This is a genomic window from Janthinobacterium sp. GW823-FHT06H09, assembly GCF_058794735.1.
This window is the reverse complement of sequence record NZ_JBXAHC010000024.1, coordinates 1-57671: the sequence shown is the minus strand read 5'-3', so window position 1 is coordinate 57671 and position 57671 is coordinate 1. Positions and strand designations below refer to the sequence as shown.

Sequence of the window (57671 nt, the reverse complement as noted above, 5' to 3'; positions counted from 1 at the left end):
TGCCCTACCGCGAGCTGGCCGCGCCGTTCGGCTTGCGCGCGTGCTGGTCGCAACCCATTTTCGGCCAGGATGGCGCCGTGCTCGGTTCCTTCGCCATGTACTACCGCGAAGTACGCCAGCCCGATGCGCGCGACCTGGAACTGATCGACACGGCCACCGACCTGGCCGGCATCGCGATTGGCCGCATGCGCCATGAACGCGAGCTGCAACGCCACCGCACCCACCTGGAAGAGCTGGTGGCCGAACGCACGGCGGCCCTGACGCAGGCCAAGGAACATTCGGAGCAGACGAACCGCGAGTTGGCCGCCGCGCTGGAAAACCTGTCCATCACGCAGGAAGAACTGGTGCGCCGCGACAAGTTGGCCGCGCTCGGTGCGCTCGTCGCCGGCATCGCGCATGAACTCAATACGCCGATCGGCAACGGTCTGGTGGTGGCCACCACCATGGCCGAACGCACGCGCGAAATCCAGGCCAGCTTTCTCGATGGCCTGCGCCGCTCCGAACTGGGCGCCTACCTGACCCAGGCCAGCGAGGCGGACGCCATCATGCTGCGCAACCTGCAGCGCGCGGCCGACCTCGTTTCGAGCTTCAAGCAGATCGCCGTCGACCGCGCCAGTTCGCAACGCCGCCACTTCCTGCTGCGCCAGTTCGTAGCCGAGCTGATGCTGCCCCTGTGCACGCAGCTCAAGGCCGCCGGCCTGAGCCTGACGCAGGACGTGCCGGAGGGCCTGGCGATGGACAGCTATCCCGGTCCGCTGGGCCAGGTGCTGAGCAACCTGCTGGAAAACTGCCTGCGCCACGCCTTCGAGGGCCGCAGCGGCGGCACCATAAACGTCAGGGCGCGCGGCAGCGACGACGGGAAGACGATCACCATGTCCATCGCCGACACGGGCGTGGGCATCGCCGCCGACGACCTCGTGCACGTCTACGACCCTTTCTTCACGACCAAGCTCGGTTCCGGTGGTTCGGGCCTGGGCTTGCATGTGGCGCACAACATCGTCACGGGCGTGCTGGGCGGGCATATCGACGCCACCAGCAGCATCGGCGACGCCAGCGGCACCACCTTCACCCTGCAGCTGCCCGCCGTGGCGCCGCAATCGCCCGCCCCCTGAACGGCAGGCACGCTACAATGCCGGCAGGCTTTGCTTTTGGAGTACTTATGAAATACCTGATCGCCACGGCCCTGCTGGCCGCCTGCGCGTACGCCTCTGCCGGACCGGCGCCCTGGTACAAATGGCGCAGCAAGATCGACGGCACCCTGTCATGCGCCCAGTCCACCCTCGGATTTGGCTGGGAACTGGCCTCGGGACCGTACAAAGATAGCCGTTGCGAAAAACCGGCGCTTGTTAAATAATGGGGCCATGACCACACGGGGCACCGGCTTGAGATCAAGCGATGGCAATGCGGCGTCGAAAGAGTATGGAACGATAAGAACGTATCTATTCAAACCGAGGAGACCACATGTTTACGAATCCCGAACAATTCGCATCGGCCACCAAGGCCCTGTTTGAATTCCAGCTGATGACCTTCAACACCCTCACTTCCAAGGCCGTGCAAGGCGTGGAACAGGTGCTGGCGCTGAACATGGCCACTGCCAAGTCCGGCATCGAGGATGGCCTTGCCGCCGGCAAGGAAATCAGCCAGGCCAAGGATCCGAAGGCCGCCATGGCCGCCGCCGCCGCCCAGCTGCAGCCGGGCGTGGCCGGCGCAAAAGCGTATAAACAGCAACTCGACGACATCATCAAGGAAATCCACACGGAATTCACCACGGCCGCCGAAGCCCATGTGGCCGAAGCGAAAAGCAATCTGAGCGCCCTGATCTACGACGTCACGAAAAACGTGCCGCCAGGCTCGGAAAACGCCGTCGCCATCGTCAAGGCCGCCATCGACAACGCCTTCCTCGGCTACGAGCAAGTGACCAAGGCCACGAAACAGGCCGTGAAGACCGTGGAAGAGCAGATCGCCAAGGCCAGCGCGCAAGTGGCGCAGGCCACGGAAAAAGCCACGGCCGGCGCCCAGGCTGCGGCTGAAAAAGCAGCGCCGGCGGCCAAACCGAAGGCTGCCAAAAAGTAAGCCGTAGGTCGGATTAGCGCGGCAAGGCCGCGCGTAATCCGACGCACTGCTGGCGCTCATGGTGATGTCGGATTACGCGCTTGCGCGCTAATCCGACCTACCCGACCTACAAGAATTCACCGGCAGGGTCCGGTATTCGCCCCCTCCCACACCCCAGAAATAGCCTGAGCCTAGCTGCAGAAATCCTGGCGAGCCTTCGCCTCGACGGTTCCGGCCAGCTGGCGGCGCCAGGCCGCCATGCGCCATGCGGCCCAGGCGGCGGACAAGGCGCCCGCGACGAGGATCAGGCGCGTGTCGATCAGGGTCAGCACGGAGCCGCTGAGGGCCACGACGATGTTGGCGATGCAAAAGGTGGTGGCCAGCAAGCCCATCACGGCGCCCTGTCCGTGCGCACTGAAGCGCTCGGCGCACCAGCCCTGTATCACCGTGTTGTACAGCGCATTCGGAATGCCGAACAGCACGATGGCGGCGATGCCCACCCAGATATTGCCCATCGCCAAAATCCCCACGGCCAGCGCCACGCCGCAGGCATACCAGCAGGCGCGCAGCAGCGGCGCATGGCGGCTGGGACCGCCCGCCAGCAAGGACGTGACCGTCATCGTGCCGCACAGGCCCACATTCACCCAGGCAATCTCCTGCGCATGATAATGGGCCGTCTCGACCAGCCACAGCGGATAGAACTCATAAAAACTGGCCACGCCGCAGGTGAACGCCAGTTGCACGATGAACAGGGTGCGCAGCTCCTCATGGCGCAGCAAATTGAGCGAATGGCGGTCGCGCGCCACTTGCCACCACGACGTCGTCAATAGCGAGGGCGTTTCGCGCGGCAAGCCGACGGCCACCAGCACGGCGACGAGCATCAGCGCGGCGGCGGCGATCCAGAACGGCACCGTCACGCCCCAATGCAAGGTGGCGCCCGCCAGGATCGGGCCCACCAGCCAGCCCAGGTAAAACGCGCCGTTCAGCCACGACATGGCGCGCAGGCGCAGCGGTCCCGTCAGCTGGTCCGCCAGCATGGCGCGCGCCACGGCGCCATTACCCTCCAGCAAACCCGTGATGAAACGGGCAACGATGAACAGCGGATAGGACTGGATCACCAGTGCCCAGGCCGTGATCGCGTGGCCGATGGCGGCGCCCACGGCCGTGCGCATCAGCAAGGGGCGGCGGCCGTAGCGGTCCGACAGGGGCCCCAGCAGGGCCGAGCCGATCAGCAAACCCAGCGGGTTGATGGTCAGCGCCAGGCCGAACAGCAATTTGGACGGCAAGCCGAGGAAATTGTTGAAGGCATTCGGCGCCTCGGCCGCGAACAGGGGCGGCAGGATCGGGTATGGCAAGGAGGCGCCGATGGTCGACAGCAGCGCCAGCAAACAGGCGGCGGAAATCAAGATGATGTTTTTCATGCGGGCTCAGCGAATTTTAGTCTGGCAAGCATACGTTGACCATGCCACACAAGCAAACTTAAATATCTATTAATCATGCTCATCCTTGCCGCCATGAAGCGTGCCAGGCATCGCCTCGGCTATCATGCCGCCATGACCCACGTTGAACAGGACAAACATGACGCTGTCAGAAATTGAAAGCAAACACGGCTTTATCTATCCTGCGCTGTACCGGCAGCTCGAGAGCGACGGCATGCTCGCCGTGGGCGAATACGGGCCCGACTGGTACAAGCTGGTCTATCCCACCTTGACGGAGCGCCCTACCCTGCTGTTGCATGCCGATGATTTCGAATTGCTCAACATCAAGGCCGTGGCCGAAGAGGCGGACACCTTGCGCGACGCGGACGATTACCGGCAGATCGATCCCGCCTTCCGCTTCATCCCGTTCGCGCAAACGGGCGCGGGCGACCACTACTGCTTTTTCGCCTCCGGTCAGCACGACGGCGACATGCCCGTCGTGCTGCTGTGGCATGACCAGAATGAAGCGCAGTACCTGGCGAAAAACCTGCAGGATTTCGTGTTCCACATGTTGTTGAACAGCATGGCGGATCAGGATACCTATAACGAGGTCAGCGACGAGGCATTCAGGGAACAGCTGGCCAACACCCTGGGCACGCATGCGCGCTACCTGACGGCGCGGCAAGCCGACGTGCTGCAAACCTTGCTGGCCAGGGACATCCTCGATTACGAGGTGGCGTTGCCGAAAGGACGCAAGCAGGCGCACCGGGGCTTGCTGACCGACATCGAACTGGCCAGCCTGCGCGCCGAACTGATTCCCTACGAAAAATTTGATACCTGTTTTGCCTACAGCGCGGCTGGCTGAGCATAAAATCGCTGGGCAAGCGGCCGCTGAAGGTTTAAACTGTATATAAACACAGTAAAAACCATCACCTTGCCCCAATTGCCCCCATGTTGAGAGTCCTGGAAAATCCCCTGTACTATCTGGATAATTTCCAGGACGTGCTGAGCTGGATCAGCGCGCGTTACGCCGATCTGCTGAGTGCGGAAGAAACGTGCTTCATCGCCGACTTCCGCGCACTGCCGCAGCCGTCGCGCGCCCTGTTCGTGCGCCTTGTCATGCGCAAAGGCTGCCTGTTTCGCGCCAGCAAGCTCAATTATCCGGAAATCGGCGACACGCGCGCGGCCGCCCTGCCCTTGCTGGCCCTGGCATGGGTGGAAGCCGATCCCGTCATTGCACTCGACGAGCTGTTCGACTTGCTGCTGAAAGCGGAAATCGCCCAGGCTTTCGATCTCGCCCCGTCCCTGAAGGCGGCGCGCAAGGCCGAGCAGCTGGAGGTCTTGCGCGAACAGCATGGGGAAAACAGACCGTTTTCCGCATGGCATCCGGCCTGCAGCGACGTGCTGTACCGCATCGGCTTGCAGCCCCTGTGCGACCGTCTGCGCCTGATTTACTTTGGCAACTATCATCAGGACTGGTCGGAATTCGTGCTGTCCGACCTGGGCGTGTACCAGTATGAAAGAGTGGAATTTTCGCCCGAGTCGCGCGGTTTTCGCACGCGCCAGGATATCGAGCACTATGAAGTACTGCACCAGTGTCGGGAACGCTACAACGACAGCGCGCCGGCGGACGAGGTGCTGCAGGAACTGGCGGCGCTGCCATTGCCAGAAGACAATACCTGGCTGGCCAGCCGGCGCGACAAGCTGCGTTTCCAGATCGCCCAGCACCTGGAGAAATGCCAGGACTGGCCGGCCGCCTACCGCGCCTATGCCGATTGCCGTTATCCGGGCGCCCGGGGCCGCGCCATCCGCGTGCTGGAAAAAGACGAGCAGCCGCAAGCGGCCTATGAACGCCTGATGATTGCCCTGGCGGCGCCGGAAAGCGAGGCGGAACAACAATTGCTGCTGCGCATGGCCCCCCGCTTGCGGCGCAAGCTGGGCCATGCGAAGCAGGCGGCCAGCGCCCCCGCCAGCGTCGAGCGCATCGACCTGCTGCTGCCGTATCCAAGCGAGGCGTACTACGTGGAAGGCGTGGTGCGGCAGCACCTGATGCAGGACGAGGCCCCCGTGTACTACGTGGAAAATACCCTGATCAACTCGCTGTTCGGCCTGCTGTGCTGGCCCGCCATCTTCAAGGCCATGCCGGGCGCTTTCTTCCACCCGTTTCACCGTGGCCCGGCCGACTTGCACAGCGCCGATTTTTACCAGCGCCGCAGCACGGACTTCGCCGCCTGCCTGGCGCAACTGGACGACGGCAGCTACCACGCCGCCATCCGCGCCACCTTTGCCGCGAAGCACGGCGTCGTCTCGCCCTTCGTCAGCTGGGAGGCGCTGGACGACGGCTTGCTGGACCTGGCGCTGGCCTGCATGCCCGCCGCTCACCTGAAGAAGGCGTTCGAGCGCATCTTGCTCGATATCAAAAGCAACCGCAGCGGCTTGCCTGATCTGATCCAGTTCTGGCCGGCGGAACGGCGCTACCGCATGATCGAAGTCAAGGGTCCGGGCGACCGCCTGCAAGACAACCAGCTGCGCTGGATCGCGTATTGCGCCCAGCACGCCATGCCCGTCAGCGTGTGCTATCTGCAATGGCAGGCGGCGGCATGAGCGCCAGGAGGTACACGATCGCCGTGCGCGCCCTGTGCGAATTCACGGCCAAGGTGGGCGACCTGGACCTGCGTTTCACTCCCTCGCCCACGGCGCAGGAAGGCATGGCCGGCCACGCCACCGTCACGGGCCGGCGCGACGACGATTACCAGCGCGAAATCAGCCTGTGCGGCGACTTCGGCCCCCTGCACGTGCGGGGCCGCGCCGATGGCTACGACCCGGCGCGGCGGCAGCTGGAAGAAATCAAGACCTACCGGGGCGAACTGGACACGATGCCCGCCAACCACCGCCAGCTGCACTGGGCGCAGGCGCGCATCTACGGCCACTTGCTGTGCCAGCAGCTGAACCTGCCCATGCTGCGCGTGGCGCTCGTGTATTTCGACATCGCCAGCCAGAAGGAAACCGTCATGCACGAGGAATGCACGGCCGAGGCGCTGCGCCTGTTCTTCGAGCAGCATTGCGCGCTGTTCCTCGACTGGGCCGAGCAGGAAATGGCGCACCGCGCCAGCCGCGACGCGCAGCTCACGGCCATGGCCTTTCCCCACGCGGACTTCCGCCCGGGACAGCGCCAGCTGGCCGAAGCCATGTACAAGGCCAGCAGCCGCGGCTGCGGCTTGCTGGCGCAGGCGCCGACCGGCATCGGCAAGACGGTGGGCAGCCTGTTTCCCATGTTGAAAGCGACGGCCGCACATGGCCTCGACAAACTGTTTTTCCTGGCTGCCAAGGTGCCGGGCCGCCAGATGGCGCTCGACGCCTGCGCCATCCTCAAGGAGAGCGCGCCGCTGCTGCCCTTGCGCGTGCTGGAACTGAGCGCCAAGAGCAGTGCCTGCGAACATCCCGACAAGGCTTGTCACGGCGAATCGTGTCCGCTGGCCAAGGGTTTTTACGACCGCCTGCCGCTGGCGCGCGAGGTGGCGCTGGCCAGCGGTTTGATCCTCGACAAGGAAGCCGTGCGCGCCGTCGCCTTGCAGCAGGGTATTTGCCCGTATTACCTGGGCATGGAATTGGCACGCTGGAGCGACGTCGTCATCGGCGACTACAATTATTATTTCGACCTCAGCGCCATGCTGTACGGCATGACATTGGCCCACGACTGGAAAGTCAATGTGCTGGTCGACGAAGCGCACAATATGGTGTCGCGCGCGCGCAGCATGTATTCGGCCGAACTGGCGCAGATCGACCTGAAAATGCTGCGCAAGTTCGCGCCCGAAGGGCTGAAAAAGCCGCTGGACCGCCTCTCGCGCCAGTGGACGGCCCTGCTCAAGGAGCAGGATGGCGATTACCACGTGCATGCGGCCTTGCCCGACAAATTCTTTGGCGCCCTGCAAGGCGTGGCCACGGCCATCGGCGACTACATGGCCGAGCATGCTACCGCGCTCGATGAAGACTTGCAGCGCTTCTATTTCGACGTGCTGCTGATCAACCGCCTGGCGGAAAGCTTTGGCGCGCATTCGCTGTTCGACGTCAGCAAAACGGACACGGGTTCCACCGTCTGCATCCGCAACATCGTGCCGGCCCCCTTTTTGAAAGAGCGCTTCGCGGCCAGCCACAGCACGGCCCTGTTTTCCGCCACCCTGAGCCCGTGGAATTACTACAGCGATACCTTGGGCATGCCGGCCGACACGGCCTGGGTCGACGTGGAATCGCCATTCCAGGCGGAACAACTGTCCGTGCGCGTGGCCGATACCATTTCCACGCGCTACCAGCACCGCGCCGCTTCGCTGCTGCCCATTGCCCAATTGATGGCAAAGCAATACGCGGAAACGCCGGGCAACTACCTGGCCTTCTTCAGCAGCTTCGATTACATGGAAAAGACGGCCACCCTGTTCGCCCAGCATTACCCCGACGTGCCCATCTGGCAGCAGCCGCGCCGCATGGATGACGGTGCACGCGCGCAATTTCTGGGCCGCTTCGGCCTGGAAACACGCGGCATCGGCTTTGCCGTGCTCGGCGGCGCCTTCGGCGAAGGCATCGACCTGCCCGGTGCCCGGCTGATCGGCGCCTTCATCGCCACCCTGGGTTTGCCGCAGATCAATCCCGTCAACGAGCAGATCCGCCAGCGCATGGGCGAAATCTTCGGCGCCGGCTACGACTACACGTATCTGTATCCAGGCATGCAGAAGGTGGTGCAGGCGGCAGGCAGGGTCATCCGCACCCAGTCGGACAAGGGCGTCGTGTACCTGATCGACGACCGTTTTTCACGCCCGGAAATACGGCAACTCTTGCCCACGTGGTGGGATGTGCAACCGGCTGGCGGATAGCACGCAGCTAATCTCTTCACGTGTTGCCAGCCCGCTTGCGCGGCACACCGGCTTTGCGCTTTCGTGGGGGCGTCGCAGATGCAGCAAGTGCGCTGTCATGGACATCGGCATCAACTTCCTGGCTACGCAGAAAATTCTGCAGTTCGATACGAACACCGTTTTTCGCAACGACCGACAATTCCAATGTCATGCCCAGCGATTGCAGGAAGCGGCGCAAGGTCGAGACATAGGTATCGGTACGCTTTTCCAGCTGGGAAACGGCATGCTGTTGAATCCCCAGTTCCCTGGCAACCTCCGCCTGGGTCTTGCCCACGGCCTTGCGGAAATCCGTCAGCGTGGCGGCATGCGCTATCATTTCCTGCATTTTCTCCTGGGACAGAGCCGCAATTTTTGCCTGACGCTCGGCCGGCAAACTGTGGATCACGTCATTCAGATTTCTTCCCATGGCTAGCTCCTGTTCCTGAAATCATCTCCTGCCTTTGCCCTGCCTTGCTGTCGCCGTGGTCAGGTTTTTGAGGTGTTGCTCGTAGCGCGCATTTGCCTTGAACAACAAATCCCTGTAAAACCTGTCCTCGTCGACACCCTGCTTGGCTGCCGCAACCAGAATGACCGCCTCTCGCCGTGTATCGAAAGCAAAGACCGCGCGCCACACCTCTGCCCCGTTATTGGCCTTGAAACGCAGCTCTTTCATATTCGGGTGTTTAGGATGCTTCAACGTCCCGACATGAGGACGCCCGGCAGCCGGACCCAGCTTCGACAGTGCATCGGCACTCGCCAGCAATTCATCCTGGACATCTATCGGCAGAGCATCGAATTCCGCATCGAAGTCATCGTGAAACGTGACCGGCCAAGTCTTCGGCGCACTCAATTATCACCTCCTGATGATATCATGCGAAGATGATTATGCATCTGCATCGCAGAAAATGCTAGCCCACCAGTAATCTGAGTTTCTGATACCCCGCCTTGCTGACCGGTATCCTCGTATCGTCGCGCAAGATGGCCACGTGGCTGTCTTTCGTCGCCGCCTCAATGCGGCGGATGCCGTCGATATTGAGCAGGTACGAGCGGTGCACGCGCAGGAACTTGGCGGGATCGAGCTGGGTTTCCAGTTCCGCCAAGGTCTGGCTTTTCAGGTAGGACTTGCCCTCGGAACGGATGCTGATGTAATCGTCCTGCGCCTCGATATAGTCGATCCGGGCGCTGGCGATCACGTGGACCTTGGCGCCGTCGCGTATCAGCACGCGGTCCAGGGGCGCGGCGCGCGCGGCCGCCTCGCGCGCCAGCGTTTGCACAGTTTCGGGCAAACTGCGGTTGGCGCGCGCATGGGCCAGCGCCTGCTCGAAGCGCTGTTCGCTGAACGGTTTGAGCAGATAATCGAGCGCATGGCATTCGAACGCTTTCAAGGCGTACTGGTCGTAGGCCGTGACAAAGATCAACTTTGTCTTCGCGCCGATCAGCTCGGCCACTTCAAAACCGTCCAGGCGCGGCATCTGGATATCGAGAAACACCAGTTCCGGTTCCAGTTCGGCGATGGCCTTGACGGCGTCGAAGCCATTGGCGCACTCGGCGACGATGTCGATATCGTCATGGCGCGCCAGGTATTCGCGCAACACGCTGCGCGCCAGTAATTCATCATCGACGATGGCCACCCGCATTCTTGCCTGCATCATGCTTCCTCCGTGCCGCCGGTCTGCGCCGGCATCGATAGCGTCACTTCAAACGTCGCGCCGTGCCGCGCCCAGTGCACGCCGGCCTCGTGGCCATACGCGCCGGCCAGGCGCTGGCGTACATTTTCCAGGCCCACGCCATTGCCGCGGGCTGGCCCTTGATCCGCATCAACAGGATTGCGCACGGCGATCTGCAACAGACTGCCCGCGCGCCGGACTTCGATGGCGATCAGGCCGCCCTCCGTCAAGCCGCAGATACCGTGCTTGACGGCATTTTCCACCAGCGGCTGTATCAGCATGGGCGGCAGCAAACACGCCAGCGCGGCAGTGTCGATGCTTTCCGCCACTTGCAGGCGTTCGCCGAAGCGCACTTGCTCGATGGCGAGAAAGTGGCGGATCAGCACCAGTTCCTCTTGCACGGTGATGTGCTTGTGCGCTTCCAGACTCAGGCTCTGGCGAAAGAAGCTGGCCAGCTGCACCGTCATCTGGCGCGCGCCCGCCGCATCGATAGACGTCAGGGCGCTGATGGAGTTCAGGCTGTTGAACAGGAAATGCGGATCGATTTGCGTGCGCAGCATGCGCAGTTGCGCTTCCTGCGCCATCAGCTGCGCTTCCAGGCCCTGCTGCTCGGCCATCCTGGCGCGCACGAATTCGAGCAGCAGATAATGCACGGCGGCGGCCAGGCAATACAGCAGCACGCCCAGGCCGAAGAACAGGGCCAGCAGCGATTGCGTCAGGTCCACGCCCAGCCAGTACTGCTCCAGCAACAGGCTGACGCTGTTCAGAAATTGCAGCAGGGTCGCCCACAGCAAGCCCGCGAACAGGGCCGCCACGCCCATCACGCCGGCAATGGCGAGCGGATGGCGGGCGTGCAAGGGATAGGCGCGGCACAGGTAAAACGCGGAAAACCCCGATCCGATCGCATACACGAGCGTGGCGGGCACCACCAGCAGGACGGCATTGAGCCAAGGCGCGTGCGCCACCCTGGCCAGGAGGGAGGCCAGGGCCAGGCCCAGCGCGATGCAGACCAGGAACACCACCACGGCGCCGCGCCGCTTCGACAAGGGTCCGGACATGCGCGCCTAGTTGCGGATTTCCAGGCCGCCCATGATGGCGTAACCCGTCACGTACAGGCGCTTGTTCTGGTTTGGCGGCACGATGGTCTTTTCTTCGAAGCCGCCAAGGATGGGCGTGCCTTGCAGCACGACGCTCCAGTCGGGCGGAATCTTGATGGTGACGCCGCCGCACAGGGCAAACACGTTGAGCACGGCTTCGCCGTCGATCGATGCCTGGCGCAAGTCGATTTCGCAGCCGGCCATGATGACGTTGATATCGCCGCCCCTGAAGCGCTGCGACGACACGCGCCGCACGTAGCCGCCGAGGATGGCCGTCACTTCGATGATGCTGTCGTCGTCGGCCTGGCCGCTGGCGCTAGGCGCTGCAGCGGCATCGGCGGGTTCCTTGTCGAGCGACACGGCGCCATTCCTGGGCTGGACGAAGGCATCAGGCGCAGCGCTGCCATCGGGCGGCGCGGCAAAATGCCGGCGGCGCTGCCGCTGCTGTGCGCCAGGCAAGGATTTCGACACCACGGCCACGCCGGCGGCGATGATGAGCAGCGGCCACAGCATGCTCCAGTTGATATAAAACAAGCCCATGGCTTTCAGGGTCCAGCTCAAGCCCAGCAAGACCATCACGCCGCCGAGTATGTAGCCGGAGCGGTTATGGCTTTGCGATATTTTCAGCAAGCCGAAAATGATCAGGATGGTGGGCCAGAAGCGGAAGGTGTAGCGCACATTGATGAAGCCCAGGTTATCGAGCAGGAACAGCAGCCCCAGGACGATGACGATGACGCCCAGCACGATCTGCGATGGCGAGTGCAGCGGCGGTCTATTTTTCATGCTCGGACTCCCGATAGGCAATAAAATGTTTGTTCAACAGCGGCTCCAGCACGAGGCCCACGCCCCAGGCGATCAGCAAGGCTGGCCAGCTATTGTAGAAATTCAAGTTCCACAGTTCTTCATACGACACATACCACCAGGCGGCGAAGAAGATCAGCCACAAGCCGCTCAATACCTGCTTGGCGGACACGGGCGCGACCAGCTTGTTAAGGCCGAAGACGACCAGTATCAGCGGCCAATAATGCCATAGTGCATAGTAATCATGGAGATGGATCACATCGAGCCGGTCCAGCAGGATCACGGCGCCGATGGCGATCAGCAGCACGCCCCACAACAGCTGGGTACGGCGGTAGTACGCTGGTTCAGGTTTCACGGTCGCCCCTTGAAGTGAATTGATCGTAAAGATACGCGGATTTCAGCCGCGCGAAAACAGCGCTTCGGCGAATGGCGGACGGGCAGCGGTGAATGGCGCGGCGGCGGGAATAACGGGCAAAAAACAGGCAAAAAAAAGACCGGCTAGGCCGGCCTTGAAGGGGTTCGCAGTTCACACCGCGACCTGGAGTTGCAGTGCATGGCCGCCTGGCGCAAGCGCGCCGGCAGCGGAAATCTGGTGCCGATCCTTGAGGCGACCGGCTGACCTGCTGGAAGATCGAACATGCCGCCAACTTCACGGCAGTGCGTCTCAACCAAGCAAAGGCATCATACTCCCGATCGGGCAAAAGCACCGTTCGCTAGCGCACACAGATGCGGATTTGCTGAGCTGCATCAAGCAGCCGTGGCGTGCGGCGAACGCAGCATGTCGTTCCCGATCCATTCCAGCACGGACGGCCCCTGCGGCTGCCAGCCCAGCAGCTTGCGCGACCGTTCCCCGCGCACGCGGCTGTTGGAACCAAGGCCGTACGACGCCATCTCATAGCCCCATTCGGCAATGGCTTCCGGCAGCGGCCAGTCCTGCGCGGGACCCAGGTCCAGTGCCTGGGCGATGGCGGCCGTCATGTCGCGGAAGGCCGCTTCGCCCGACTCGACAAAGTAAAAGGTGCCGGCGGGCGACTTTTCCAGCGCCAGCAGATACAGGCTGACGACGTCGTCGATGTGCACGTTGGACCAGATATTGCGGCCCGGCCCCACGTGGCGCACGATGCCGCTCTTGCGCGCCTGTTTCAATAAGCGCGGCAATTGCACGCTGTCGCGCGGCAAGGCGCCGTGGCCGTAGATCAAGGTGTTGCACAACACGCTGGCGCGCACGCCCTTGTTTGCGCTGGCCAGCACCAGCTCATCGATGGCGACCCGAGCCGCCTTGTCGGCCGTGGGCGCCGGCAGCTTGTCTTCGTAATAAATCTGTTCCGTGCCCTCGCCGCCCGACGCGTCGCCCACGATGGACGAGCCGCTGGTATGGAGGAAAGGCTTGTTGCTGACGGCCAGCGCTTCAATGATCGCTTCCACGGCGCCCCGGTGGTCGCTGCTGGCCGCATTGATGACGGCGTCCGCCGCCTTCGCTTGCTCGATGATCAGCTCGCGGTCGTTCAAGGTACCGACGATACCCTGCACGCCGATAGTGGCCAGCTCGGCCACCTGCTCCGGCTTGCGCACGAGGCCCGTGACCTGATGGCCGGCGCGCACGAGGCCCGCCGCGATGGAACTGCCGATGAAACCTGCCGCACCTGTCAAGAATACTCGCATCATTACTCCTTTGTTGGTTCAGATTGCAATCAATCACAGCAACAAAGTATGCCCGCTTTCGTCTTTCGCAAAAAGCGGCCGCGCGGCAAAAGATTTATGCCTTGGACGCAACAGTCTTGTTTTTCAGCTGCAGGGCGGCGATGTAGCGGCTCCGGTAGGCGGGGTCTTCCGGCGTCAGCAAGCTGAGCCTGTCGCGTGCGCGCGTGGCGGCCACATAAAAACGGTTCTCTTCTTCCAGCGGATCAGTCTTGCTGCGCGGGAATTCGTCGACGGCCAGGTAAGGCAGGATCACGTGGTTGTATTCGAGGCCCTTGATCTGGTCGATGCAGGCGATGACCAGCTTGGCCTTGCCAGTCGAGACCGTCACGGCGTCTTCCATCTCGCCCAGCCAGCCGGCGAAGCCGCCCAGCGCCACGCCCGCTTCGCGGCACACGGCGATAAAGCCATGCAGGGAACGGGCGACGACCCGCGCCTGGGCAGGGTCGACATAGATGCGGCGCGCCGTCTGTTCCAGCTGCATCAGGCCAAAGATGTGCTGCAGCGCGTCGCCGGCCAGGGCGTCGGGGGGCAGCGCGCGCAGGTAGTCGACGGCGGCCAGGGTCAGCGCCGCCTTGTCCTGGTTCTGCGACTTGGCCAGCTGGTTCGTCAAGAAACCTTCCAGCAAGTCGGGATAATTGGCCACGTCGGCCTTGGCTTGCTGCAATTCCGCGCGTGTAAACGGGATTTCCGCGAAGGCCACCAGGGCTTCGAGGATTTCGCCGCGGCGCGGGCCGCTCTTGATCGCGTGCAAATCCTTGCGGGCGATGGCGACCATGCCACGCAGCATCAGCACTTCCAGGCTCAGCAGATAACTGTTCATGTCCACCAGGCCATACGCGATGCCGCTCTGGAACAGGGCCGTTTCCACGCGGATGGCCTGGTCGCGGTCGCGCAGCAAGATGGCCGTCGTGCCCGCATGTACGTGTTCGAGCGCGGCGATCAGCTGGGCGCTGCACGCCTGCGGCTGCGCATGGTCATACTCGAGCAGTTCAATGTGGGTGGCGCGCGACAGAGCCGACACGCTGGGCTTGTTTTTCAGCACGCCCACGGCCTGCGCCAGTTGCGGGCCGTAGCGGTAGGACGCCGTCAGCGGCAGGCGTTGCAAGGCGGGAAATTCCTGCTCGAAGCGCTGACGCAGGAAGCGGTGGTCAGCGCCCGACCACGTGTAGATCACTTGATCCTTGTCGCCGGCGCCGCAGAAAAACGCGTTGCCGCGGCGTATCAGCATGGTCAGCAGGCGGAACGATGCCTCGTTCAGGTCGTGCAATTCATCGGCCACGATGATCTGGAACGCGGGCAATTGCTGGCGCAACGGTTCGTCGCCGTCGAGCATGCGCACGAGGTCGTAGGTGGCGTCGAAGGGCGCGCGGAACTGGATATCGCCCGTGTCGGCGCCGCGCAAGCCTTCATATTCGCGCAGCCACAGATAATGCGTGCGCGACATGCCCAGCATTTCCAGGTTGTCATCGAGGGAATTGCTCTCGAAGTCGGGATTCTGGAAATCCAGGCGCGCCTTGGTGCGCAATTGCAGTTTCAGGAATTCGGCGATGGCGCCATTCGTCGTGTTGATTTCCAGCGGATAGCGGTGAGCGTATTTCTCGGAGACCACTTCCAGCGCTTCCCAGGCCACGGGGCGCAGCTCTTCATCGCTGCGCATGGAGGCCACTTGCATGTTTTCCAGCTGCAACAGCACCTTGGCGGCAAAGGCGTCGAAGGTGTCGACCGTCAGGCGCTTGACGACACCGAGCGGCACGCCCACTTCCAGCAGGCGCTGGCGCAGGGCCACGCGCGCCGCTTCCGTGAAGACGAGGGCCAGCATGCGTTCGGGCGCGCGGCCCCGGTGCAGGGCTTCGGCCAGGCGCAGGGCCAGGGTCGTCGTCTTGGCCGCGCCGGCATTGGCGTCGATCAAGACCACTTTCTTTTGCGCCGTCTGGATGGCGACCTGCTCCGGCGTGGGCGTGATGCGTTTGGGAATGAACTGCGGGGCGTTATCTGTACTCAAGGGTATCCTGAAATGATGTCTGTTCTCGGCGCGCTACCAGGCGCAGGTGCGCAAGCCGGCAAAGATGTCGCCCCGTTCGGGCGCATGGAAGGCGCGCATGCGGGCCGAATGCAGGCGCGGCGGCGTGGCGAAGGAGGCGCCGCGCAGTACCTGGTGCTGCATGAAATACGGCGCCGAATATTCGCGCCAGGCATCCACCGCAAAGCCCGGATACGGCTCGAACGGCGTCGCCGTCCACTCCCACACCTGGCCCCAGTGAAAGCGCGGGTGGCCGGACAGCGCAGCATACTCCCATTCCGCCTCGGTCGCCAGGCGGCGCCCCGCCCAGGCGCAATAGGCCTGCGCTTCATACAGGTTGATGTGGCGCACGGCTTCGTTCGGCGGCAAGGTCGTGCGCTGCCCGAAACGCATGGTGCGCCACTGCGTCGCTTCGCGCAGCCAGTACAGCGGCGACGAGCGCTCCTGCCGCATCAGCCAGGCGCTGCCGGCCGCGCTCCAGAACTGGCGGTTCTGGTAGCCGCCATCGGCGACGAAGTCGGCAAACTGGGCATTGGATACGGCGCAGGCATCGATGGAAAACGGCGCCACGTAGCAGCTGTGGGGCGGCGATTCATTGTCGAAGGCAAACCCGGCATCGCGCGGCGAGCCCAGTGCAATGGTACCGCCAGGAAAAGCGATCTGGCCCGCTCCGGGCGGCAAGGCCGGGCTGGCCGCAAGGGATTCCGGTGCTTCCAGGCCCAGCCATTGCAGACCGGCCAGCATTTCCTCGCCACACAAGTCTTCATGGGCCAGGGCCAGCCGGTACGGCGCCAGGGCGCTGTCGACATTGGCTTCGCGCGACAGTTTATCGAGGACCCTGTCGAGTACTTCGTGGCAATACGTTTTGACGGCGCCAGGACTGGGCAGTTCCAGCGTCCAGCGCGCGCGCTGCTGCACCATGTTGGCGTCGAACAAGTCGTCGCCGCGTGTCAGCAGGGAGTTATAAATGGCATCGGCCGGATGGCTGGACGCCGCTTCGCGCAGGATGAACCACTCGGCAAACCAGGCGATCTGCGCCAGTTGCCATAAAGGCGGATTGAGGCGCGGATGACGGGGCAGGCCCGCCACCACGTCCAGGCCGGCAGTGACGTAACAGTCAAACAGGGAAAGGGTGTCCTGGCGCGCGGCCAGCAGCGACTGGACCAGTTGCTGCGCGCCGGCTTGGCGAAAAGAGGCGTTGATTAAAGTCATAGCCAGATTGTAACGACTTATGCCAACTTTGCACTAGTCGCACGGGAAACAGGCAGGGGATGCTCCCCTCCCCGGCCTACTTGACCAGCAACTCGCTCTGCAGCGGCGTGACGACGGATTTGGGCATGCTGACGATAAAACTGCTGCCCTTGTCGGCCACGGACTGGATGGCCAGGGTACCGCCGTGGCGCAGCAGCACGTGCTTGACGATGGCCAGGCCCAGGCCCGTGCCCTGCGTTTCGCGCGAGCGGCTCTTGTCGACGCGGTAGAAACGTTCCGTCAGGCGCGAAATATGTTCCTGGCTGATGCCGATGCCCGTGTCTTGCGCGATGAATTGCGGTCCGGCCGGGCCATCCTGCCAGCGCAGGGTGATGGTGCCGCCGGCCGGCGTGTAGCGCACGGCGTTCGAGGCCAGGTTGCCGAAGGCGCTGTACAGTTCATCGTAGCTGCCCAGCACGTCGGGGCCGTCGCATTCCATGGTCACTTCATGCTTGCCGGCCGACAAGCCCTTGGCGTCGCGCAAGACTTGCTGCATGAGCTTTTTGATGTCCACGGGCTCGGGGCGCAGCGGATAGTCGACCGATTCCAGGCGCGACAGGGTCAGCATGTCCTCGATCAGATGCTGCATGCGGTGGCCCTGCTCCGTCATCAGCTTGAGGTGGGCGGCGCGCGTGGCGGCATCCAGGTCCAGCTCGGCGGAAGCGATTTCCAGGAAGCCCACGATGACCGTCAGCGGCGTGCGCAATTCGTGCGAAGCGTTGGCGATGAAGTCGCGGCGCATCATTTCGATGCGTTCCGTCTCCGTCACGTCGTGCGTGACGAGGATCTGGCGGCGGTTCTCGAACGGGATGATTTGCACGATCAGCTTGCGGTTGCGGAAGGTAATCGTCAGCGGCTGGTCGTAGCGGCCCAGGATGATGTAATCCATGAACTCGGGGCTGCGGATCAAATTCGTCACGCGCATGCCCTTGTCGCGCTCGTGCGTGAGGCCCAGGTGTTTCTCGGCGGCAGGATTGCACCATTCGAGGAACAGCACGTCATCCATGATGACTACGCCGTCGGGCAACAGATGCATGGCCTGGCGGAAACGCGCCAGCCATTCCGTCAGCTCGGCCTGGTTTTTCTCGTCATCGCGGCGCATGCGGTACAGGCGCGCGAAGATGCTGGTCCAGGCGCCCCAGCCGTCGGGCAGCTTGGCGCTTTGCGGATTGTCCAGCCAGTTACTCAGCTGGAACAAATACGACAGCTGCACGAAGACCATCATGGCCATCAGCACGAAGGCGATGCCCAGCGCATACGTGGCGCCGAACAGATACCATACGACGGCCACGCCCAGCAGCGCCAGCACCATGCGCAGGGCGGCCGGTACCCAGAACAGCAATTTCGGATTCATAGAGTGAGGCTTTACTTTTCAGACAACATGTAGCCGACGCTGCGCACGGTCTTGATCAGGCTTTCCGCCTCTTTCAAGGCTTTGCGCAAGCGCAATACGTGGACGTCGACCGTGCGTTCCTCGATCACCACATGGTCGCCCCACACCTTGTCGAGCAGCTGGCTGCGCGAAAACACGCGCTCCGGATGGGCCAGCAGGAATTTCAGCAGCTTGTATTCGGCATGGCCGATATCGATCTTCTGTTCATCCATCATGACGGTGCAGCTGACGGGGTCCAGGGCCACGTTGCCGGCGCGCATGGGCGCCTGCGCGTGTTCCGGACTCTTGCGTCGCAACAGGGCCTTGGCGCGGGCCAGCAGCTCGCGCGGCGAGAACGGCTTGGTGACGTAATCGTCGGCCCCGCTGTTCAGTCCGGCCAGCTTGTCTTCTTCCATGCTCTTGGCGGTGAGCATGATGACGGGGATGGCGGCGAAATTGCGGTCGGCGCGGATGCGCGACAGCAGGCGCAAACCCGTCTGGTCCGGCAGCATCCAGTCCAGCAGGATCAGATGCGGCGTGCGGTGCTGGATGAATTCCCAGGCATCGGCGACGTTTTGTACGGAACAGCAATTCCAGCCGGATTCGCGCAGCGAATAGGTCACCAGTTCAACGATGGCCGGCTCATCTTCAACAATCAATACCGTGGTTTTATCAGATGCCATAAAGCTTACTCAGGGAGCTCCTCGGAAATGGCGGGAGCAGCCACCTTGGTGTGGCGGATGTCCCTGCCTTCAACCACGTAAATCACGTATTCGGCGATGTTTTTCGCATGGTCGCCGATCCGTTCGATGGCTTTGGCCACCCACAGGGTATCGAGCGCCGCCGAAATCGTGCGCGGGTCTTCCATCATAAAGGTAATCAGGTTGCGCATGATAGACCGAAACTCATGGTCGATGATGGCGTCTTGTGCAATTAATTGTAATGCCTGCTTGCCATCGTTGCGCGCGAAGGCGTCCAGCGCGTCGTGCAGCATGTCGGTGGCCGTGTTGGCGATGCCGCGCACCATCTCGTAATGGTTGACGACGGCGTTGCCCCGCTTGTGCAAGTTCTTCGCCACGCGGGCGATTTTGGTCGCCTCGTCGCCTACGCGCTCGAGGTCGGTAATCACCTTGATGGTGGCCATGATGGTGCGCAAGTCGTTGGCGGCCGGCTGGCGGCGCACGATCAGATGGCTGCAGGCATCGTCCAGCGACACTTCCAGCTGGTTGACGACGTCGTCTTCGCGCATCACGCGGTCGGCGCGTTCCGGGTTGCCGATGCGAAAGCATGTCATCGCGTCGAGGAACTGGGTTTCAACGATGCCGCCCATCAGGAGCACTTTCGAGCGGATCGCTTCGAGTTCGTTGTCGTATTGCTTGGATGAATGTTCGCCTATCATGCTGTCTCTCCGTATTCAGTAGTCTTGTATATCGTTATTCTGGGCGGATCAGCCGAAGCGGCCCGTGATGTAATCCTGCGTTTCCTTGCGGGCCGGATTCATGAAAATCTGGTCCGTTTCGCCGAATTCCACCAGCTCGCCCAGATACATATACGCCGTGTAGTCGGAGCAGCGCGCCGCCTGCTGCATATTGTGCGTCACGATGGCGATCGTGTAATCCTGTTTCAGTTCGCTGATCAGCTCTTCCACCTTCGAGGTCGAGATCGGGTCCAGCGCCGAGGTCGGCTCGTCGAGCAGCAAGACGTCCGGTTTCACGGCCACGCCGCGCGCAATGCACAGGCGCTGCTGCTGGCCGCCCGACAGCGACAGGCCGCTTTTCGTCAGCTTGTCCTTGACTTCGCCCCACAGCGCGGCTTTTTTCAGAGCCCACTCGACGCGCTCGTCCATTTCGCCCTTCGACAGGTCTTCATACAGGCGCACGCCGAAGGCGATGTTGTCGTAGACGGACATGGGGAACGGCGTGGGCTTCTGGAATACCATGCCGACCTTGGCGCGCAGCATGTTGACGTCCTGGTCGGCGTCGAGCACATTGCGGCCGCGGTACAGGATGGAGCCTTCCGCGCGCTGGCCCGGATACAGGTCGTACATGCGGTTCAGGGTGCGCAGCAGGGTCGACTTGCCGCAACCGGACGGGCCGATGAAGGCCGTGACCTTCTTCTCATGAATGTCCAGGTTGACGTTATGCAAGCTTTGCGTTTTGCCGTAAAAAAAGTTCAGGCCAGAAATCTCGATGGTTTTTTTCTTTGGTGCCAAGTCTTGGGCTGGATTCATTTGCGTATTCATATGGGTTCGCTTCGCTCGGTATCTGTTTAATGTGGGACTTTTTGGCTGAACACGGTGCGCGACAGGATATTCAGGGCCAGCACGCTGAAGGTGATCAGCAGTGCGCCGCCCCAGGCCAGCGAGCGCCAGTTGTCGTACGGGCTCATTGCAAACGATGCGATGACGGACGGCAAGTTGGCCATCGGCGCATTCATGTTAAAGCTTTGGAACTGGTTATTCAGGGCCGTGAACAGCAGCGGCGCCGTTTCGCCGGCGATGCGGGCCAAGGCCAGCAGTACGCCGGTGATCACGCCAGCTTTTACAGCGCGCAAGCGCACCAGGGTGGCGACCTTCCAGCGCGGCGCACCCAGGGCAAATGCGGCTTCCAGCAGGCTGTTCGGCACCAGGCGCAGCATATTGTCCGTCGTGCGCACCACCACGGGCACGGCGATCAGGGACAGGGCGATGGCACCGGCGTAACCGGAGAAGTGTTTCACGTGCGCCACGTACAGCGCATACACGAACAGGCCGATGACGATCGATGGCGCCGACAGCATGATGTCGGTGACGAAACGCGTCACTTGCGCCAGCTTGTTTTCTTCGCCGTATTCCGCCAGGTAAATGCCGGCCAGGATGCCGATCGGGGTGCTGACGACGGTGGCCAGGCCCACCATCAGGGCGCTGCCGACGATGGCATTGATCAAGCCGCCGCCTTCGCTGCCGGGAGCCGGCGTCGTTTGCGTGAACAGATCGACGGACAGCGCGCCGAAACCCTTGATCACCAGCGTGAACAAAATCCACACGAGCACGGCCAGGCCCAGGGCCATGGCGGCCACCGACAGGGCGATGCCGACGCGGTGCATCAGCAAACGCTTGCGGTAGACGGGGTTGATCGCCGGCTTGGCCGGAACGTCGAGGGTGCTAACTTGGCTGAGCTGGCTCATTTCGTGCCTTCCTTGCGGGACATGCCAGCCAGCATCAGCTTGGCGGCGGATAAGACGATAAAGGTGATGACAAACAGGATCAGGGCCAGCGAGAACAGCGACGATACGTGCAGCGCCGATTGCGCTTCGCCGAATTCGTTCGCCAGCAGCGAGGTGATGCTGTTACCGGCGGCAAACAGCGACCACGACAGTTTATTCGCGTTGCCGATGACGAAGGTCACGGCCATGGTCTCGCCCAGCGCGCGGCCAAGGCCCAGCATGACGCCGCCGACGACGCCGGTCTTGGTGTATGGCAAGACGATCTTGCGCACCACTTCCCAGCGCGTGCAGCCCAGGCCGTAGGCGGATTCCTTCAGCACGGCAGGGACGATTTCAAACACGTCGCGCATCACGGAAGCGATGAAGGGGATGATCATGATGGCCAGCACCAGGCCGGCCGTCAACAGGCCGATGCCCATCATGGGGCCGCTGAACAGCTGGCCGATGACGGGCACGTTGCCCAGCGTGGCTTTCAGCAGGGGCTGGACGTGGTCGGCGAACAGGGGCGCGAAGACGAACAGGCCCCAGATGCCGTAGATGATCGATGGCACGCCGGCCAGCAGCTCGACAGCCGTGCCCAGCGGGCGGCGCAGCCAGGCCGGGCAGATTTCCGTGAGGAACAGGGCGATGCCGAAGCTGACGGGAAAGGCGATCAGCAAGGCGATGACGGACGTCACCAGGGTGCCGATGATGGGGATCAAGGCGCCGTACTGATCATTGACGGGGTCCCATTCCGCGGACACGATGAAATGCAGGCCGAAGGTCTTGAAGGCCGGTATCGATTCCATGATCAGCGAAATGATGATGCCGACCAGGACGATCAGCACCGACAGGGCGAACAGCATCGTCACCTTGTGGAACATGAAATCCTGGAAGCGCTGCTTGCGCATGGTGGAAAGCATTTGCGCGTGACTGATGGAATCGGTCATGGTGCCGCCTGGCAGGGGGATCGTGGAGGAGGTAGATTGTGCGCTCATATTGTGCCAGATGTGGGTGGTACTGCCGGTGCTGCTGTTTTAATACGCCTGTCAAAACCTACTGCGCGTCGGGATTTACGGCCTGCGATGCTCACTGTACCTTCGTACAGTTGCGCTTCTCGACCGCAACTCCCTTCCGCTCGCTACGGTTTTGTCAGGCGTCGTTGCTTTTATTCTTTCAGCTACTTTTATTCTTTTAGCCAGGACCGTCTGCAAGGGCTTGCGGGCGGTCCTGGCTAACTCCCTGCCCCGCCATACTGCCGGCGGGGCAAGGATGAATGACTCAGGCTATGCGATTAGTAGATCGACTTGCCCGATGCATCTTTCAAATTGGCTTTCCACGATTCCTGCACCAGTTTCACGACCGATGCCGGCATCGGCACGTAGTCCAGTTCGACGGCAGCAGGGCCGCCGTTCTTGTAGGCCCAGTCGAAGAATTTCAGGACTTCTTTTGCCTTGGCTGGGTCAGCCTGGACTTTGTGCATCAGGATGAACGACACGCCCGTGATCGGCCAGCTGTTCTTGCCAGCCTGGTCGGTCAGGACCACGCCGAAGCCTGGGGTTTGCGTCCAGGGTGCCGAAGCGGCGGCTGCCTTGAAGTTTTCGTCGTCAGGCTGCAGGAAGTTGCCGTCCTTGTTTTGCAGCTGGGTGTGCGACATCTTGTTTTTCTTGGCGTAAGCCCACTCGACGTAGCCGATCGAACCCTTGATGCGCTGCACGTTGGCGGCGACGCCTTCGTTACCCTTGCCACCCACGCCCACGGCCCATTTCACAGCCGAGCCAGCGCCGATTTTCGATTTGAATTCCGGATTGGTTTTCGACAGGAAGTCGGTGAACAGGAACGAGGTGCCCGAACCGTCGGCGCGGTGCACCACGGTAATTTCCGTGTCCGGCAGCTTGACGCCACTGTTCAGTGCGGCGATTTCAGGCGCGCTCCACTTGGTGATCTTGCCCAGGTAGATGTCGCCAACGACTTTACCCGTCATTTTCAGCTGGCCTGGGGCCACGCCGTCCAGGTTGACGATGGTGACCACGCCGCCCATGATGGCCGGGAACTGCATCAGGCCCGCTTCTTCCAGCTCTTCCGCCTTCAAAGGCATGTCCGAAGCGCCGAATTCGACAGTCTTGGCCTTGATTTGCTTGATGCCGGCGCCGGAACCGACGGACTGGTAGTTCAGGCCGTTGCCCGTGTTGGCTTTGTACGTTTCAGCCCATTTGGCGTAGATCGGGTACGGGAAGGTTGCACCAGCACCTGTCATATCTGCCGCCATGACGGAAGCGGAAGAAAATGCCATCGCTGCCGAAGCACCCACGACGATAAATTTGAACATTTGCTTCATTTGCATATCAAGTCCTCAGGGTTGTTAGGGCTCAAAGTCCCGGTTGAATGCTGCGCAGTCTAGCAAGCGAATATGACAGGTTTATGACATGGGCAAAAAATCCTGAAATAATTGGCTACGCCCGGGGAACCGCCCTTTTCGGCGCGAAAAATGACAGGGCGGGCGACGCTTTATGACAGCTTATGTCACGCTTACGTCATATTTCATGATTACACTCACAACGCGTCATACGCGATGAAATACGGATGAAATACGGCTAGAATTAACTATCTGCAAAGACAAAAGAATATGAAACCTGAACTGCACACGGAAGTGACCAAATCGGGCATCCTGCTTGACCGCGAACTGTCGCAACTGACTTTCAACCGGCGCGTGATGGCCCAGGCGGAAGACCCGAACATTCCGCTGCTCGAGCGCCTGCGCTACCTGTGCATCGTCAGCAGCAACATGGATGAGTTCTTCGAAGTGCGCGTGGCCAGCCTGTTGGCGGCCGGCAGCATCGGCGGTTCGCTGGCCGGCCACCCTGCCCTGGCGGCCAATCTGGAGCGCATCGGCAAGGAATGCCATGCGCTGGTGGAACGCCAGTACGAGATATTAAATAGCGAAGTCTTGCCGGCCCTGCGCGAAGCGGGCGTGCATTTGCTGCGCGACAACGACCGCAACGATGCGCAGCGCGCCTGGGTCAAGCAGTATTTCGACCGTGAAGTGCGCCCCCTGCTGACCCCTATCGGCCTGGACCCGGCCCACCCGTTCCCGCAAGTGGTGAATAAAAGTCTCAATTTCATCGTCTCGCTGAGCGGCAAGGATGCGTTCGGCCGCGGCACGGCCATCGCCATCGTCAAGGCGCCCCGTGTCTTGCCGCGCGTCATCAAGCTCCCGGACGACATTTCCGGCGACGGCGTGTCCTTCTGCCTGTTGTCTTCCGTGATTCATGCGCATATCTCGGATTTGTTCGCCGGGCGCGAAGTAATTGCCTATTCGCAATTTCGCGTCACGCGCGACAGCGACCTGTGGGTCGATGAAGACGAAGTCAAGAATCTGCGCCAGGCGTTAAAAGGCGAACTCGTGGGGCGCCAGTTCGGCACCTCGGTGCGCCTGGAAGTGGCGCGTAATTGCCCGCCAGAATTATCACAGTTCCTGCTCGACCAGTTTAATCTGGATCAAAGCCGCCTCTACCGCGTCAACGGCCCCGTGAACCTCGTGCGTCTGTCGGAAATGATCGACCACGTCAAGCAGCCCGAGCTGCGCTTCCCGCCGTTCTTCCCCGGCCTCGCGCACAAGGCCATCGGCAACGACATCTTTGCCGCGCTGACCAAGCATGACATCCTGCTGCACCACCCGTATCAATCGTTCCAGACGGTGATCGACTTCATCCGCAGCGCCGCCTACGATCCGTCCGTCGTCGCCATCAAGCAGACGATCTACCGCACGGGCATGAACTCGGACCTGATGGAGTCCTTGATCACGGCGGCGAAGATGGGCAAAGAGGTAACAGTCATCGTGGAATTGATGGCGCGTTTCGACGAAGAAGCCAATATCAACTGGGCCGACAAGCTGGAACAGGCTGGCGCGCAAGTCGTGTACGGCGTGGTGGGCCTGAAAACCCACGCCAAGGTGGCGCTCGTCATCCGCCGCGAAGAAGGCGCGCTGCGCTTCTACGCCCACTTGGGCACCGGCAACTACCACCCCACGACCACCAAGCTGTACACGGATTTCGGCTTGCTGACGGCGAACCAGGACCTGGCTGTGGAAGTGAACGAAGTCTTCATCCACCTGACCAGCCTGACCAAGCCGCACAATCTGAACCATTTGTGGCTGGCGCCGTTCGGCCTGCAAAGCGAAATCATCAAGGCCATCCGCAACGAGGCGAAGATCGCCCGTTCAGGCCGGCGCGGTCGCATCATCGTGAAAGTCAACGCGCTCGTCGATGAATCCGTGATCCGCGCCCTGTATGCTGCCTCGACCGATGGCGTGAAGATCGACCTGATCGTGCGCGGCGCCTGCACCCTGAAGCCGGGCGTGCCGGGCTTGTCGGAAAACATCAAGGTGCGCTCCGTGATCGGCCGCTTCCTCGAGCACAGCCGCATTTACTATTTCCGCAACGACCTGGCGCACGATGTCTACCTGGCCAGCGCCGACTGGATGAGCCGCAACCTGTTCCGCAGGGTGGAAGTGGCCTTCCCCGTGCTGGACCGGGCGCTGAAACGGCGCGTGATCGCCGAGGGCTTGAACCCATATTTGAAGGATAATACCAATGCATGGGAGCTGGAGCCAACGGGCCATTATGCGCGCCGCAAGCCGCGCGGCAAGCAGATGCCGTTCAGCGCCCAGCAATACCTGATGCACACACTGGGCACGCCGGGCGCGGAGGTCGGCGAATAGGCAACTCTACACACAGGAGTACAGCATGGATCTCATCTTGTGGCGACACGCAGAAGCCGAGCCGGGCCTCCCCGACCTCGAACGCGCCCTGACCGTCAAAGGCCAGAAACAGGCGCGCCGCATGGGGGAATGGCTGGCCTCGCAACTACCGGAAAATTGCCGCATCCTCGTCAGCCCCGCCTTGCGCACCTTGCAAACGGCGGAGGCGCTGGGGCGCAAATTCAAGCTGATGCCGGAACTGGCACCGGGCGCCGAGGCGGAAGACATCCTGAAGGCGGCCAACTGGCCCGGCGGCAAGGAAACCGTGCTCATCGTCGGCCACCAACCCACCCTGGGCCAGGCAGCCGCCCTGCTGCTGACGGGTGAGGAGCAGGAATGGGAAATGCGCAAGGCCAGCGCGTGGTGGTTCTCCCAGCGCGAGCCAGGCGACCCCGTCAGCGTCTATTTAAAGGCCGTGATGGCGCATGATCATCTGGTGGTGAAATAGTAAAACAGGGAAATGCGCAAGGCCAGCGCAGGATGGACAGGTTCTCCCAGCCCGAGCCAGGTGACCCCGTCAGCGTCTATTTGAAAGCCTTGATGGCGCATGATTTGGTGGTGAAATAGTAAAACAGGGAAATGCGCAAGGCCAGCGCAGGATGGACAGGTTCTCCCAGCCCGAGCCAGGCGACCCCGTCAGTGTCTATTTGAAGGCCGTGATGGCGCATGATCTGGTGGTGAAATAGTAAAACAGGGAAATGCGCAAGGCCAGCGCAGGATGGACAGGTTCTCCCAGCCCGAGCCAGACGACCCCGTCAGTGTCTATTTGAAAGCCGTGATGGCGCATGATCTGGTGGTGAAATAGTAAAACAGGGAAATGCGCAAGGCCAGCGCAGGATGGGCAGGTTCTCCCAGCCCGAGCCAGGCGACCCCGTCAGCGTCTATTTGAAGGCCGTGATGGCGCATGATCTGGTCGTGAAATAGGCCACGGGGTCAGACCCGCCGGGTCTGACCCCAGATTGAAATGCGCAAAAAGTGCGCTGGGACAAATACTGGTGGAGTTCACAACTCAGCAGCCTTGTAAAGCGCTGCCGATCTGCTAGAGTTTAATTGCATCAACTACGTGCTGGAGCGCTGCTCCGGCACATTGAGCAACCCAGCGGACGGCCGTCCAACGGCGGCTGAAAGACCATGTTAATCACCTTCCTCGTTTTTCTCTTCATCGCCATCTTCGCCGCCATCATCGGCTTTGTCGCCTTTGAACTGGTCGAAGAAATGCGCGGCAGCCACCATAAGCTGATGGACCGCTATCACGAGTAGCGTTCACCTCCGCACTATCGCATGGCGCCAGCGACGGCCAACAGGCCCGTCCCTCGCGCCATCCTTGTTTTTACGCTCCCGTCTTACACTCCCGTCTTGAACTTCGTATAAATGCGCGTCATCAAGCGGCGGATATCGGCCGTGGTCGCTTCCGGCGCGGCCATGCGCTGCTTGTCGGCGTCCGACAGGAAGATCGCCTTGTTCTCGCCGATGTCCTTGCGTACATATTTGATGCTGGCCGGATTCGGATTCGCGTAGAAGACCTTGTTGCTCAGGCTGGCATGCACTTGCGGACGCAGGATGTAGTTGATGAACAGGTGCGCATTGTTCGGGTGCGGCGCGTCGGCGGGAATGGCCATGGTGTCGAACATCAGGGCGGCCGTCTTCGGCACCAGCACCTGGATCACGTTGCCATTCTTCGCGTCGATGGCGCGCTGGCGCGCGATATTGATGTCGCCCGACCAGCCCAGCGCGACGCAGACGGAACCGTTGGCCATGTCATTGATGTAGCCTGAGGAGCTGAACAAGGTTACGTAGGGGCGGATCGCCTGCAGCACCTTGCCCGCTTCCTGGTAGTCGGCGGCCGTTTTCGAGTAGGCGGGCTTGCCCAGGTATTGCAGGGCGGCCGGCAGCACTTCCGACGGCGAGTCGAGGAAGGACACGCCGCACGATTTCAGCTTGGCCGCATATTTCGGATCGAAGATCAAATCCCAGGCATTGTCGGGCATGGGCATGCCGCCCAGCGCGGCCTTGACCTTGTTGACGTTGATGCCCACCGTCGTGTAGCCCCACAGCCAGTCGACCAGGTAATCGTTGTTCGGGTCGATCTTCGACAATTTCGCCTGCAGGTTCGGATCGAGGTTGCCCAGGTTGGTCAGCTTGCTCTTGTCGAGCTTGCGCAGCAGGCCCGCGTCGATCTGCAGCCGCGCCCACTGGGCCGTCGGCACGACGATGTCGTAGCCGGACTTGCCCGCCACCAGTTTCGCATTGAGGATTTCGTTATTGTCGAAAACGTCGTAGCGTACCTTGATGCCCGTTTCCTTCTCAAAATTCTTGATCGTATCGTCGCCGATATAGTCCGACCAGTTGTAGATGTTCAGGACTTTTTCTTCCTGGGCGTGCGCAGGCAAGGCCAGCACGGCCGCCGCCAAGGTCAGTCCCAGTCCAATGCGCCGTCCTGCTTGCCATGTGTTTGCCATCGTACCGCCTCCGAAAATTAGTCAGAAAATAGTGACGATGATAGCAAGAAGGGCGGCATCAGGTCTAGCCTGATACCGCCCTGCCTGAGGACGTCTAACAAAACCTACTGCGCGTCGCGCTTTGCGGCCTGCGATGCTCACCGTACTAGAGTACGGTTGCGCTTCTCTGCCACAAATCACTGCCGCTCGCTACGGTTTTGTTAGACGTCGCAAATCGTCGCACATCTTCCTCACTGCAAATGCCGTAAAACTGGGGTCAGACCCGACGGGGGAAGCTGCCCCAATGGGGTAGCTTCCAATCCCGCAGGGACTGACCAGCCAACATTACACCTTATCCAGCCCCACCTGCGCCCCTGTAAACACCAGGTTGCCGTTCTGGGCGTCGATGCGGATCTCGTCTTTCGGGCCGAAGCGGCCTTCCAGGATCAGCTTCGACAGCGGATTTTCGATCTGCTGCTGGATCGCCCGTTTCAACGGACGGGCGCCATACACCGGATCGTAGCCCGCTTCGGCGATCTGCTGCAGCGCGGCGTCCGTCAGGCTCAGCTGCATGTCCATGCGTTCCAGGCGTTCTTCGAGAATTTTGAGCTGGATCTTCGCGATCGCGCCGATATTCTTCTCGTCGAGGCCGTGGAACACGACGATTTCGTCGATACGGTTGACGAACTCGGGACGGAAGTGCGAGCGTACCTCGGCCATCACGGCCAGCTTCACGACACCGGGATCATCGCTTTCCATCGCCTGGATCTTGTGCGAACCCAGGTTCGAGGTCATGATGATGACGGTATTCTTGAAGTCCACCGTGCGGCCCTGGCCGTCCGTCATGCGTCCGTCGTCGAGCACTTGCAGCAGCACGTTGAAGACGTCGGCATGCGCCTTTTCCACTTCGTCGAGCAGGATCACGCTGTACGGCTTGCGGCGCACGGCTTCCGTCAGGTAGCCGCCTTCGTCGTAGCCCACGTAGCCGGGTGGCGCGCCGATCAGACGGGCCACGGAATGCTTCTCCATGAACTCGCTCATGTCGATGCGGATCATCGATTCCTCCGTATCGAACAGGAAGGTCGCCAGCGCCTTGCTCAGCTCGGTCTTACCCACGCCCGTCGGTCCCAGGAACATGAAGGAACCATAGGGACGGTTCGGATCGCTCAAGCCGGCGCGCGAGCGGCGGATGGCGTCAGCCACGGCCGTGATCGCTTCATCCTGGCCCACGACGCGTTCATGCAGCTTCTCTTCGATGTGCAGCAGCTTGTCGCGCTCGCCCTGCATCATGCGCGACACGGGAATCCCCGTCGCGCGCGACACCACTTCGGCGATTTCCTCGGCGCCCACTTCCGTGCGCAGCAGTTTCGGCTGGTCGGGATCGAGTTTCGGGATGCCGCTGTCGGCCTGCTTGAGCTGGGCTTCCAGCTGCGGCAACTTGCCATACTGCAGCTCCGACACTTTCTGCCAGTTGCTCTCGCGCGTGGCCTGCTCCATCTGCAGCTTGACCTGCTCGATCTCTTCCTTGATGTGCGTGCTGCCCTGCACCACGGCCTTTTCCGCCTTCAGGATTTCCTCGAAGTCATTGTATTCGCGCTGCAGCTTGACGATCTCTTCCTCGATCAAGCCCAGGCGGCGCAGCGATGCTTCGTCTTTTTCCTTCTTGACGGCTTCGCGCTCGATTTTCAGCTGGATCAGACGGCGTTCCAGCTTGTCCATCACTTCCGGCTTCGAGTCGATCTCGATCTTGATCTTCGCCGCCGCCTCGTCGATCAGGTCGATCGCCTTGTCGGGCAGGAAGCGGTCGGTGATGTAGCGGTGCGACAATTCCGCCGCGGCAATGATGGCCGCATCCGTGATTTCCACCTTGTGATGCAGCGCATATTTATCCTGCAAGCCGCGCAGGATGGCGATCGTCGCCTCCACGGTCGGTTCGTCGACGAGCACTTTCTGGAAGCGGCGTTCCAGCGCGGCATCCTTTTCGATGTACTTGCGGTATTCGTCGAGCGTGGTGGCCCCCACGCAATGCAGCTCGCCGCGCGCCAGTGCCGGTTTGAGCATATTGCCGGCATCCATCGCGCCGTCGGCCTTGCCCGCGCCCACCATGGTGTGCATCTCGTCGATGAAGACGATGGTTTGCCCTTCATCCATGGCCAGTTCCTTGAGCACGGATTTCAGGCGCTCTTCGAACTCGCCGCGGAACTTGGCACCTGCAACCAGGGCGGCCATGTCCAGCGCCAGCACGCGCTTGCCTTTCAGCGATTCAGGCACTTCGCCATTGACGATGCGCTGCGCCAGGCCTTCGACGATGGCCGTCTTGCCCACGCCCGGCTCGCCGATCAGCACGGGATTGTTCTTGCTGCGGCGCTGCAGGATCTGGATGGTGCGGCGGATTTCATCGTCGCGGCCGATCACGGGATCGAGCTTGCCCTTGCGCGCCCGCTCCGTCAGGTCCAAGGTGTATTTTTTCAAGGCTTCGCGCTGGCCTTCGGCTTCCTGCGAATCGACCTTGTTGCCGCCGCGTACGGCGTCGATGGCCGCCTCCAGCGCCTTGCGGGTCAGGCCGTTTTCGCGCGCCAGCTTGCCGCAGTCGGACTTGTCGTCCGTCATGGCCAGCAAGACCATTTCGCTGGACACGAACTGGTCGCCCGCCTTCTGCGATTCCTTGTCGGCCAGGTTCAGCAATGCCACGAATTCGCGGCTGACCTGCACGTCGCCGCCCGTGCCGGAGACCTTCGGCAAGCGTTCGATGGACGCGCCCAGGGCCTTGGACAGGCCGCCCACGTTGACGCCGGCCCGCTGCAACAGCGAGCGGGCGCCGCCATCGTCCTGGTTCAACAGGGCCGTCAGCAGGTGGACTGGTTCGATATAGGGATTGTCGTTGCCCACGGCCAAGCTTTGCGCGTCGGCCAGGGCTTCCTGTAACTTGGTAGTCAGTTTATCTTGTCGCATGAAAAGCGCTCCCGGTTAATTAGTTGTTAACCAAATTGGGGTGAGGCAGTACTTTTCAAGCATACACAAAGCAGAAAACTGATGCATTTTGGCAAATGCTAGCGTGCGCGGCGCGTTCGCTTCAAATGGCGCTTGCTTTTGCGGCCCACTTGTCCAGGGCCGTCTCGTCGCTGTCGCGCGCATCGACCCAACGCGCCCCTTCGGGCGTGTCTTCCTTCTTCCAGAACGGCGCTTCCGTCTTCAGGTAGTCGATGATGAATTCACAGGCGGCAAACGCCTCGCCCCGGTGGGCGGACGACACGGCCACCAGCACGATCTGCTCCTGCGGCAGCAAGGGCCCCACGCGGTGGATCACCAGCGCGCCGGACAGGGGCCAGCGGCCCCGCGCCTGCTCCACGATGGCTGCAATGGACTTTTCCGTCATGCCCGGATAGTGCTCGAGCTCAATCGCGGCCACGTCCAGCCCTTCGTTCATGTCGCGCACCGTGCCGACGAAGCCGACGACGGCGCCCACCTTGGGGTTGCCTGCGCGCAATTGTGCAATTTCTTGACTCAAGTCAAAATCGGCTTGCTGGATGCGGACGGATGTACTCATTTCGCGTTGCCTCCGATGCGGCGCAGCAGGGTTTCGATGCGGCTGGCCGTGCGCGCATCGGCGATGGCGGGAATCGCGCACAGCTGCATCAGCTGCGACACTTGCGTGAGCGGCTTCTGGCCCGATTTGAGCGACGATTGCAGCACTTCCACCTGCATTTTCAGGCGGTCGCGGGCAAATTCGGCGCCGCTGTCGACACCGGCGACGATTTCCAGGCGCAACACTTCACCGAGCAGACGCTCCTGATTGGCCTGCAATTGCTGCACGTAGGCCGCGCTGCCCTCGCCCAGCGCGGCCTGAGCGGCGGCAAAGCGCTGCTGCAGGCTGCGTTCGTACTGGGCGTCGAGCGGCGGCAAGGCGCTCCAGCGCTCGGACCACGCTTGCGCGTCGGCGCCGTCGCCGCCATCGGCCAGTGCGGCTTCCAGCGATTGCACCAGGCGCAGCTTGTCGCGCAGGGCGTTGGCCTGCGCCGCGCCAGCGCGTTCGGCGATGGCGTCCGCCTGCGCCTGCACGCCGGCGACCGCCGCCTGGTAGCGCTGCTCGATCTTCGCTTCGCTGGCGCGCGGCACGGGGCCGGTGGCGTTCCAGGCGGCGCGCGTGTCGCGCAGCAAGTGGTTGATGAAGGCGCTGCGGGCCTTGTCGTCGCCCTCGGGCACGACGGCCGTTTCCAGCGCGGCGCACAGCGCTTCGCGCGCATGCAGGTGTTCGCGGCGCTCGTGGTCGGCCGCGTGGGCCGTTTCCTTGCGCCTGGCGAAGATATCGTCGCAGGCGGCACGGAAACGCTGCCACAGCGCCTGTTCCGCGCGGCGTTCCAGCGGCAGGGCCTTGGCCAGTTCCTGCCATTTGTCCTGCAAGGCTTTCAGCATGTCGACCGTGTTGCGCTCCGATGGCTTGAGCAGACCCACTTCGACGATCAATTGCTCGCGGCGCGCCGTCTCGATCTGGCGCTGCGTGTCCAGCGGCTTGGACAGGGCGTCCAGCGCGGCGCCGAATTCCGTATCCAGGCGTTTCTTTTCCTTGCGGTCGATCGTGCCCAGGCGCGTCCACGCCTGGCGCAAGCGCTGCGAGGCGGAAGCGACATGTTTCCAGTCGGTACTCTCTTCGGCCGCCAGGGCCGCCGTTTCCGCGATCAGTTCCTGGGCCTTGGCTGCATTGCCGTGGCGCTCTTCCGCCAGTTGCTTGAAATGCTGGGCCGCCGGCGCATACGCCACGCTGCAAGCGGCGTCGAAACGCTCCCACAGCGATTTCGGTGCGGGGCCGGACAAGGTGTCGAGCGACTTCCAGCGCTCGCGCAAGCTGCCCACTTTCTTGGCCAGCTCGGTCATCGGCAATTGTTGCGCCGGCAATTCCTCGCCCGCCTTGACCAGTTCCTCGCGCGACACATTGCCGCCCCAGCGCGCCCAGTCGGCAAGGCGCTTGAACTCGCCGCGCACATGGGCCAGGCGATCCGCTTGCGCAGGCGTCAAACGGCCGTGCTTGCTATCGCGCAAGGTCTTGTCATGTTCGGAAGCCACGTGCAGCAAGCCATCCTGCAGCGCCGCTTCCATGGCGTCGAGCACCTTGAAGAACTGCTCCGTCGCTTCCTTCGACACGGGCGCGTGTTCCTGGCGCGGCTTGCGCGGCGCCGGTTCCGCATGCGCTGGCGCGTCCACGGCTGCGGCAGGGACGACCGGCGCCGGGGCGCTGGCCAGCAGGGCCGCAAATTGCTGCTGCAGGCTGTCGGACAATGGCGATTCCGGCAGGCGCGGCAAGGCTTGCCACGCGCGTTTCAAGGTGTCTGCATCGAGCGTGGCGGCGTCCTGCGCCTGCCATGCGGCCAGAGCAAGCTGGCGCGCGTCGAACACGGCCTGGTGCTGCTGCAGCGCCTGCAGGGCAGACTGCGCCTGCTCGCGCGCCTGGATGAAATCGCTCTCCAGGTGTTTCGGCAAGGAAGCGCGTTCGGGCGATTGCGCATGCTGCGCATGTTCCGCGTCGAGGCGGGCCAGCGCCTGCGCCAGCTCATCGGAGGACTGGCCACTGGCAGCCAAGGCGCGCGCGGCGGCGACGGTGTCGATCACGGCGCGCTGCAACACCACTTGCGCTTCCAGGCGGGCGGCCAGCGCGGCGCGCGCGGCGGCAAAGGCGCTCTCCAGCTCGGGCGTGGCCTTGATGACTTGCCATTGGCGGTCCAGCTCGGCTACCTGGTTCGGGCTCAGCTTGTCATCGTTCAACAGGCGCTGCGCCGTGGCGATGCTGGCCTGGGCGCGTTGCGTCTCGGCCGCCTGATGACGGATCAGGTCGATGCGGCCCTGCATCAGCTTGGCAACGCGGCGGTCCGTATTGCGCATGGCGTGGTGGACTTTTTCCAGCAGGGGCAAGCTATGGACGTGTTCGGCCGCGATCAGGCGGGCATCGGCAAATTCGCTGGACACGATGAATTCACAGGCGGCGGCTTCGTCGCCCGCCACGGCATGGGCACGCGCAACCTGTTCGGCGCGGCGCGATGCGCTCTGCGCCGAGGCGGCGGCCTGTTCTGCCACGACAGGATCGGGGACGGCAGTCTTGCTGGCAGAACGCTTGAAGAGAAATTCGAACATGACGGGTTTCGCGTGGATCAAAACCACCATCATAACAAAGCCCGGGGTATTGCATCGGACAGGGCTGAACAAGTTATCAAATGACTAAAATGACTCTTTTCCCTATGACGGCGCCATGTGCCCGGCGATAAAACCACCCTGGCACAGGCGGGCCTGCCGGGGTGTGCGCTCGCTACCCGTTCAAGCCTGTGCGCGCAGCGGCGGTGACGGTGCAAGCTGCGCCGACGCGCCGCCGGCCTCGGCGTTTTCCCCGCCGGTGGCAGGCGTGCCCGGCGCCGGCAAGGATGTCGGCAAAGGCGCCGGCAAAACAAAGGGCAGCACCTGCGCCTTGCCACGGCGCGCCTCCTGCGCGCGCGCGTCGTGGGCGAGGAACTGGTAGGCGATGGCAAACCACGCTTCGCCCACGATGACCTTGCGCGCCAGCGCGAACAGTTCGCGCTCCTCTTTTTCCAGGCGCTGCAGCAAGGCCGCGCAAAAGGCATCGATGGCCGCGCACAGCTGCTCGGCCTGCAATTCGGAATGGTCGATGGCGGCGCCCGCGCGCTGCTGCACCGCATTGATGCTTTCCAGCGCCACGTGGTTCAAGCCATTGATTTCATTGAGCAAGCCGTCGGCATGCGGTGCGGCCTGGCGAATGGCGGGCACCAGATACATTTCCACCTTGCGCCAGTAGCCGCCCTGGTACAGCCGGCTCAGCCAGTCGCCCGCATACTGCAGCTGCGCCAGGCTGAGTCTGCTCTGGTGACGCAGCTGCACATGCATGTACTTCTGAAAGGCCAGCAGGCTCATGCGGATGCTGGCCTGTTCCACTGACAGGGAAACCAATATATATGTTGCCGTAAGCATGCACTCACTCCCGAAAATGCGCTGGATGTCTGATCCTGGAAGTGAAAGTGTAAAGACTACCGACAGCGATGGGCTTGATCCTGCACAAACCCGCAGCGGGCCGCCGCGCTTTCTTTTACGGCGCGCGCAAGCCGATATGCAGGTTGACGACGCCGGGCTCTTCCGATGGCGTGACTTCGCCGCCAAAGCTTTTCACCAGCCGCTGCATGCCCTTGTTGCGCGCCATCGCCTCGCCCACCAGCGCTTCCGTGCCCCGGCTGCGGAAGTAGTCGACGAGCTTCTCGAACAGGATGTGCCCGAGTCCCTTGCCCTTCAGGGCCGAACGCACGGCGATGGCGAAATCGGCGTGGATATTGTCCGGGTCGGCCACGGCGCGCACCACGCCCAGGGTTTCCGGCTTGCCGTCCGGCCCCGTGTGCGTGGCGATGAAGGCCATGGCGCGGTCGTAATCAATCTGCGTCAGGCGCGCCAGCTGCGACACGGGCAGCTCGCGCATGGAGGTAAAAAAGCGCAGGCGCACGTCGTCCGGGTCCAGCGCGTGGAACAGATCCATGTGCTGCGGCGCATCCTCGGGGCGGATGGGGCGCAGCAGGATGGATTGATCCATCCACGTCACCTGCTCTTCCAGCTCCTGCGGATACGGGCGGATGGCCAGGCGGTCGCGCTGCTGGCCCGGCTGCAGGCGAATGCGCGCGTCGAGGGCGATCACGCCGTCCGCGTCGGCCACCAGCGGGTTGATGTCGAGTTCGGCCAGCTCGCCGATGTCGGCCACCAGCTCGGCCACCTGGATCAGCGTGTAGCAGATGGCGTCGATGTCGGCCGGCGGCTGGTTGCGGTAGCCGGCCAGCAGTTTCGACACGCGCGTGCGCGCCAGCATGTCGCGCGCCAGCACCATGTTCAGCGGCGGCAGGCCGATCGCGTGGTCGGCCGTCACTTCCACGGCGATGCCGCCCTGCCCCACCAGGATCACGGGGCCGAAGGCGGCGTCCGTGGTGACGCCGACGATCAATTCATGCGATTGCGGCCGGCGCGCCATCTGCTGCACCGTAAAACCGTCGATCAGCGCGTCGGGCCGCATGCGGCGCACGCGCTTGAGCATGGCGGCGGCGGCCGTGCGCAGGATGTCGGGCGTGTCGAGGTCGAGCGCCACGCCGCCCACGTCGGATTTGTGGGCGATGTCGGGCGAATGGATCTTCAGCGCGACGGGATAGCCGATATCGGCCGCCACGGCCAGCGCCTCTTCCACGTCGGCCGCCATGCGCGTGGTGGCGACGGGAATGCCGTAGGCGGCCAAAATCTCCTTCGAGCGGCATTCGCCGAGCACCGTCTGGCCGGCCGCCAGCGCGGCGGCGACGATTTCGCGCACCCTGGCGCGGCGCGGCGTGGCCGACATGGGCAGCTGCGCCGGCACCTGCATCAGGGTTTCCTGGTTGCGCCGGTACTGCACGATCTGCATGAAGCCATGCACGGCCTTTTCCGGCGTGTCATAGGTGGGAATGCCGGCGCGATTGAAAACCTGGCGCGCGGGCGCCACGGTGGTGCCGCCCAGGAGGCACGACAGCACCGTGCGCGAGGTGGCCTTGATCAGCGGCGTGACGGCTTCGGCGATGTCGATCGACGAGACCATGGCCGTGGGTGCGTGCAGCAGCAGCAAGGCGTCCGCCTGCGGCTCGTCGAGCAGCGGCTTGATGGCGTCGGCATAGCGCTGGACGGCCGCGTCGCCGGGCAAGCCGACGGGGTTGTCGTGCGACCACCCGCGTGGCAGCGCCTTTTCCAGCGCGATCACGGTGTCCGGCGACAGCTCGGCCAGCTTGCCGCCGCTGCTCACCAGCGCATCGGTGGCCATCACGCCCAGGCCGCCGCCGTTGCACAAAATCGCCAGGCGCTCGCCGCGCTGCGAGCGGATGTGCGTGAGCGTTTCCACGGCGTCGAACAGCTCTTCGGCCGAATACACGCGCAACATGCCGGCGCGGCGGATGGCCGCGTCGTAGACGGCGTCGGAGCCGGCCAGCGCGCCCGTATGCCAGGCCGCCATGGCCGCGCCTTCCGCCTCGCGCCCCGCCTTCAGCACGATGACGGGCTTGCTGCGCGCGGCGGCCCGCGCCGCCGACATGAATTTGCGCGCCGCCTGGATGTCTTCCATGTACAGCAGGATGGCGGCCGTGTCGATGTCGCCGGCCAGGTAGTCGAGCAGGTCGCCGAAATCGATGTCGTAGCTGGCGCCGAGCGAAATGAATTTGGAAAAGCCCACGCCATGCGCGTTGGCCCAGTCGAGCACGCCCGACACCAGTGCGCCCGATTGCGAGACGAAGGCGATCTTGCCGCTCGTCGCACCGACGTGGGCGAAGCTGGCGTTCAAGCCCAGTTTGGGCACCAGCAACCCCATGCTGTTGGGGCCGAGGATGCGCAGCAAATGCGGCTTGGCCGCCTTCAGCATGGCCAGGCGCAGCGACTGCTCGCGCACGGGGTCCAGGCCCGACGTCATGACGATGGCGGCGCGCGTGCCCAGCGCGCCCAGTTCGCGGATCAGCGCCGTGATGGTGGCGGGCGGCGTGCAGATGATGGCCAGGTCCGGCGCCTTGGGCAGGTGCGCCAGCTTGCGATAGCATTTCAGGCCCATCAGCTCGTCGTACTTGGGGTTGACGGGCCAAATCTCTCCCTGGTAGCCGCCGCCCAGCAGGTTGTACAGGGCGATGGCGCCCAGCTTGCGTTCGCGCGCCGTGGCGCCGATCAGGGCCACCGAGGCCGGCTTGAACAGCTTGTCGAGATTACGGATACTCATGTTCTGGCCTCATGGTTTGCCGGAGTGGGATGCCGGAGCGGCTGCGCCAGTGTATAGGATGCGTTGCCAAAAAAACTTGACCTTGTCACGCGTTTCGCAAAAAAATAGTGCCTCTACCAGCGCGAGCGGTGGCTTTCCGTCACGCCCGCCAGCTGCGCCACGATGCGCTTGGGCGAGTCCGCGCTGGTGCGCACCCAGCCGCTGAACGTGCCGATGGGCTGGATGTAGCGGCTGGCGGCGATCCACAGGTTTTTATCCTCGCGCCGCGCCCCTTCCGGCTTGAAGTGCAGGTCGAGCAGATCGTCGTCCGTCCATACGTGCCACGGCGCCAGCGGGTTGTCGGGATTGAAGTCGAAATGCGCGCGGCCCAGCGGATACAGCTGGCCATCGAGCCACAGCGCGTTTTCATGCGCGCCGAAATAGCCGGCCTGCAGGTTGAAACCGAGGTCCAGGCTGTGCGCCGAAGCCCAGCGCCATTCCGTCTCGCGCGCCAGCAAGCCGTTCGAATAATCGAAGCTGGCCACGCCGTCGTCCAGGCTGTAGCCGACGGCGCCGCAGCGCACGCTGCCCCACAAGGGCAGGCCGCCCGACTTTTGCGTCGCATGCACGCTGCCGCCCTCGCCCACGGGGCCGATGGCCAGCAAGGTGGGCGCCACGGGCGGGCCGCATTCCGCGTCGATGCCGAAATGGCCGCAATCGAGCCGCAAGCGGTAGCGCTGCTGCGGCTGCGCCTCGATGCTGATTTTCTGCGACAAAAAACGGAAACGGCTGGAAGCACCCGCATGCGGCGCCAGCGTGGCGCACAGGCCAGGAATGCCATCCTGCGAAAAGCTCGCCACGATCTTGCCCTTGTGGCGGTCGAAGGCATAGGCGAAGGCGGTGCTGGTCCAGCCCAGGTCGACGATGGCCACGCCGCAGAATACGGCCGGTGTTGACAGGGCCACGTAATGCCAGCGCTTGTGGTGGAACAGGCGCCAGAGGGCGCCGCGTGCATGCGGCGGCGCCAGCGCGGCCCAGTCGAAAGCGTCCAGCTGGCCCGTGTAGCGGCCGAAGCATGGCTGGCCGTCGGCGGCGAGCAGGGATGACGGCGCGGGCGGCAGCATCATGCGGCCTGCCTTGCGGCAGCGCCGCCGTCGTGCAGGGCGGCGGCCAGCAGCGTGCCAAATAACGCCGGCTGCGCCTGGGCTATCTCGACCTGCGGGCAGGCATGCCAGAGCGCCAGGCGCCGCACGGCGCCGGCCACGTCCTGCACCAGGCGGGGGCTGACGCGCACGCCCTCTTCCAGCGCCAGCGACTTGATCTCGAAGCGCCCCTGCGCGCGGTGCGCCTTGGCGTCCAGGCGTCCCACGAGCGCGCCGCGCCGCAAGATCGGCAACGTGAAGTAGCCATAGCGGCGTTTTTCAGCGGGCGTGTAGCATTCGAGCCGGTAGTCGAAATCGAACAGTTCCAGCGCGCGGCGCCGGTCCCATACGACGGGGTCGAACGGCGACAGGATCGTCGTCAAGGTGGGCGCCAGCTTGCCGGCGGCGGCCGCGCGCAGCAACTCCCCATGCTCGGCATGCACGTAGACGGCGTCGCTCCAGCCGGCCACCGCGCAGCGCAGCAGCGCGCCCTCGTCGACCAGCGCCTGCAGATCGTGCGCCAGGCTGGCGCGCGCCTGTTTGGTGCGGAAATAGTCGCTGATCCAGCCGGCCCGCGCCAGGCCCAGCGCCTTCACGCTGGCCAGCAGCAAACGGCGGCGCACCTCGTCCTCGGGCGGCAGCAAGCCGTCGTGCCAGCCCGGCAGCACCCGTTCGGCCAGGTCATAATAGCGCTGGAACTGATGCCGCTTGGCGATCATCAGCACGCCCGACGTAAACAGCACTTCGAGCGAGCGCTTTTCCGGCTTCCAGCTCCACCAGCCGCCCGCCTGGCCATCCGTGCGTTCAAAATCGGCCGAGCGCGCGGCGCCGTTGGCGCGGATATGCTCGAGCACCGACGCGACGGCGTCGCCCTGCTCGGCCATCCATTTGACGGAATACTTCCAGCCCATGGCGGCCGGGTCCAGCATGCGGTGGCGGTACAAGCCATAGTCTTCGATGGGCACGAAGCACGCCTCATGCGCCCAGTATTCGAACAGCGCGCCCTCGGCCAGCAATTGCTCGAGCCACGGCTGCGGATAGTCGCCCAGCCGGCTCCACAGCACCAGGTAGGGGCTGCGCGCCACCACGTGGATGGTGTCGATCTGCAGCACGCCCATCCGGCGGATAGCGGCCAGCACGTCGGCCTTCACGGCTTTTTTACGCCGCGCCTGCAGCAAGCCCTGCGCGGCCAGGTGCAGGGCGCGCGCGGCGGCCAGCGAGAGCGGGGGGACGTCGGAAGGCGGGTGCTTGTCTGGTCTGTGCATAATAGAAAGATACCGCATTCTGCCCACGCATTGTGCGTTTTATCGCTATCGGATCGCGCAGCCTTCAGCCTCGCTATGCGGCGGGAAACACCAGCGTCACCGCCAGCCCCCTGCCCTGCAAGCCGGCGCCCAGCACGATGGCCGCGCCATGCCGCTCGGCGATGCGCCGCACGATGGACAGGCCCAGGCCGCTGCCGGGCAGCTGCGTCGTACTTTCCACCTGCCCCAGGCGCACGAAGCGCTCGAACGCGCGCTCATGCATGTCTTCCGCGATGCCCGGTCCCGTATCGGCCACGCGCACATAGCTGCGTCCCGCTTCCACGCCGCAACTGATCTCGACGGCGCCCGGTGCCGGCGTGTAGCGCAGCGCATTCTCGACCAGGTTACGCAACAGCATCTGCAGGCTGTCCGCATCGAGCGCGCACGGCGCCGGCGCCACGTTCACGGCCAGCGACAGCCGGTACGGCGCGGCCAGCGCCTGCCACTGGGGCGTCTGCTGCGCCAGCAGCTGCGCCAGGTCGCCCGGCGCCAGCGCCACCTGGGCTTGCGCCTGCGGATCGAGCCGGGCCAGCGCCAGCAGCTGGTTGACGAGGCGCGTGGCGCGCTCCACGCTGGCACCCAGGGCGGCGATGAATTCCTCGCGCTCGTCCGCGCTGCGGGCCCGCTGCAGCACTTGCAGATTCGTCTTGATGGCGGCCAGCGGCGTGCGCAGTTCGTGCGCCGCATCGGCCGTGAAGCGCTGCTCGTTGTCGCGGCTGTGCCGCACCCTGCCGAACAGGCGGTTAATTTCCAGCAGCAGCGGATGCAGTTCGTCCGGCGCGCCAGCGAGCCCGACGTCGGCCAGTTCATCGGGCGTGCGCGCCGACACTTCATCGGCGCACGCTTGCAGCACGCGAAACACGCGGTGGACGGCCCACCAGATGGCGACGGTGGCCAGCGCCGCCAGCAGCAGGCCGAACAGCGCAACGCGGTAAAAGAAGCAGCGGCTGATGTCGTCGCGGTGGCTGGTCGGCTCGGCCACCAGCAGTTGCAAAGTGCGCTGCGGGTCCCACAGCGAGAACAGACGCCAGCGCTGGCCACCTATCGTGGTCCACGACAGGCCATCGGGCGCGCTGCGCGACAGGGCGATGTCGGACGCCGCATCGTTGCGGTACAGCACGCGCTGCTGCGCGTCGCGCACCTTGAACAGCAAATACTGGTGGGGATTGTGCTGGCCGCGCAGGGGCAGGTCGATGGGCCCCGTCAAGCCGTGTTCGCGCACGTCCTTTGCCACCAGCGACAGCAGCAGATGTCCCGTCTCGGTCAGCGACTGGTCGAACAATTCCTGGCTTTCGCGGCGCGCTTCCACGTACACGATGGCGGCGCTGCCCGCCCACAAGGCCAGGGTCAGGCCCAGCAAGACCGTCAGCAGGGTGCGTCGCAGCGACCAGGTTTGCACGCTGCGGCCGGCAGTTAAGAATCTCTTAAGAACTTCTGCGCAAGATCCGGAGCGAAATATTTTCTGGGTAGCCATGGCCGTAATTGTAAATGATTCTTATTGCTTTCATGATTCCCATTCCCTCGCCGATACAGCGCAATTATTCATTCACCCTTCAGGAGTTTGCATGTCCAACCTCACCCGCCGCGCGCGCCTGCCGCGTCCCACCACCCTGGCCTTGACTCTGGCCGCCCTGTCCTGCCTGCCGGCTCACGCCCAGACGGGCACGCCGGCCAGCATGCCGGAAGTGGTGGTCTCCGCCTCCGGTTTCGAGCAGGACATCAAACAGGCGCCCGCGTCGATCACCGTGCTGACGCGCGACGACCTGTCGAAGGAACGCTTCGGCAACCTGACGCAGGCGCTGGAAAGCGTGGAAGGCATCGACGTGGGCGCGGCGGGCGACAAGACGGGCGGCATGAACATCAGCATCCGCGGCATGCCCAGCGACTACACCCTGGTGCTGATCGACGGACGTCGCCAGAATGCGGCCGGCAACGTCACGCCGAACGGCTTCGGCGGCACGCAGACGAGCTTCATGCCGCCACTGGCCGCCATCGAGCGCATCGAGATCATCCGCGGCCCCATGTCGACCCTGTACGGCTCGGACGCCATGGGCGGCGTGATCAACATCATCACGCGCAAGGTGGGCAAGCAGTGGATGGGTTCCGTCTCGGCCGACTACACCGCGCAGCAGGAATCGGACTTCGGCGACGTGAAAAGCGGCCGCTTCTACCTGAGCGGGCCCATCGCCACCGACCTGCTGGGCCTGTCCCTGCGCGGCAGCAAGCAGCGCCGCGACGCGGCCGACATCCGCTACAGCAACGCTGCCGGTGCGGAGGTCACCCCGAATATGGGCGCCAATCCCGTGCGCGCGGACATCGCCAACTTCGGCGCGCGCCTGGCCTTCACGCCAAACCGCTATCACACTGTCATCCTCGACGCGGACGCGGGCCGCCAGACCTACGACAATTCGAAACAGCAGCTGGGCACCGTCGGCTTGCAAGGCGGCTACGGCCCGGAACAGAAATACCAGCGCGACCAGTGGACCCTGTCGCACACGGGCCGCTTCGGCTTCGGCACGCTCGACAGCAGCTACATGGTGAACAAGACGGAAACCCTGGGCCGCACGATTCCGCCAGGCACGCCCGGCGCCGTGGCCGGCAGCGCGCGCACGCTGGAAGTGGAAAGCCAGGTGTTCGACACCAAATTGGTCATGCCTTTGGGCAAGCACATGGCCACCATCGGCGCGCAATGGTGGAAAGCGGACATGACGGACGGCGTGGCGCCAAAGACATTCGAATTCACGCAAAAAGCCCTGTTCGTGGAAGACGAATGGCAGGTACTGGAGCAGGTCGCGCTGACCTTCGGCGCCCGTTATGACGACCACAGCATCTTCGGCGGCCAGACCAGCCCCCGCGCCTATGCCGTGTGGAACGCGACACCGAGCTGGACCGTCAAGGGCGGCGTCAGCAAGGGCTACAAGACGCCGCGCGTGGAGCAATTGTCCCCAGGCATCAACGGTTTCGGCGGCCAGGGCACGATCCCCCTCGTCGGCAGCCCGGACCTGAAGCCGGAAACGAGCACGACGACGGAAATCGGCGCCTACTTCGACAACCTGGCTGGCTGGACGGCCAGCGGTTCGCTGTTCAACAACGCATTCAAGGACAAGATCACGACGGGCACGGGCCTCGTCAACTGCAGCTACCGTCCATCGCCGAACCGTCCCGGCTGCGTCAGCTTCGGCAACTGGCCCAACGTCGACGCGTTTGGCCAGTCGGTCAACGTGGATGAGGCCGTCACACGCGGTGTCGAGCTGAACACGCGCTTCCCGCTGGGAAAAAGCTTGTCGGCCAGCGCCAACTACACGTACACGGAAAGCGAACAGAAGAGCGGCAGCAATGCGGGCAAGCCGCTGAGCGACACGCCCAGGCACGCCGTCAACGCGCGCCTGAGCTGGGATATTTCGCGCGAGTGGAACGGCTGGCTGCGCGCCGAATACCGCAGCGAGCGCTTCCGCGATCCGGGCACCTCGGCTTCCACGCGCGCCGCCAAGGCCGCGCTGGGCGACTACCAGGGCTACGCCATGCTGCACCTGGGCACCAGTTACCAGCTGAGCAAGCGCGTGACCCTGAACGCGGCCGTGTACAACCTGCTCAACAAGGACTTCATCGACTACCAGCCTTACCGCGCACCGGCCTTGAACTACGCGAACCGCTATGTCAACAGCCTGGACGGCCGCCGTCTGTGGCTGTCGGCCACCGTCGATTTCTGATCAAGGGAGGCGGCCTCCCGGCCGCCTTCGTCAGGCCGCTTTGGGCTTGTCGATGCAATAACCGACCGCGTGCACGGTGCGTATCAAGTCCCGCCCCAGCTTCTTGCGCAGGTGGTGGATGTGCACTTGCACGGCGTTGCTTTCCACTTCATCGCCCCAGCTGTACAGGTTTTTCTCCAGCTGTTCCCGGCTCAGCACGCGGCCGCCATGTTCCAGCAGCAGTTGCAGGATGCGGAATTCCTTCACGGTTAACATCACGGGCACGCCCCCTTGCGTCACCTGCCGGTCCGCGATATCGAGCGCCAGGTCGCCGTGCACGAGCTGCTCGCGCAGGCGGCCCGCGGCACGCCGGCAGGCGCTGCGGATGCGCGCGGCCAGCTCGTCGAGGTCGAACGGTTTGACGATGAAGTCGTCGGCGCCCGCATCGAGGCCGGCGATGCGCTCGCCCACCTGGTCGCGCGCCGTGACGACCAGCACGGCGCCGCTGTAGCCATTGTCGCGCAGCATGCCCAGCGCCTGCATGCCGTCCTGCCCCGGCAAGCCCAGATCGAGCAGGATGCAGCCGTAGTCGTGCAGGCGCACGGCCGTGTGCGCGTGTTCGGCGCTCGTGACCCAGTCGACGGCGTATCCGCCCTGTTCCAGGCCGATTTGCGTGGCGCGGCCCAGCTGCGGGTCGTCTTCGGTCAGCAGGATGCGCATGGAGAAGCGGCGATCCGCTCAGTCCTTTTTCTTGATCAGGCCTGCCAGCGCGGCAAACGGATTGTGCGTGGCGGGCGCCACCTCGGCCGACAGCAGGCCGGCGCCACGGTCCGCTTCCAGGTAGCGCGAGTGCTCATTGTCGTGGCAATACAGGCACAGCAGTTCCCAGTTGCTGCCGTCGGGCGGATTGTTGTCGTGGTTGTGGTCGCGGTGGTGCACCGTCAGTTGCTGCACGTTGGCGCGCGTAAATTCGCGCATGCAGCGGCCGCAGACCCACGGATACATCTTCAGCGAGCGCTCGCGGTAGCCGCTCTCGCGCTGGTCGGCGGCGCGGCGCGCTTCGGCCACGATCTTGTCCAGTCTTGCCGCGTCGGGCTTTTTACTCTGCATGACAACTTTCGATATGGGAGGAAGAAGCATCCATTTTAATGAGGATGGGGGCGCAATTGTACTTTTTCTGCCACGGCGCCAGCCCGTGCCGCCCCCGGCGTGCTTTTTTTAGCGTGCGCGGCACCACAGGTTCTTGATTTAACGCAAAATAAGCCCAGCGACAGACCACGAACAGACGCTAGGGCAGCAGGCAGCGCGCAGGTCAGCATATTTCGGCTATGATGCGCGCCACGCCGCCCTTCACCTTTCCATGACCCTAGCCTGCAAGCGCCCGTGATAGCGATAACAAGACCCCTGCAACGCCTTGCCCGCCGCCTGTACCGTCTCAGCCTGGTACCCCTGTTCGCGCTTATCTTGCTGCTGGCGCTGTGGGCGGCCGTCTTGTACCAGGTGGGCCAGGAACGGGCCGGCGCCGTGCGCGACGCCGTGGCCGTCAGCCAGTCGCTGGCCCGTACCCTGGCCGACCACACCAGTTTCACCTTGCGCCAGACCGATCACGCCACGCAATTGTTCAAGCTCAAATACGAGGAAACGGACGGCACCCTGCGCCTCAATGAATTCACGCGCCGCCAGGGCTTGCTCGACAGCGTGCTGCCATCGAAGCTGGAACTGCCGATCGCGCTCGTCGACGCGCGCGGCGACGTGATCGACAGCGCCAACGCGTATCTGCCGGAAAACCTGGCCAGCCAGGCATTTTTCAAGGCGCTGGCCGCCAATGCGTCCGACACGGCCCTGGTCGACACGCCCATGCTCGACGCGGGCAGCAAGCACTGGACCATCCGCCTGGCGCGCCGCCTGAACGATGGCCAGGGCCGCTTTGCGGGCGCCATCGTCATCCACGTCGACCCTACGTATTTTGTCGACGACTACGACCGCCTGAACCTCGACGAGCATGGCGCGCTGATGCTGGTGGCGCGCGACAGCGGCCTGACGGTGGGGCGCATCGGCGAGCAATTGATCCTCAGCGACCGCATCGACTTCCGCATGCCGGGCCCGCCGCAGCACGCGCCCGAGGAATTGCTGATCGAACCGCCCGTCGATGCGACGGCGCGCATCTACAGCTACCGCGAGCTGCCGCGCTACCCGCTGCTGGCGGTGGTGGGCGTGAGCCATGCCGTCGCCCTGACGCGCTTCGAACACCGCCGCCTGGCGTATATCGGCGCCCTGCTCGCCGCCAGCGTGCTCATCGCCGGCTTTACGGCGCTGCTGATGCGCCAGAGCGCGCGCCTGCGCCGCAGCATCCGCCAGGCCAAGGAAACACAGGCGCTGCTGCGCGCGGCGCACCAGGCCAGCCTCGATGCCGTGCTGCTGCTCAAAGCCTGGCGCCCCGCGCCGGGCAAGCCGGTGGAAGATTTCACCTTTGCCGACATCAACGAGCGGGCCGCCGATATGCTGGGCAAGCCGCGCTCCGAACTGCTGGGTCAGCGCGTGCTGCCGCGCGTGCCGCTGCTGCGCGGCGAGCGCTTTTTCAAGCGCTTCGTGCTGGTGATGGAAACGGGCCAGCCGCTGGAGGATGAATTCGAGCTGAAACTGGCATCCGGCGGCACGCGCTGGCTGCGCCACCAGGTGGTGCCGATCGCCGACGGCGTGGCCGTCACCTCGCGCGACATCAGCGCGCGCAAGCACGACGAGCTGGCGCTGCAAGACAACCGCAGCTTCCTGCAGTCGCTGATCGACCACCTGCCCGTGCTGGTGTACGTGAAAAGCGCGCGCCCGGAAAACTTCGGCCGGATGGAAGTGTGGAACAAGGCGGCCGAGGACATCACGGGCCACCTGGCCGCCGACGTCATCGGCAAGACCGATTGCCAGGCCTTTCCGCCCGACTTCGGCCTGCACGATGCCGAGGACGACCGCGCCATCCTGGCCGAGCACGGTGTCATCGACCATACGGAAAAGCCGCTGCGCCTGCGTGACGGCAGCCTGCGCTACCTGCGCTCCGTTTCCGTGCCCGTGTTCGACGAGCGCCATCAGGTCGAGCATATCCTGTGCATCGCCGAGGATATCTCGCAGCGCCGCCAGCAGGAACTGGAACTGCGCCAGAAACAGGCCGAACTGGCCGCCGTCAACGACGCCTCGCCGCTCGGGCTGGTGCGCCTGGACCGCCAGCGCCGCTGCACCTACGTCAACCGCACCTTCGAAGCCATCACGGGCCTGCCGCGCGCCGCCGCGCTGGGCGCCGGCTGGACCAGCGCCCTGCACCCGGACGACTATCCGCTGATGCACGTGGCGCTGGAACAGCTCACGCGCAGCCACGCGCCATTCCAGTCCACCTTGCGCTGCCTGCAGCGCGACGGCAGGCTGGTCTGGGTCTCCGTCAAAATTGCCCCCATCCTCATCGACGGCCAGATCGACGGCTACGTGGGCAGCCTGGACGACATCACTACCTTGCGCGAATCGGAAGTGGCGCTGCTGGAAAGCGAAGCGCGGCTGCGCACCATCGCCGACACCTTGCCGGCCATGATCGCCTACATCGACGCCGACCAGGTCTACCGCTTCCTGAATATCGCCTATGAACGCGAATTCGGCCTGACGGGGCGGCAGGCGCTGGGCAAGAGCGTGCGCGACACGGTGGGCGAGGCGCGCTACGGCACGGTGGCGCCGTATATCGAAAGAGTACTGGCCGGCGAAACCTTGAGCTTCGAGGAAGAGGACGAGAAGGAAGGCATCGAGCGCTGCATGGAAGTGATCTACATCCCGCAGATCGGCGAAGACAGGCTGCAGGTCGTGGGTTTTCACGTGATGCGCCAGGATATCACCGTGCAAAAGCGCGAAAAACAGCGGCTGCTGAAGCTTTCCCAGGTCGATGCATTGACAGGGTTGTCGAACCGCGCCGGCTTCCAGCAAAAGCTCAGCGACGCCATGCACGCGAGCCGCCGGCAGCAGCACCTGATGGCCGTCATGTACATGGATATCGACCGCTTCAAGCCCGTCAACGACACGCACGGCCATGGCACGGGCGACGCCCTGCTGCGCGCCTTCGCCCAGCGCCTGACGCAGACCATGCGCGCCACCGACATCATCGCCCGCCTGGGCGGCGACGAATTCACCATCATCATGGAACAGATCGCCCGGCCCGACGACGCGGCCGTGCTGGCGGAAAAAATCGTCGCCGCCATGCGGCAGCCGTTCGAACTCGACGGCATCACCGTGCGCATTTCCGCCAGCATCGGCCTGGCCTTCTACCGCGACGAAGACATTTCCCCCGCCGTGCTGCTGCAGCGGGCCGACGTGCTGCTGTACCAGGCCAAGCAGGATGGGCGTAATACCTACAGGGCCGGCGTGCTGACGACTTGAGCACCTGAGAAAACGTCCATGGCTGCGTTGCAGTGCCTTGCCGTACTATTCGTACTGCCTACGGCACTACGCCTTGCCCTGAACGTTTTTCAGGCACTCTGGATGTATCGATAAAAATCGAAAACGCTCTTCGAAATTCGTTCAATTCTCCAGTACCTGCCTCATTTCAGCTATATTGGCGCCTGTCTTCCCTACCCTTGCCCCACCATGCGCCTGCTGCACACTTCCGACTGGCATCTGGGCCAGACCCTGCACAATTTTGAAAGGGGTTACGAACACCAGCGCTTCCTCGACTGGCTGCTCGACACGCTCGTGATGGAGCAGGTCGACGTGCTGCTGGTGGCGGGCGACGTGTTCGACAATGCCAACCCGTCCGCCGCCTCGCAAAAGCAACTGTATGTCTTCCTGCAGCAGGCGCGCGCGCGCCTGCCCGCGCTGCAACTCGTCGTCGTCGCCGGTAACCACGATTCGGCGGGACGGCTGGAAGCACCCGGCCCCCTGTTGGCCGCGCATGGCACGCACGTGATCGGCCATGTGCTGCGCGGCGACGATGGCCAGATCGACCTGGAACGCCTGCTGCTGCCGCTTACCGGCAACGATGGGCAAGTGCAGGCCTGGTGCCTGGCCGTACCGTTCCTGCGCCCCGGCGACGTGCCGAAACTGCCGGCCGGCGCCACCCAGGATGCCTACCTGGGCGGCATCGCCCTGCTGTACCGCCAATTGACCGACCTGGCGCTGGCGCGCCGCCAGCCCGGGCAAGCCATCGTTGCCATGGGCCACTGCCACATGGTGGGCGGCGAAATGTCGAACGATTCCGAACGGCGCATCGTCATCGGCGGCACGGAAATGCTGCCCTCGGGGATTTTCGATACGTCCATCGCGTATGCGGCACTGGGCCATCTGCACAAGGCGCAGGCCGTGGGCGGCCAGGAGCACATCCGCTACTGCGGCAGCCCGATACCGCTGTCGTTTGCCGAAGTGAACTACCGCCACCAGGTGCTGTGCCTCGACATCGACGGCGAAGCGCTGCAATCCGTGCGCGCCATCGAGGTGCCGCGCGCTGTGCCCTTGCTGCGCGTGCCCGCCGCACCGGCGCCCATAGCCGAAGTGCTGGTGCAGCTGGCCGCCCTCGACGTGCCGGACGCTCCAGCCGAAGCGCAGCCGTTCCTGGAAGTGCGCGTGCGCCTCGAGGCGCCCGAACCGGGCCTGCGCACGCGCATCGAAACGGCGCTCGACGGCAAGAGCGTGCGCCTGGCGAAGATCGAAACGTCGAGCGCCGCGCGCAGCAGCGCGCCCGAGAACATGACGCTCGACCAATTGGGCCAGCTGCAGCCCGACGACATCTTCCGCCGCCTGTACCTGCAAAAATACGCGAAGGAAGCGCCGCCCGAACTCCTCTCGGCCCTGGCCGAATTGCTGCTGCCCGGCGCCTGACGTCCAGGGGCATTACGCCCACCATCCATTCTCCCACGGTACCATTTGAAAGGTTTTATGAAGAAAATCCGTCATTTCCCCCTGCTGGGCGTTTCGTTGCTCATATCGCTTGCCGGTTGCGGCCCAAGCGCCGAGTACCCGCCCCCGATGCCGGCCGAAAAGACAGCAGCGTCGCAACTGTCGAAACCCATCATGCTCAAGGACCTGAGCACCGGCATCAAGGCGGGGAAATCGGTGGCCGATGGCTATCTGGGTAAATGGAGCTATTTCGGCAAACCGCGCGTCGTCACCACCGAGCAGCTGGCTGACGGCACAGTGACGGCCATCACGGTCTTGCTGGAAGGGTCTGACTCATACCAGCTCCAGAAAGAGCTTGAGGAAAAATACAGCAAGGAAGAAGGGCATCCCGTCACATTCAGCTGCAACCGGGCGTACCGCCGCCTCCCCGCACTCGACAACTTGAGAATCGTCGATGAAAACTGCATTGTGTATCATGCCGATCAAATATTGCGCATTCATTCCCTCTCTCCGTATGACACAGAGATGATCAACAAATTGTGGTCCGCCAGAGCCCTGTTCTTCACCACCAAACTGACGCTGGTCGATGCCGGCCTTGAAACCAAACGCGAAGCCGCCATAGCGGCGGCGTCCGCCGAAAAGCACGCGGCCGAAGAAGCCAAGGCGAAAAAAGATCTGTAAGCGCACCCGTCGGGCGACTGCATCAGCATAAAGAACAGCATGAAAATCCTGAAAATCAGCGGCAAGAACCTGGCTTCGCTGGCCGGCGAATTTGAAGTCGACTTCCAGCAGGAACCGCTGGCGTCCTCCGGCCTGTTCGCCATCAGCGGCCCCACGGGCGCGGGCAAGAGCACCCTGCTCGACGCGCTGTGCCTGGCCCTGTACGACGCCACGCCGCGCCTGCTGAAGGTATTGGGCCGGGGCAGCGCCCTGCCCGACGTGGGCAAGGAAACCGTCAACGCGCAGGATACGCGCACCCTGCTGCGCCGCGGCACGCCGGACGGCTACGCGCAGGTGGACTTCGTCGGCAACGATGGCGGTCACTACCGCGCGCGCTGGAGCGTGCGCCGCTCGCGTACCAAAGCGGAAGGGGCGCTGCAGGCGACCGCCATGAGCTTGCACCAGCTGCCCGCGCTGCAGCCCATCGGCGGCACCAAGACGGAAGTGAAGGAAGAGATCGAAAAACGCATCGGCCTGTCCTTCGACCAGTTCACGCGCGCCGTGCTGCTGGCGCAAAACGAGTTTTCCACCTTCCTCAAGACGGAAGACAATGAACGGGGCGAATTGCTGGAAACCCTGACGGGCAGCAGCATCTATACCGACATTTCCATGCGCGCCTTCGAGCGGGCGAAAAAGGAAAAGCAGGTGCTCGAACGGCTGGGCGAAAAACTGGCGGACCAGCGGCCATTGTCGCCGGAAGAGCGCAGCGAGACCGAAGCGTCAAGCGGCGCGGCCGAAACCGCCCTGCAAACCATCGACCTGCGCAAGGCCGTGCTGGAATTGCAGCAGCGCTGGCACCAGGAGACGCACAAGCTGCAAACCCAGGTGGCGGCCGCGCAGGAAGCGCTGGACAGCGCCGATGCCGAACGGGCCGCCGCGGAGGAACGCCGCGCGGCGCTGGCGCAGTGGGAATTGCTGCAGCCGGCGCGGCCCCTGATCGACGACGTGGCGCGCCTGGCCGGCGAGATCGCCGGCACGGGCGCCGCGCTGGAAGCGTCGCGCGCGCAGGCGGCGCAAGCCATCGCCAGCGAAGCGCAGCTGGCGCAGGCCGTGCAGCAGGCGGCAGCGGCCTTGCTGGCCACGGAAGCGGCGCAGCGCGATGCCGCGCCCCTGCTCGACCAGGCCAAGGCGCTCGACGCGGGCATGGCGGCGCACATGCCCGCGCATCGCCAGGCGCAAGATGGGGCCCTGGCCGCCGACCAGGCCAACGAGGCGGCGCGCGCCGCGCTGCACGCGTTGCAGCAGCGCCAGCACGCCGCGCAAGCGGAACAGGAAGCGGGCCGCCAGTGGCTGGCAGCGCACCAGCAGTGGCAGGCGCTGGCGCAATCGTGGCAGTTGTGGGATCAATTGTTTGCCCAGGCCGGGCAAGCGGCCGCGCAAGCCGATGCGGCCGACGCCAGCATGGCCGAGTCAAGACAGCAGCTGCGCCAGGCCTCGGACGCCACGCAGGCGGCGCAAGCGGCGCTGGCCAGCGCCGCTGCCGTGCTGACGGCGCGCGATGTCGAACGGCGCGCGGCGCTGGCGGCCGTGCAAGCCATCGATGGCCAGGGCTTGCAGGAACAGCGCGGCCAGCTCGAGACGCACGCGCGCACGTTGACCAGCGCGGAAAAGACCTGGAGCGAACTGGCGCGCCAGCAGCAGGCGCTGGCGCACTGGCAAGCGAGGGCGGCCCAGCTGGCGCAGGCCGCGCAAACGGAAAGTACGGCATGGGCGGCGGAAGCGGCGCAAACGGCGCTGCTGGAAGCGCGCCTGGCGCAGGCGGAAAAATCCTTGAAAGGCGCGGAGGCGGCATGCGCGGCCAGCGTGGAGCAGCTGCGGGCCAATTTGCAGGACGGACAGCCCTGCCCTGTCTGCGGCGCGCTGGAACACCCGTACAGCCACGCCGACCACGCCTTGCAGGCGATGCTGGCCAGCTTGCAGGATGAGGTGCTGGCCTGCCGCGCGCAGGCGCGCGGCAATCTGGAGCGGCTGGCCACGCACAAGGCGGCGCTGGCCGCGACGGCACGCGAGCAGGCGCAAACGGATGCCGAACTGGCGGCCCTGCCGCCCGCCATCGACAGCTTGCTCGCGCAGTGGCAGCCGCATGCGGACACATTGGAACTGCCGCCGGCAAATGAGCGCGCGGACTGGTTCGCGCGGCAGCTGGCGGCCAATACGGCCGGTTTACAGGCACTGGCGCAGCAGGAAACGGCGCTGCGCCAGGCCGGCGTACGGCGCGAGCAGGCGCAGGCAGCGCACGAACTGGCGTCCAGCGAGCACGCGCGCTGCACAAGCACCGTCGCCGAGACGCAGGCGCGGCTGGCGCAGCTGCAAGCGCAGCAAGCGGGCAACGCCGACAAGGGCGAGACGGCGCGCGCCGCGCTCGACGCCTTGCTGGCGCAGCTCGATGGCGCGTTCGCCGACGCCGACGGCGCCGAGGACTGGAAAGACAGCTGGCGCGCCGGCCCGGCCGCCTTCCGCGCTGCGCGTGAAACGGAAAGCCGGCAATGGCTGAAGCAGCAGGCGGACCAGGACAAGCGCGGCCACGCGCTGGCGACCCTGGCCGCGCAACTGGAAGCGGCGCTGCCGGCCGCCGCCAAGGCGCAGCAAGCGGCACAGGAAGCCCACGCCGTCTTTGCCGCCGCCGACAAGCAGCGCACGACAATGCAGGCGCAGCGCAACGCGCTATGGCAGGGCCGGAGCGTGGCCGAGGTCGAACGCGCGCTGGCAGGCGCCATCGCGGCAGCCAAAGAGCTGCTGACGCAGCAGCAAACGGCGGCGCAATCGGCCAGCCAGCAGCGCACGCGCCTGGAAGAAGCATGCGCGCAGCTGTCGCAGCGCCTGGCTGCCCTGCGTGAACAGGAACACGGCGCCAGCGCCGCCCTGTACGGCTGGCTGCGCCAGTTCCAGGATGCCCATCCGGCCCATGCGCCCGCCGACATGGACGCCTTGCGCGCGCATCTGGCCATCGCACCGGACGCCATGCGCGCCGAACGCGACGCCCTGCAAGCGATCGCCGACCGCCACACGGCGGCCGTTTCCGTGCTGGCCGAGCGCCGGCAGCAGCTGGCGGCGCATGTGCAGCAGCCGCCGGAGACCCTGGAAATGGACGAGGCGGCGCTGCAGGATGCGCTCGACGCGCTGCTGCTGGAACGCCAGGCGGCCAACCAGGAAGCGACGCGGCTGCGGCTGGCGATCGCGCAGGACGACGCGCGGCGCCACGGCGCGCAAGCGATGCTGGCGCAGATCGAGGCGCAAGCCGTCATCGAGCGGCGCTGGGCCAGCCTGAATGAACTGATCGGCTCGGCCGACGGCAAGAAATTCCGCAACTACGCGCAGCAATTCACCCTGGAAGTGCTGCTCGGCTATGCCAACGCGCACCTGAACCACCTGGCGCGCCGCTATCAGCTCGAACGCATCGACAACGCGAACAATCCGTCGCTGGGCCTGATGGTGCGCGACCAGGACATGGGCGGCGAACTGCGCTCCGTGCATTCGCTGTCGGGCGGCGAATCGTTCCTCGTCTCGCTGGCCCTGGCGCTGGGCCTGGCCTCGCTGTCCTCGAACCGCGTGCGCGTCGAATCGCTGTTCATCGACGAGGGCTTCGGCAGCCTCGACACGGAAACCCTGCGCGTGGCCATGGACGCGCTCGACGGTTTGCAAGCGATGGGCCGCAAGGTGGGCGTCATCTCGCACGTACAGGAAATGACGGAGCGCATCGCCACCCGTATCCTCGTGCAGCCGGGGTCAGGCGGTAAGAGCGTGGTGACGGTGCACTAGGTCGCTAGCGGCTGGCCGGCTCCCGGCACAGCCTGAGCATATCCCAACCCAGTTCGCGGCGGATTTGCTCGGGGTCGGGCGGGGGGCGGCGCTGTTCCAGCTCCGCTTTCAGCCACTTCCTGACCAGCTCCTTGGCGGGCTGTACAGGCTTTTCCTTGTCATGCTTGTCCATGGTGCTACCTCTTCAATGGCGGTCAGACGACCTCCTATATACGCTCAACGTCATGGCGCGGATTCAGTTGACCTGCGCGTGGCGCAGATGCAACAACGTGTAACGATGGACGGAGTGCGTTAAAATCGCCGCCTTCGCGTAACTACCCGCTACGCCCCGCAACAGTTCAAGGAGCCCCATGAAAGCCGCCCGCAGCCTCACCTTCAAGTGCGTCAAATGTCACAAATCCATGCAGGTTTACCTGCAAAAAGTCTCCGCCTGCTCGCATATCCAGCCCTACCAGGGCATTTGCGCATGCGGCGAACTCAAGCGCCACGCCACGGGCCAGGCCGATGCCGTCAAGTCTTACCTGGAGTCGGCGGACGGTAGCTGGTCGCACCACCACTAATGGTTAAAGTCTGGGCGATTGTTGCCGTTAAATACGGTACACAGCCCATATAGAACCGACCATGTCCCAGCTTCCCGCCCTCGCCAGCCGTCAACCCGCCTCGACTACGCTGGCTGGCCAGCAACCGTCCCGCACGGGCAGCAGCGCCACGGGCCTGGCCGGCTCGCCCCTGATGCAGCGCACGGCGCAAGACGTGGTCGCGCTGTCGAAGAATGGCCTGGACCTGTCGGCCAAGGGGCTGTCGCAACGGACCGATGCGCTGGGCAACGCCACCGTCGACGTGGCGCAGGATTTTCTCTCCAACATGACGCGCCAGCTGTTCGGCGACGGCGCCAGCATCTCCTTCGATTCCGTCGATTTGCAAGCCGGTTCCAGCTTCAGCAGTGCTGGCGCCAGCGTCTCGGGCGCAGGCGCCAGCAGCCGCGCGGCCGCCTTCAGCCTCGATGAAAACGCCCATTTCATCGGCAAGGGCAAGATCACGACGGCCGATGGGCAAACCTTCGACTTCGAAGTGGAAGTGCAATATCAATCGAACATCAGCGCGGGCGTGCTTGAGCAAACGCAAGGTGAAACGCCGGAAGCCACATCCTCCGAAGACGACGCCCTGCCCGCCAAAGAGTTGCCCGCCACGCACTTCGGCGGCAATCTGCACGACCTGTTCAAGCTGCTGGGCCAGCAATTGCAAAGCAATCTCTATCAGGGCACGTCCGATGGCGCCAGCGCCAGCGGCAAGGATGGCGACCTGGCAGGCAGCCTGAGCTTGCGTTTGCTCAAGCTGGTGCAGCCGGACGCGGCGGTCAAAGCCGACCAGAAAGCCGTGGAAACCACGCCGGAAGACCAGGCACGCGCCCGCGCCCTGGCACTCGCCTATGGCACGGACACTGCTAACGGCACGGCCAGCGACGTATAATGGAAGACGGCCTGCGCAGGCGACCATGCCGCGCGCCCCCTTCTATCGATTGAAATCCATGTCCGACACTTCTTCCCCTACCGTTCATCCGCAGATCCACTGGAGCGAAAACGGCGCCGAGCATTCGGCCCGCTGGCGCTCGGAAAGCGGCATGCCGCCGCCCAAGCGCGTCGTCATCGCCGATGACCGCACGACGGCCGACCAGGCTTACCGCCTGGCCTGCGAAGGCACGGCCATGCTGTGGCGCGGCGACTTCCAGAACGCGCGCCAGCTGCTGCAGGCGCTGGCGCGGCGCGCCGACCACAAGAACGACAAACCGAGCAAGAAGGCCAAGGCCGCCAAACTGGCGAAACCCGAACCATCGGCCACGGAAGCCTTCCATTTGCACCGCCAGGCGCAGTCGCAGCGCGCCCGCACCCTGGCCATGCTGCTGCTGCCGTTCGATGCCGACTACACGATTCCGCTGCGCCGCGCTCCGGACGTGAAACTGGCTTGCAATGAAGCGTATGGCCGCGGCGAGGAAGCGTTCGTCGCCTCGCTGCGCGAACTGCTGGGCCTGATCGGCGCGCATGAATGGCGCCGCACGGGCGTGGATCTGCCGGCCCTGGGCCAGCGCATCCACCCGCACTACGGCGTATTCGCGCCCATCCGCGGCGAATACGTGGGCCTGGTGGCGGAAGCGCCGCTGCCCGCGCGCGCCAGCCTGGCCTTCGACATCGGCACCGGCACGGGCGTGCTGGCCGCCGTGCTGGCGCAGCGCGGCGTCAAGCGCATCGTCGCCACCGACCAGGACCCGCGCGCCCTGTCCTGCGCGCGCGAAAACCTGGCCCGCCTCGACTTGATCGACAAGGTCGAGGTGGTGCAGGCCGACCTGTTCCCCGCCGGCCGCGCCCCGCTGGTGGTGTGCAATCCGCCATGGCTGCCGGCCCGCCCAAGCTCGCCGATCGAATACGCCGTCTATGATCCGGACAGCCGCATGCTGCGCGGCTTCCTTTCCGGCTTGGCCGACCACCTGGAGCCAAACGGCGAAGGCTGGCTGATCCTGTCGGACCTGGCCGAGCACCTGGGTCTGCGCCCGCGCGCGCAATTGCTCGAATGGATAGAGCAGGCAGGCTTGAAGGTCGTCGGCCGCCTGGACGTGAAACCCACGCACCCGCGCGCGCAGGACGCCACCGACAGCCTGCACGCGGCACGCTCGCAGGAAATCACCTCGCTGTGGCGCCTGGCGGCGGCGTAATCGAGGGTCTGAAACCCGGCCATTGCGCATTGCAGCAAACCCCGCTATAATTCGCCTGCGGGGTGGAGCAGTCTGGCAGCTCGTCGGGCTCATAACCCGAAGGTCACAGGTTCAAATCCTGT

At 64.0% G+C, this 57671-nt stretch carries 46 protein-coding genes (1 of these 46 running past the window's edge); 17 read left to right on the top strand and 29 right to left on the bottom strand.

From position 1 onward, the window contains the following. The 3 genes from AC1Q6X_RS26550 to phaP form a co-directional block, all read left to right on the top strand. Positions 1 to 1112, top strand: the 3' end of a protein-coding gene (locus tag AC1Q6X_RS26550) for an ATP-binding protein (protein ID WP_492498903.1). 1129 nt of this gene lie to the left of the window's left edge; 1112 of the gene's 2241 nt are visible here — the last part of the coding sequence; the start codon falls outside the window, past its left edge; its stop codon occupies positions 1110 to 1112. A gap of 47 nt (positions 1113 to 1159) precedes the next feature. After that, the gene (locus AC1Q6X_RS26545) at positions 1160 to 1354 is read left to right on the top strand and encodes a hypothetical protein (RefSeq protein WP_070310501.1); all 195 of its coding nucleotides are present in this window, start codon (positions 1160 to 1162) and stop codon (positions 1352 to 1354) included. A 107-nt stretch (positions 1355 to 1461) separates the two neighbouring features. Continuing rightward, positions 1462 to 2073, top strand: coding sequence for a TIGR01841 family phasin (gene phaP / locus AC1Q6X_RS26540; protein WP_070218072.1), 612 nt, complete (start codon positions 1462 to 1464; stop codon positions 2071 to 2073). 170 nt (positions 2074 to 2243) lie between these two features. Here phaP and AC1Q6X_RS26535 read toward each other — a convergent pair whose 3' ends face one another. After that, positions 2244 to 3473, bottom strand: coding sequence for an MFS transporter (locus AC1Q6X_RS26535; RefSeq protein WP_230506223.1), 1230 nt, complete (start codon positions 3471 to 3473; stop codon positions 2244 to 2246). A gap of 157 nt (positions 3474 to 3630) precedes the next feature. On the opposite strand from AC1Q6X_RS26535, the gene AC1Q6X_RS26530 reads away from it, so the two are divergent. The 3 genes from AC1Q6X_RS26530 to AC1Q6X_RS26520 all read left to right on the top strand — a co-directional run bounded on the left by AC1Q6X_RS26530 (position 3631) and on the right by AC1Q6X_RS26520 (position 8335). Continuing rightward, complete coding sequence (locus AC1Q6X_RS26530) at positions 3631 to 4335, top strand: SMI1/KNR4 family protein (protein WP_070290783.1); 705 nt, start codon at positions 3631 to 3633, stop codon at positions 4333 to 4335. A gap of 86 nt (positions 4336 to 4421) precedes the next feature. After that, the gene (locus AC1Q6X_RS26525; protein ID WP_492498902.1) at positions 4422 to 6074 is read left to right on the top strand and encodes a VRR-NUC domain-containing protein; all 1653 of its coding nucleotides are present in this window, start codon (positions 4422 to 4424) and stop codon (positions 6072 to 6074) included. Further along, positions 6071 to 8335, top strand: a complete 2265-nt coding sequence (locus AC1Q6X_RS26520) for an ATP-dependent DNA helicase (RefSeq protein WP_492498901.1) — start codon at positions 6071 to 6073, stop codon at positions 8333 to 8335. The genes AC1Q6X_RS26525 and AC1Q6X_RS26520 overlap by 4 nt, the downstream gene beginning before the upstream one ends. A 16-nt stretch (positions 8336 to 8351) precedes the next feature. On the opposite strand, the gene AC1Q6X_RS26515 is transcribed toward AC1Q6X_RS26520, so the two are convergent. The 16 genes from AC1Q6X_RS26515 to pstS form a co-directional block, all read right to left on the bottom strand. Continuing rightward, a complete protein-coding gene (locus AC1Q6X_RS26515) occupies positions 8352 to 8780 on the bottom strand; it encodes an XRE family transcriptional regulator (protein WP_492498900.1) in 429 nt (142 codons plus the stop codon). A gap of 21 nt (positions 8781 to 8801) precedes the next feature. Next, positions 8802 to 9203, bottom strand: a complete 402-nt coding sequence (locus AC1Q6X_RS26510; RefSeq protein WP_492498899.1) for a type II toxin-antitoxin system RelE/ParE family toxin — start codon at positions 9201 to 9203, stop codon at positions 8802 to 8804. A gap of 58 nt (positions 9204 to 9261) precedes the next feature. After that, a complete protein-coding gene (locus tag AC1Q6X_RS26505) occupies positions 9262 to 9990 on the bottom strand; it encodes a LytR/AlgR family response regulator transcription factor (RefSeq protein ID WP_492498906.1) in 729 nt (242 codons plus the stop codon). A gap of 11 nt (positions 9991 to 10001) precedes the next feature. After that, positions 10002 to 11078, bottom strand: a complete 1077-nt coding sequence (locus AC1Q6X_RS26500) for a sensor histidine kinase (RefSeq protein WP_492498898.1) — start codon at positions 11076 to 11078, stop codon at positions 10002 to 10004. 6 nt (positions 11079 to 11084) lie between these two features. After that, positions 11085 to 11900, bottom strand: coding sequence for a LiaI-LiaF-like domain-containing protein (locus AC1Q6X_RS26495; RefSeq protein WP_492498897.1), 816 nt, complete (start codon positions 11898 to 11900; stop codon positions 11085 to 11087). Next, entirely contained in the window at positions 11890 to 12273 is a 384-nt protein-coding gene (locus AC1Q6X_RS26490) for a LiaF transmembrane domain-containing protein (RefSeq protein WP_070218057.1), read from the bottom strand. Before AC1Q6X_RS26490 ends, AC1Q6X_RS26495 begins: the two co-directional genes overlap by 11 nt. A 392-nt stretch (positions 12274 to 12665) precedes the next feature. Next, on the bottom strand, positions 12666 to 13580 hold the full coding sequence (locus AC1Q6X_RS26485) for an NAD-dependent epimerase/dehydratase family protein (protein ID WP_492498905.1): 915 nt from the start codon (positions 13578 to 13580) through the stop codon (positions 12666 to 12668). Between the two features lie 94 nt (positions 13581 to 13674). Continuing rightward, a complete protein-coding gene (locus tag AC1Q6X_RS26480) occupies positions 13675 to 15621 on the bottom strand; it encodes a UvrD-helicase domain-containing protein (protein ID WP_492498896.1) in 1947 nt (648 codons plus the stop codon). 33 nt (positions 15622 to 15654) lie between these two features. After that, entirely contained in the window at positions 15655 to 16851 is a 1197-nt protein-coding gene (senA, locus tag AC1Q6X_RS26475; RefSeq protein ID WP_492498895.1) for a selenoneine synthase SenA, read from the bottom strand. 76 nt (positions 16852 to 16927) lie between these two features. Beyond that, positions 16928 to 18244: a phosphate regulon sensor histidine kinase PhoR gene (gene phoR / locus AC1Q6X_RS26470; protein ID WP_070290773.1), complete on the bottom strand. Its 1317-nt coding sequence runs from the start codon at positions 18242 to 18244 to the stop codon at positions 16928 to 16930. 11 nt (positions 18245 to 18255) lie between these two features. Next, positions 18256 to 18945 (bottom strand): response regulator, encoded by a 690-nt coding sequence (locus AC1Q6X_RS26465; protein WP_034755074.1) that lies wholly within the window; start codon positions 18943 to 18945, stop codon positions 18256 to 18258. Between the two features lie 5 nt (positions 18946 to 18950). Next, the gene (phoU, locus tag AC1Q6X_RS26460) at positions 18951 to 19661 is read right to left on the bottom strand and encodes a phosphate signaling complex protein PhoU (RefSeq protein ID WP_492498894.1); all 711 of its coding nucleotides are present in this window, start codon (positions 19659 to 19661) and stop codon (positions 18951 to 18953) included. A gap of 48 nt (positions 19662 to 19709) precedes the next feature. Continuing rightward, positions 19710 to 20492, bottom strand: a complete 783-nt coding sequence (pstB, locus tag AC1Q6X_RS26455) for a phosphate ABC transporter ATP-binding protein PstB (RefSeq protein ID WP_373631409.1) — start codon at positions 20490 to 20492, stop codon at positions 19710 to 19712. 38 nt (positions 20493 to 20530) lie between these two features. Beyond that, positions 20531 to 21427, bottom strand: coding sequence for a phosphate ABC transporter permease PstA (pstA, locus tag AC1Q6X_RS26450; RefSeq protein ID WP_492498893.1), 897 nt, complete (start codon positions 21425 to 21427; stop codon positions 20531 to 20533). Continuing rightward, positions 21424 to 22395: a phosphate ABC transporter permease subunit PstC gene (gene pstC, locus AC1Q6X_RS26445; RefSeq protein WP_227742171.1), complete on the bottom strand. Its 972-nt coding sequence runs from the start codon at positions 22393 to 22395 to the stop codon at positions 21424 to 21426. Before pstC ends, pstA begins: the two co-directional genes overlap by 4 nt. A 344-nt stretch (positions 22396 to 22739) precedes the next feature. Continuing rightward, entirely contained in the window at positions 22740 to 23789 is a 1050-nt protein-coding gene (gene pstS, locus AC1Q6X_RS26440) for a phosphate ABC transporter substrate-binding protein PstS (RefSeq protein WP_070310489.1), read from the bottom strand. 282 nt (positions 23790 to 24071) lie between these two features. Between pstS and ppk1 the strand changes: the two genes are divergently transcribed. The 3 genes from ppk1 (at position 24072) to AC1Q6X_RS26425 (ending at position 27464) form a co-directional block, all read left to right on the top strand. Beyond that, complete coding sequence (gene ppk1 / locus AC1Q6X_RS26435; RefSeq protein WP_070218042.1) at positions 24072 to 26165, top strand: polyphosphate kinase 1; 2094 nt, start codon at positions 24072 to 24074, stop codon at positions 26163 to 26165. 25 nt (positions 26166 to 26190) lie between these two features. Further along, positions 26191 to 26652 (top strand): phosphohistidine phosphatase SixA, encoded by a 462-nt coding sequence (gene sixA, locus AC1Q6X_RS26430; RefSeq protein WP_492498892.1) that lies wholly within the window; start codon positions 26191 to 26193, stop codon positions 26650 to 26652. Between the two features lie 683 nt (positions 26653 to 27335). Next, on the top strand, positions 27336 to 27464 hold the full coding sequence (locus tag AC1Q6X_RS26425) for a hypothetical protein (protein WP_256267160.1): 129 nt from the start codon (positions 27336 to 27338) through the stop codon (positions 27462 to 27464). Between the two features lie 83 nt (positions 27465 to 27547). Here the strand turns inward: AC1Q6X_RS26425 and AC1Q6X_RS26420 are convergent, their stop codons facing one another. The 9 genes from AC1Q6X_RS26420 to AC1Q6X_RS26380 form a co-directional block, all read right to left on the bottom strand. Next, on the bottom strand, positions 27548 to 28663 hold the full coding sequence (locus AC1Q6X_RS26420) for a polyamine ABC transporter substrate-binding protein (protein ID WP_070310488.1): 1116 nt from the start codon (positions 28661 to 28663) through the stop codon (positions 27548 to 27550). 324 nt (positions 28664 to 28987) lie between these two features. Continuing rightward, positions 28988 to 31594: an ATP-dependent chaperone ClpB gene (clpB, locus tag AC1Q6X_RS26415; protein WP_070290769.1), complete on the bottom strand. Its 2607-nt coding sequence runs from the start codon at positions 31592 to 31594 to the stop codon at positions 28988 to 28990. A 121-nt stretch (positions 31595 to 31715) separates the two neighbouring features. After that, positions 31716 to 32189 carry a molybdopterin synthase catalytic subunit MoaE gene (moaE, locus tag AC1Q6X_RS26410; RefSeq protein ID WP_492498891.1) on the bottom strand — a complete coding sequence of 158 codons (474 nt, stop codon included), beginning with the start codon at positions 32187 to 32189 and terminating at the stop codon, positions 31716 to 31718. Then, entirely contained in the window at positions 32186 to 34765 is a 2580-nt protein-coding gene (locus AC1Q6X_RS26405; protein WP_492498890.1) for a DUF349 domain-containing protein, read from the bottom strand. Before AC1Q6X_RS26405 ends, moaE begins: the two co-directional genes overlap by 4 nt. A gap of 180 nt (positions 34766 to 34945) precedes the next feature. Continuing rightward, positions 34946 to 35611, bottom strand: a complete 666-nt coding sequence (locus AC1Q6X_RS26400; protein WP_492498889.1) for a hypothetical protein — start codon at positions 35609 to 35611, stop codon at positions 34946 to 34948. A gap of 115 nt (positions 35612 to 35726) precedes the next feature. Beyond that, positions 35727 to 38393, bottom strand: a complete 2667-nt coding sequence (locus tag AC1Q6X_RS26395) for a bifunctional acetate--CoA ligase family protein/GNAT family N-acetyltransferase (protein ID WP_070221396.1) — start codon at positions 38391 to 38393, stop codon at positions 35727 to 35729. A gap of 113 nt (positions 38394 to 38506) precedes the next feature. Next, positions 38507 to 39499, bottom strand: coding sequence for a DUF2804 domain-containing protein (locus AC1Q6X_RS26390; protein ID WP_070310485.1), 993 nt, complete (start codon positions 39497 to 39499; stop codon positions 38507 to 38509). After that, entirely contained in the window at positions 39496 to 40779 is a 1284-nt protein-coding gene (locus tag AC1Q6X_RS26385; RefSeq protein ID WP_492498888.1) for a winged helix-turn-helix domain-containing protein, read from the bottom strand. The genes AC1Q6X_RS26390 and AC1Q6X_RS26385 overlap by 4 nt, the downstream gene beginning before the upstream one ends. Positions 40780 to 40852: 73 nt before the next feature. Further along, a complete protein-coding gene (locus AC1Q6X_RS26380; protein WP_492498887.1) occupies positions 40853 to 42217 on the bottom strand; it encodes a sensor histidine kinase in 1365 nt (454 codons plus the stop codon). Between the two features lie 166 nt (positions 42218 to 42383). Between AC1Q6X_RS26380 and AC1Q6X_RS26375 the strand changes: the two genes are divergently transcribed. Then, complete coding sequence (locus tag AC1Q6X_RS26375; RefSeq protein ID WP_492498886.1) at positions 42384 to 44528, top strand: TonB-dependent receptor domain-containing protein; 2145 nt, start codon at positions 42384 to 42386, stop codon at positions 44526 to 44528. Between the two features lie 30 nt (positions 44529 to 44558). Here AC1Q6X_RS26375 and AC1Q6X_RS26370 read toward each other — a convergent pair whose 3' ends face one another. Beyond that, positions 44559 to 45227: a response regulator gene (locus AC1Q6X_RS26370; protein WP_492498885.1), complete on the bottom strand. Its 669-nt coding sequence runs from the start codon at positions 45225 to 45227 to the stop codon at positions 44559 to 44561. Between the two features lie 18 nt (positions 45228 to 45245). Then, entirely contained in the window at positions 45246 to 45617 is a 372-nt protein-coding gene (locus AC1Q6X_RS26365; RefSeq protein WP_034755042.1) for a YajD family HNH nuclease, read from the bottom strand. 273 nt (positions 45618 to 45890) lie between these two features. Here AC1Q6X_RS26365 and AC1Q6X_RS26360 point away from each other — a divergent pair, with 273 nt between their 5' ends. The 4 genes from AC1Q6X_RS26360 to AC1Q6X_RS26345 all read left to right on the top strand — a co-directional run bounded on the left by AC1Q6X_RS26360 (position 45891) and on the right by AC1Q6X_RS26345 (position 54842). After that, on the top strand, positions 45891 to 48911 hold the full coding sequence (locus AC1Q6X_RS26360; RefSeq protein ID WP_492498884.1) for a PAS domain-containing protein: 3021 nt from the start codon (positions 45891 to 45893) through the stop codon (positions 48909 to 48911). A gap of 207 nt (positions 48912 to 49118) precedes the next feature. Further along, positions 49119 to 50345, top strand: coding sequence for an exonuclease SbcCD subunit D C-terminal domain-containing protein (locus tag AC1Q6X_RS26355; protein WP_492498883.1), 1227 nt, complete (start codon positions 49119 to 49121; stop codon positions 50343 to 50345). Positions 50346 to 50402: 57 nt separating this feature from the next. After that, a complete protein-coding gene (locus tag AC1Q6X_RS26350; RefSeq protein ID WP_070290759.1) occupies positions 50403 to 51044 on the top strand; it encodes a hypothetical protein in 642 nt (213 codons plus the stop codon). A gap of 39 nt (positions 51045 to 51083) precedes the next feature. Next, the gene (locus tag AC1Q6X_RS26345; RefSeq protein ID WP_492498882.1) at positions 51084 to 54842 is read left to right on the top strand and encodes an AAA family ATPase; all 3759 of its coding nucleotides are present in this window, start codon (positions 51084 to 51086) and stop codon (positions 54840 to 54842) included. A gap of 4 nt (positions 54843 to 54846) precedes the next feature. Here AC1Q6X_RS26345 and AC1Q6X_RS26340 read toward each other — a convergent pair whose 3' ends face one another. Beyond that, the gene (locus tag AC1Q6X_RS26340) at positions 54847 to 55014 is read right to left on the bottom strand and encodes a hypothetical protein (RefSeq protein ID WP_162835746.1); all 168 of its coding nucleotides are present in this window, start codon (positions 55012 to 55014) and stop codon (positions 54847 to 54849) included. 178 nt (positions 55015 to 55192) lie between these two features. On the opposite strand from AC1Q6X_RS26340, the gene AC1Q6X_RS26335 reads away from it, so the two are divergent. The 3 genes from AC1Q6X_RS26335 to AC1Q6X_RS26325 all read left to right on the top strand — a co-directional run bounded on the left by AC1Q6X_RS26335 (position 55193) and on the right by AC1Q6X_RS26325 (position 57549). Further along, entirely contained in the window at positions 55193 to 55402 is a 210-nt protein-coding gene (locus AC1Q6X_RS26335; RefSeq protein WP_034755039.1) for a hypothetical protein, read from the top strand. 61 nt (positions 55403 to 55463) lie between these two features. Next, on the top strand, positions 55464 to 56312 hold the full coding sequence (locus AC1Q6X_RS26330; protein ID WP_492498881.1) for a hypothetical protein: 849 nt from the start codon (positions 55464 to 55466) through the stop codon (positions 56310 to 56312). 58 nt (positions 56313 to 56370) lie between these two features. Beyond that, positions 56371 to 57549: a methyltransferase gene (locus tag AC1Q6X_RS26325; RefSeq protein ID WP_492498880.1), complete on the top strand. Its 1179-nt coding sequence runs from the start codon at positions 56371 to 56373 to the stop codon at positions 57547 to 57549. Positions 57550 to 57671 lie beyond the last annotated feature (122 nt).

What these genes read in the sequence shown, in the direction of transcription:
- AC1Q6X_RS26545 (WP_070310501.1), top strand. Translation starts at nt 1,160, where the DNA reads ATGAAATACCTGATCGCCACGGCCCTGCTGGCCGCCTGCGCGTACGCC.
- phaP (WP_070218072.1), top strand. Translation starts at nt 1,462, where the DNA reads ATGTTTACGAATCCCGAACAATTCGCATCGGCCACCAAGGCCCTGTTT.
- AC1Q6X_RS26535 (WP_230506223.1), bottom strand. Translation starts at nt 3,473, where the DNA reads ATGAAAAACATCATCTTGATTTCCGCCGCCTGTTTGCTGGCGCTGCTG.
- AC1Q6X_RS26530 (WP_070290783.1), top strand. Translation starts at nt 3,631, where the DNA reads ATGACGCTGTCAGAAATTGAAAGCAAACACGGCTTTATCTATCCTGCG.
- AC1Q6X_RS26525 (WP_492498902.1), top strand. Translation starts at nt 4,422, where the DNA reads ATGTTGAGAGTCCTGGAAAATCCCCTGTACTATCTGGATAATTTCCAG.
- AC1Q6X_RS26520 (WP_492498901.1), top strand. Translation starts at nt 6,071, where the DNA reads ATGAGCGCCAGGAGGTACACGATCGCCGTGCGCGCCCTGTGCGAATTC.
- AC1Q6X_RS26515 (WP_492498900.1), bottom strand. Translation starts at nt 8,780, where the DNA reads ATGGGAAGAAATCTGAATGACGTGATCCACAGTTTGCCGGCCGAGCGT.
- AC1Q6X_RS26505 (WP_492498906.1), bottom strand. Translation starts at nt 9,990, where the DNA reads ATGCGGGTGGCCATCGTCGATGATGAATTACTGGCGCGCAGCGTGTTG.
- AC1Q6X_RS26500 (WP_492498898.1), bottom strand. Translation starts at nt 11,078, where the DNA reads ATGTCCGGACCCTTGTCGAAGCGGCGCGGCGCCGTGGTGGTGTTCCTG.
- AC1Q6X_RS26495 (WP_492498897.1), bottom strand. Translation starts at nt 11,900, where the DNA reads ATGAAAAATAGACCGCCGCTGCACTCGCCATCGCAGATCGTGCTGGGC.
- AC1Q6X_RS26485 (WP_492498905.1), bottom strand. Translation starts at nt 13,580, where the DNA reads ATGCGAGTATTCTTGACAGGTGCGGCAGGTTTCATCGGCAGTTCCATC.
- senA (WP_492498895.1), bottom strand. Translation starts at nt 16,851, where the DNA reads ATGACTTTAATCAACGCCTCTTTTCGCCAAGCCGGCGCGCAGCAACTG.
- phoR (WP_070290773.1), bottom strand. Translation starts at nt 18,244, where the DNA reads ATGAATCCGAAATTGCTGTTCTGGGTACCGGCCGCCCTGCGCATGGTG.
- AC1Q6X_RS26465 (WP_034755074.1), bottom strand. Translation starts at nt 18,945, where the DNA reads ATGGCATCTGATAAAACCACGGTATTGATTGTTGAAGATGAGCCGGCC.
- phoU (WP_492498894.1), bottom strand. Translation starts at nt 19,661, where the DNA reads ATGATAGGCGAACATTCATCCAAGCAATACGACAACGAACTCGAAGCG.
- pstB (WP_373631409.1), bottom strand. Translation starts at nt 20,492, where the DNA reads ATGAATCCAGCCCAAGACTTGGCACCAAAGAAAAAAACCATCGAGATT.
- pstA (WP_492498893.1), bottom strand. Translation starts at nt 21,427, where the DNA reads ATGAGCCAGCTCAGCCAAGTTAGCACCCTCGACGTTCCGGCCAAGCCG.
- pstC (WP_227742171.1), bottom strand. Translation starts at nt 22,395, where the DNA reads ATGACCGATTCCATCAGTCACGCGCAAATGCTTTCCACCATGCGCAAG.
- pstS (WP_070310489.1), bottom strand. Translation starts at nt 23,789, where the DNA reads ATGCAAATGAAGCAAATGTTCAAATTTATCGTCGTGGGTGCTTCGGCA.
- ppk1 (WP_070218042.1), top strand. Translation starts at nt 24,072, where the DNA reads ATGAAACCTGAACTGCACACGGAAGTGACCAAATCGGGCATCCTGCTT.
- sixA (WP_492498892.1), top strand. Translation starts at nt 26,191, where the DNA reads ATGGATCTCATCTTGTGGCGACACGCAGAAGCCGAGCCGGGCCTCCCC.
- AC1Q6X_RS26425 (WP_256267160.1), top strand. Translation starts at nt 27,336, where the DNA reads ATGTTAATCACCTTCCTCGTTTTTCTCTTCATCGCCATCTTCGCCGCC.
- AC1Q6X_RS26420 (WP_070310488.1), bottom strand. Translation starts at nt 28,663, where the DNA reads ATGGCAAACACATGGCAAGCAGGACGGCGCATTGGACTGGGACTGACC.
- clpB (WP_070290769.1), bottom strand. Translation starts at nt 31,594, where the DNA reads ATGCGACAAGATAAACTGACTACCAAGTTACAGGAAGCCCTGGCCGAC.
- moaE (WP_492498891.1), bottom strand. Translation starts at nt 32,189, where the DNA reads ATGAGTACATCCGTCCGCATCCAGCAAGCCGATTTTGACTTGAGTCAA.
- AC1Q6X_RS26405 (WP_492498890.1), bottom strand. Translation starts at nt 34,765, where the DNA reads ATGTTCGAATTTCTCTTCAAGCGTTCTGCCAGCAAGACTGCCGTCCCC.
- AC1Q6X_RS26400 (WP_492498889.1), bottom strand. Translation starts at nt 35,611, where the DNA reads ATGCTTACGGCAACATATATATTGGTTTCCCTGTCAGTGGAACAGGCC.
- AC1Q6X_RS26395 (WP_070221396.1), bottom strand. Translation starts at nt 38,393, where the DNA reads ATGAGTATCCGTAATCTCGACAAGCTGTTCAAGCCGGCCTCGGTGGCC.
- AC1Q6X_RS26390 (WP_070310485.1), bottom strand. Translation starts at nt 39,499, where the DNA reads ATGATGCTGCCGCCCGCGCCGTCATCCCTGCTCGCCGCCGACGGCCAG.
- AC1Q6X_RS26385 (WP_492498888.1), bottom strand. Translation starts at nt 40,779, where the DNA reads ATGCACAGACCAGACAAGCACCCGCCTTCCGACGTCCCCCCGCTCTCG.
- AC1Q6X_RS26375 (WP_492498886.1), top strand. Translation starts at nt 42,384, where the DNA reads ATGTCCAACCTCACCCGCCGCGCGCGCCTGCCGCGTCCCACCACCCTG.
- AC1Q6X_RS26370 (WP_492498885.1), bottom strand. Translation starts at nt 45,227, where the DNA reads ATGCGCATCCTGCTGACCGAAGACGACCCGCAGCTGGGCCGCGCCACG.
- AC1Q6X_RS26365 (WP_034755042.1), bottom strand. Translation starts at nt 45,617, where the DNA reads ATGCAGAGTAAAAAGCCCGACGCGGCAAGACTGGACAAGATCGTGGCC.
- AC1Q6X_RS26355 (WP_492498883.1), top strand. Translation starts at nt 49,119, where the DNA reads ATGCGCCTGCTGCACACTTCCGACTGGCATCTGGGCCAGACCCTGCAC.
- AC1Q6X_RS26350 (WP_070290759.1), top strand. Translation starts at nt 50,403, where the DNA reads ATGAAGAAAATCCGTCATTTCCCCCTGCTGGGCGTTTCGTTGCTCATA.
- AC1Q6X_RS26345 (WP_492498882.1), top strand. Translation starts at nt 51,084, where the DNA reads ATGAAAATCCTGAAAATCAGCGGCAAGAACCTGGCTTCGCTGGCCGGC.
- AC1Q6X_RS26340 (WP_162835746.1), bottom strand. Translation starts at nt 55,014, where the DNA reads ATGGACAAGCATGACAAGGAAAAGCCTGTACAGCCCGCCAAGGAGCTG.
- AC1Q6X_RS26335 (WP_034755039.1), top strand. Translation starts at nt 55,193, where the DNA reads ATGAAAGCCGCCCGCAGCCTCACCTTCAAGTGCGTCAAATGTCACAAA.
- AC1Q6X_RS26330 (WP_492498881.1), top strand. Translation starts at nt 55,464, where the DNA reads ATGTCCCAGCTTCCCGCCCTCGCCAGCCGTCAACCCGCCTCGACTACG.
- AC1Q6X_RS26325 (WP_492498880.1), top strand. Translation starts at nt 56,371, where the DNA reads ATGTCCGACACTTCTTCCCCTACCGTTCATCCGCAGATCCACTGGAGC.